At 66.2% G+C, this 55530-nt stretch carries 55 protein-coding genes, 2 tRNA genes and 1 pseudogene (1 of these 58 only partly in view); 30 read left to right on the forward strand and 28 right to left on the reverse strand.

The genetic code is table 11. The annotated features are described in order from the left end of the window. Window positions 1-258 (reverse strand): annotated as a pseudogene (locus tag OXQ33_RS00005) (hypothetical protein); the annotation flags it as partial. Window positions 259-701: 443 nt separating this feature from the next. Here OXQ33_RS00005 and dksA point away from each other — a divergent pair. Continuing rightward, window positions 702-1163, forward strand: coding sequence for an RNA polymerase-binding protein DksA (gene dksA / locus OXQ33_RS00010; protein ID WP_267432390.1), 462 nt, complete (start codon window positions 702-704; stop codon window positions 1161-1163). A gap of 188 nt (window positions 1164-1351) precedes the next feature. Beyond that, window positions 1352-1759, forward strand: coding sequence for a PilZ domain-containing protein (locus tag OXQ33_RS00015; RefSeq protein WP_267432391.1), 408 nt, complete (start codon window positions 1352-1354; stop codon window positions 1757-1759). 158 nt (window positions 1760-1917) lie between these two features. Here the strand turns inward: OXQ33_RS00015 and OXQ33_RS00020 are convergent, their stop codons facing one another. Continuing rightward, window positions 1918-2073 carry a DUF465 domain-containing protein gene (locus OXQ33_RS00020; protein ID WP_267432393.1) on the reverse strand — a complete coding sequence of 52 codons (156 nt, stop codon included), beginning with the start codon at window positions 2071-2073 and terminating at the stop codon, window positions 1918-1920. A 513-nt stretch (window positions 2074-2586) separates the two neighbouring features. Here OXQ33_RS00020 and OXQ33_RS00025 point away from each other — a divergent pair. Continuing rightward, window positions 2587-2784 carry a DUF465 domain-containing protein gene (locus OXQ33_RS00025; RefSeq protein ID WP_267432394.1) on the forward strand — a complete coding sequence of 66 codons (198 nt, stop codon included), beginning with the start codon at window positions 2587-2589 and terminating at the stop codon, window positions 2782-2784. A 72-nt stretch (window positions 2785-2856) separates the two neighbouring features. Next, window positions 2857-3318, forward strand: coding sequence for a DUF1465 family protein (locus OXQ33_RS00030; protein WP_267432396.1), 462 nt, complete (start codon window positions 2857-2859; stop codon window positions 3316-3318). On the opposite strand, the gene OXQ33_RS00035 is transcribed toward OXQ33_RS00030, so the two are convergent. Beyond that, window positions 3315-4268: a nitronate monooxygenase family protein gene (locus tag OXQ33_RS00035; RefSeq protein WP_267432397.1), complete on the reverse strand. Its 954-nt coding sequence runs from the start codon at window positions 4266-4268 to the stop codon at window positions 3315-3317. The two genes, OXQ33_RS00030 and OXQ33_RS00035, sit on opposite strands and share 4 nt — an antisense overlap. Before the next feature lie 168 nt (window positions 4269-4436). Here OXQ33_RS00035 and OXQ33_RS00040 point away from each other — a divergent pair, with 168 nt between their 5' ends. Next, a complete protein-coding gene (locus OXQ33_RS00040; RefSeq protein ID WP_346015330.1) occupies window positions 4437-6986 on the forward strand; it encodes a M1 family metallopeptidase in 2550 nt (849 codons plus the stop codon). Between the two features lie 184 nt (window positions 6987-7170). Continuing rightward, window positions 7171-8832, forward strand: coding sequence for a peptidase S10 (locus tag OXQ33_RS00045; protein ID WP_267432400.1), 1662 nt, complete (start codon window positions 7171-7173; stop codon window positions 8830-8832). A gap of 101 nt (window positions 8833-8933) precedes the next feature. On the opposite strand, the gene OXQ33_RS00050 is transcribed toward OXQ33_RS00045, so the two are convergent. Then, a tRNA-Lys gene (locus tag OXQ33_RS00050) sits at window positions 8934-9009 on the reverse strand. A gap of 139 nt (window positions 9010-9148) precedes the next feature. After that, window positions 9149-9757, reverse strand: a complete 609-nt coding sequence (locus OXQ33_RS00055; protein WP_267432401.1) for an NAD(P)-dependent oxidoreductase — start codon at window positions 9755-9757, stop codon at window positions 9149-9151. A 41-nt stretch (window positions 9758-9798) separates the two neighbouring features. On the opposite strand from OXQ33_RS00055, the gene OXQ33_RS00060 reads away from it, so the two are divergent. Beyond that, window positions 9799-10203: a helix-turn-helix domain-containing protein gene (locus tag OXQ33_RS00060; RefSeq protein WP_267432403.1), complete on the forward strand. Its 405-nt coding sequence runs from the start codon at window positions 9799-9801 to the stop codon at window positions 10201-10203. Window positions 10204-10349: 146 nt separating this feature from the next. Here OXQ33_RS00060 and OXQ33_RS00065 read toward each other — a convergent pair whose 3' ends face one another. Beyond that, window positions 10350-11789: an NAD-dependent succinate-semialdehyde dehydrogenase gene (locus tag OXQ33_RS00065; protein ID WP_267432404.1), complete on the reverse strand. Its 1440-nt coding sequence runs from the start codon at window positions 11787-11789 to the stop codon at window positions 10350-10352. Window positions 11790-12029: 240 nt separating this feature from the next. Between OXQ33_RS00065 and OXQ33_RS00070 the strand changes: the two genes are divergently transcribed. The 6 genes from OXQ33_RS00070 (at window position 12030) to OXQ33_RS00095 (ending at window position 17444) form a co-directional block, all read left to right on the forward strand. After that, window positions 12030-13028 carry a sulfate ABC transporter substrate-binding protein gene (locus OXQ33_RS00070; protein ID WP_276039560.1) on the forward strand — a complete coding sequence of 333 codons (999 nt, stop codon included), beginning with the start codon at window positions 12030-12032 and terminating at the stop codon, window positions 13026-13028. 4 nt (window positions 13029-13032) lie between these two features. Further along, window positions 13033-13863: a sulfate ABC transporter permease subunit CysT gene (gene cysT / locus OXQ33_RS00075; RefSeq protein ID WP_267432405.1), complete on the forward strand. Its 831-nt coding sequence runs from the start codon at window positions 13033-13035 to the stop codon at window positions 13861-13863. Next, complete coding sequence (gene cysW, locus OXQ33_RS00080) at window positions 13860-14705, forward strand: sulfate ABC transporter permease subunit CysW (RefSeq protein WP_267432406.1); 846 nt, start codon at window positions 13860-13862, stop codon at window positions 14703-14705. The genes cysT and cysW overlap by 4 nt, the downstream gene beginning before the upstream one ends. Continuing rightward, entirely contained in the window at window positions 14702-15736 is a 1035-nt protein-coding gene (locus OXQ33_RS00085) for a sulfate ABC transporter ATP-binding protein (protein WP_267432407.1), read from the forward strand. Before cysW ends, OXQ33_RS00085 begins: the two co-directional genes overlap by 4 nt. A 107-nt stretch (window positions 15737-15843) precedes the next feature. Next, a complete protein-coding gene (locus OXQ33_RS00090) occupies window positions 15844-17268 on the forward strand; it encodes a phospholipase D-like domain-containing protein (RefSeq protein WP_267432408.1) in 1425 nt (474 codons plus the stop codon). Continuing rightward, the gene (locus OXQ33_RS00095) at window positions 17268-17444 is read left to right on the forward strand and encodes a DUF4169 family protein (RefSeq protein ID WP_267432409.1); all 177 of its coding nucleotides are present in this window, start codon (window positions 17268-17270) and stop codon (window positions 17442-17444) included. The genes OXQ33_RS00090 and OXQ33_RS00095 overlap by 1 nt, the downstream gene beginning before the upstream one ends. Window positions 17445-17508: 64 nt before the next feature. Here OXQ33_RS00095 and OXQ33_RS00100 read toward each other — a convergent pair whose 3' ends face one another. From OXQ33_RS00100 to OXQ33_RS00135, 8 genes are all read right to left on the reverse strand, one after another. Continuing rightward, window positions 17509-18180 (reverse strand): spermidine synthase, encoded by a 672-nt coding sequence (locus OXQ33_RS00100; protein ID WP_267432410.1) that lies wholly within the window; start codon window positions 18178-18180, stop codon window positions 17509-17511. Then, window positions 18177-18539, reverse strand: a complete 363-nt coding sequence (locus OXQ33_RS00105; protein ID WP_061779050.1) for a DUF6481 family protein — start codon at window positions 18537-18539, stop codon at window positions 18177-18179. The genes OXQ33_RS00100 and OXQ33_RS00105 overlap by 4 nt, the downstream gene beginning before the upstream one ends. A gap of 78 nt (window positions 18540-18617) precedes the next feature. After that, window positions 18618-18693 (reverse strand) — tRNA-Lys (locus OXQ33_RS00110). A gap of 118 nt (window positions 18694-18811) precedes the next feature. Further along, on the reverse strand, window positions 18812-19924 hold the full coding sequence (gene rodA, locus OXQ33_RS00115) for a rod shape-determining protein RodA (RefSeq protein WP_267432411.1): 1113 nt from the start codon (window positions 19922-19924) through the stop codon (window positions 18812-18814). Beyond that, a complete protein-coding gene (gene mrdA, locus OXQ33_RS00120) occupies window positions 19921-21999 on the reverse strand; it encodes a penicillin-binding protein 2 (RefSeq protein WP_267432412.1) in 2079 nt (692 codons plus the stop codon). Before mrdA ends, rodA begins: the two co-directional genes overlap by 4 nt. A 1-nt stretch (window position 22000) precedes the next feature. Then, complete coding sequence (gene mreD, locus OXQ33_RS00125) at window positions 22001-22525, reverse strand: rod shape-determining protein MreD (RefSeq protein WP_267432413.1); 525 nt, start codon at window positions 22523-22525, stop codon at window positions 22001-22003. Then, window positions 22522-23391: a rod shape-determining protein MreC gene (gene mreC, locus OXQ33_RS00130; RefSeq protein ID WP_267432414.1), complete on the reverse strand. Its 870-nt coding sequence runs from the start codon at window positions 23389-23391 to the stop codon at window positions 22522-22524. The genes mreD and mreC overlap by 4 nt, the downstream gene beginning before the upstream one ends. Window positions 23392-23415: 24 nt before the next feature. Next, the gene (locus tag OXQ33_RS00135) at window positions 23416-24456 is read right to left on the reverse strand and encodes a rod shape-determining protein (protein WP_007403442.1); all 1041 of its coding nucleotides are present in this window, start codon (window positions 24454-24456) and stop codon (window positions 23416-23418) included. A gap of 135 nt (window positions 24457-24591) precedes the next feature. Between OXQ33_RS00135 and mutL the strand changes: the two genes are divergently transcribed. Together mutL and OXQ33_RS00145 are read left to right on the forward strand one after the other, a co-directional pair. Next, window positions 24592-26382, forward strand: coding sequence for a DNA mismatch repair endonuclease MutL (mutL, locus tag OXQ33_RS00140; protein WP_267432416.1), 1791 nt, complete (start codon window positions 24592-24594; stop codon window positions 26380-26382). A 196-nt stretch (window positions 26383-26578) separates the two neighbouring features. After that, entirely contained in the window at window positions 26579-27499 is a 921-nt protein-coding gene (locus OXQ33_RS00145; RefSeq protein ID WP_267432417.1) for a hypothetical protein, read from the forward strand. A 411-nt stretch (window positions 27500-27910) separates the two neighbouring features. On the opposite strand, the gene rplI is transcribed toward OXQ33_RS00145, so the two are convergent. Genes rplI through rpsF form a run of 3 tightly spaced genes read right to left on the reverse strand, consistent with a single transcriptional unit; the run spans window position 27911 to window position 29154 of the window. Beyond that, window positions 27911-28507, reverse strand: coding sequence for a 50S ribosomal protein L9 (gene rplI / locus OXQ33_RS00150; RefSeq protein WP_267432418.1), 597 nt, complete (start codon window positions 28505-28507; stop codon window positions 27911-27913). A gap of 12 nt (window positions 28508-28519) precedes the next feature. After that, window positions 28520-28744 carry a 30S ribosomal protein S18 gene (rpsR, locus tag OXQ33_RS00155; RefSeq protein WP_007403456.1) on the reverse strand — a complete coding sequence of 75 codons (225 nt, stop codon included), beginning with the start codon at window positions 28742-28744 and terminating at the stop codon, window positions 28520-28522. Next, on the reverse strand, window positions 28744-29154 hold the full coding sequence (gene rpsF / locus OXQ33_RS00160) for a 30S ribosomal protein S6 (protein WP_267432706.1): 411 nt from the start codon (window positions 29152-29154) through the stop codon (window positions 28744-28746). The genes rpsR and rpsF overlap by 1 nt, the downstream gene beginning before the upstream one ends. Before the next feature lie 257 nt (window positions 29155-29411). On the opposite strand from rpsF, the gene fabD reads away from it, so the two are divergent. From fabD to mltG, 6 genes are all read left to right on the forward strand, one after another. After that, window positions 29412-30371 carry an ACP S-malonyltransferase gene (fabD, locus tag OXQ33_RS00165; RefSeq protein WP_267432419.1) on the forward strand — a complete coding sequence of 320 codons (960 nt, stop codon included), beginning with the start codon at window positions 29412-29414 and terminating at the stop codon, window positions 30369-30371. 28 nt (window positions 30372-30399) lie between these two features. Next, window positions 30400-30828 carry a GxxExxY protein gene (locus OXQ33_RS00170; protein WP_267432420.1) on the forward strand — a complete coding sequence of 143 codons (429 nt, stop codon included), beginning with the start codon at window positions 30400-30402 and terminating at the stop codon, window positions 30826-30828. 2 nt (window positions 30829-30830) lie between these two features. Further along, a complete protein-coding gene (fabG, locus tag OXQ33_RS00175) occupies window positions 30831-31571 on the forward strand; it encodes a 3-oxoacyl-[acyl-carrier-protein] reductase (protein ID WP_267432421.1) in 741 nt (246 codons plus the stop codon). Between the two features lie 131 nt (window positions 31572-31702). Beyond that, window positions 31703-31939 (forward strand): acyl carrier protein, encoded by a 237-nt coding sequence (locus tag OXQ33_RS00180; protein WP_007403554.1) that lies wholly within the window; start codon window positions 31703-31705, stop codon window positions 31937-31939. A gap of 122 nt (window positions 31940-32061) precedes the next feature. Further along, the gene (fabF, locus tag OXQ33_RS00185) at window positions 32062-33318 is read left to right on the forward strand and encodes a beta-ketoacyl-ACP synthase II (RefSeq protein WP_219020125.1); all 1257 of its coding nucleotides are present in this window, start codon (window positions 32062-32064) and stop codon (window positions 33316-33318) included. A gap of 350 nt (window positions 33319-33668) precedes the next feature. After that, entirely contained in the window at window positions 33669-34637 is a 969-nt protein-coding gene (gene mltG / locus OXQ33_RS00190) for an endolytic transglycosylase MltG (RefSeq protein WP_267432424.1), read from the forward strand. A gap of 165 nt (window positions 34638-34802) precedes the next feature. Here the strand turns inward: mltG and bla are convergent, their stop codons facing one another. Continuing rightward, window positions 34803-35666, reverse strand: coding sequence for a subclass B3 metallo-beta-lactamase (bla, locus tag OXQ33_RS00195; protein ID WP_267432426.1), 864 nt, complete (start codon window positions 35664-35666; stop codon window positions 34803-34805). A gap of 97 nt (window positions 35667-35763) precedes the next feature. Between bla and OXQ33_RS00200 the strand changes: the two genes are divergently transcribed. After that, on the forward strand, window positions 35764-36678 hold the full coding sequence (locus OXQ33_RS00200) for a LysR family transcriptional regulator (protein WP_267432707.1): 915 nt from the start codon (window positions 35764-35766) through the stop codon (window positions 36676-36678). Between the two features lie 18 nt (window positions 36679-36696). Here the strand turns inward: OXQ33_RS00200 and eda are convergent, their stop codons facing one another. From eda to OXQ33_RS00240, 8 genes are all read right to left on the reverse strand, one after another. Beyond that, window positions 36697-37302, reverse strand: coding sequence for a bifunctional 4-hydroxy-2-oxoglutarate aldolase/2-dehydro-3-deoxy-phosphogluconate aldolase (gene eda, locus OXQ33_RS00205; protein ID WP_058752815.1), 606 nt, complete (start codon window positions 37300-37302; stop codon window positions 36697-36699). After that, on the reverse strand, window positions 37299-38264 hold the full coding sequence (gene glk, locus OXQ33_RS00210) for a glucokinase (RefSeq protein ID WP_267432433.1): 966 nt from the start codon (window positions 38262-38264) through the stop codon (window positions 37299-37301). Before glk ends, eda begins: the two co-directional genes overlap by 4 nt. A 20-nt stretch (window positions 38265-38284) precedes the next feature. Further along, window positions 38285-40102 carry a phosphogluconate dehydratase gene (edd, locus tag OXQ33_RS00215; protein ID WP_267432434.1) on the reverse strand — a complete coding sequence of 606 codons (1818 nt, stop codon included), beginning with the start codon at window positions 40100-40102 and terminating at the stop codon, window positions 38285-38287. After that, window positions 40099-40809, reverse strand: coding sequence for a 6-phosphogluconolactonase (gene pgl, locus OXQ33_RS00220; RefSeq protein ID WP_267432436.1), 711 nt, complete (start codon window positions 40807-40809; stop codon window positions 40099-40101). The genes edd and pgl overlap by 4 nt, the downstream gene beginning before the upstream one ends. Window positions 40810-40904: 95 nt before the next feature. After that, entirely contained in the window at window positions 40905-42368 is a 1464-nt protein-coding gene (gene zwf / locus OXQ33_RS00225) for a glucose-6-phosphate dehydrogenase (protein ID WP_267432438.1), read from the reverse strand. Between the two features lie 9 nt (window positions 42369-42377). Then, entirely contained in the window at window positions 42378-43304 is a 927-nt protein-coding gene (argC, locus tag OXQ33_RS00230) for an N-acetyl-gamma-glutamyl-phosphate reductase (protein ID WP_267432439.1), read from the reverse strand. Continuing rightward, window positions 43301-43675 carry an SH3 domain-containing protein gene (locus tag OXQ33_RS00235; protein ID WP_346015328.1) on the reverse strand — a complete coding sequence of 125 codons (375 nt, stop codon included), beginning with the start codon at window positions 43673-43675 and terminating at the stop codon, window positions 43301-43303. Before OXQ33_RS00235 ends, argC begins: the two co-directional genes overlap by 4 nt. Next, the gene (locus tag OXQ33_RS00240) at window positions 43611-43931 is read right to left on the reverse strand and encodes a MarR family transcriptional regulator (protein ID WP_175311482.1); all 321 of its coding nucleotides are present in this window, start codon (window positions 43929-43931) and stop codon (window positions 43611-43613) included. The genes OXQ33_RS00235 and OXQ33_RS00240 overlap by 65 nt, the downstream gene beginning before the upstream one ends. Before the next feature lie 380 nt (window positions 43932-44311). Here OXQ33_RS00240 and secG point away from each other — a divergent pair, with 380 nt between their 5' ends. Together secG and OXQ33_RS00250 are read left to right on the forward strand one after the other, a co-directional pair. Further along, window positions 44312-44686, forward strand: coding sequence for a preprotein translocase subunit SecG (gene secG, locus OXQ33_RS00245; RefSeq protein WP_267432444.1), 375 nt, complete (start codon window positions 44312-44314; stop codon window positions 44684-44686). Window positions 44687-44792: 106 nt separating this feature from the next. Then, window positions 44793-46442: a CTP synthase gene (locus OXQ33_RS00250; RefSeq protein WP_267432445.1), complete on the forward strand. Its 1650-nt coding sequence runs from the start codon at window positions 44793-44795 to the stop codon at window positions 46440-46442. A gap of 303 nt (window positions 46443-46745) precedes the next feature. Here the strand turns inward: OXQ33_RS00250 and OXQ33_RS00255 are convergent, their stop codons facing one another. Then, a complete protein-coding gene (locus OXQ33_RS00255) occupies window positions 46746-47222 on the reverse strand; it encodes an Hsp20 family protein (RefSeq protein ID WP_267432447.1) in 477 nt (158 codons plus the stop codon). Between the two features lie 245 nt (window positions 47223-47467). Between OXQ33_RS00255 and OXQ33_RS00260 the strand changes: the two genes are divergently transcribed. From OXQ33_RS00260 to OXQ33_RS00280, 5 genes are all read left to right on the forward strand, one after another. Beyond that, window positions 47468-49930: a TonB-dependent receptor gene (locus OXQ33_RS00260; protein ID WP_267432449.1), complete on the forward strand. Its 2463-nt coding sequence runs from the start codon at window positions 47468-47470 to the stop codon at window positions 49928-49930. Window positions 49931-50598: 668 nt separating this feature from the next. Further along, the gene (locus tag OXQ33_RS00265) at window positions 50599-51849 is read left to right on the forward strand and encodes a lipoprotein-releasing ABC transporter permease subunit (RefSeq protein ID WP_267432451.1); all 1251 of its coding nucleotides are present in this window, start codon (window positions 50599-50601) and stop codon (window positions 51847-51849) included. Between the two features lie 13 nt (window positions 51850-51862). Further along, complete coding sequence (locus OXQ33_RS00270; RefSeq protein WP_267432709.1) at window positions 51863-52561, forward strand: ABC transporter ATP-binding protein; 699 nt, start codon at window positions 51863-51865, stop codon at window positions 52559-52561. Beyond that, entirely contained in the window at window positions 52558-53151 is a 594-nt protein-coding gene (locus OXQ33_RS00275) for a GNAT family protein (RefSeq protein WP_267432453.1), read from the forward strand. Before OXQ33_RS00270 ends, OXQ33_RS00275 begins: the two co-directional genes overlap by 4 nt. After that, on the forward strand, window positions 53148-53627 hold the full coding sequence (locus OXQ33_RS00280; RefSeq protein ID WP_267432455.1) for a glutathione peroxidase: 480 nt from the start codon (window positions 53148-53150) through the stop codon (window positions 53625-53627). The genes OXQ33_RS00275 and OXQ33_RS00280 overlap by 4 nt, the downstream gene beginning before the upstream one ends. A gap of 104 nt (window positions 53628-53731) precedes the next feature. Here OXQ33_RS00280 and OXQ33_RS00285 read toward each other — a convergent pair whose 3' ends face one another. After that, window positions 53732-54235 carry a DUF308 domain-containing protein gene (locus tag OXQ33_RS00285; protein WP_267432457.1) on the reverse strand — a complete coding sequence of 168 codons (504 nt, stop codon included), beginning with the start codon at window positions 54233-54235 and terminating at the stop codon, window positions 53732-53734. Between the two features lie 167 nt (window positions 54236-54402). Between OXQ33_RS00285 and dnaE the strand changes: the two genes are divergently transcribed. Beyond that, window positions 54403-55530, forward strand: partial view of a DNA polymerase III subunit alpha gene (gene dnaE, locus OXQ33_RS00290; RefSeq protein ID WP_267432459.1) — the start only. Its footprint extends 2361 nt past the window's final position; the window shows 1128 of its 3489 coding nt (coding positions 1-1128); it begins with the start codon at window positions 54403-54405; its stop codon lies off the right edge, out of view.

Raw genomic sequence — 55530 nt, forward strand, 5'->3', positions numbered from 1 at the left:
CTCGGCATCGGGTGTTTCGGTCGTGACGGTGATGACGGTGGGGGGCGGGGTAGTGGTGGTCGTGGTCCGGCGCGTGACGATCCGGCGAGCGGCGCGGGGCGGCGGCGGGCGGTGGACGATCCGCTTCTTCTTAACCTTGGTCTGCTTGACGAGCGGCGGGCGCTGGGGATGGTCCACCATGTGGACGGCCCCGCCGCCGATCACGGCGCCACCTGCGGCACATGCCGTCAGCTTCGCCAAGGCCATTCGCACTGACATCGTCACATCCTCAAACCAGGCGGAGGCTCAAACCCGTCGGGGACGGCGTCGCCGCCCAAGCCGCCCGCACGGCCGCCCCACATGGCCGCCATGTGTTCGCCTCTGTCATTATAGTGACCAAGAAATCCCTAAGGTCCAACCCCGTTCTTCGAAACCGCGTTCAGCTTTGGGATTCGTGCCGGCGGGATCGATTCCGGTTCGAACCGCTCATGCCGTTCGTCACGTGACGATTCGAGGATCGGGTGTGGAAATAGGCCATCTCACTCGGCTTTCGTCCATTTCCCGTTCACCTCGCAATATTATTATAGAAAGAGTGATTACGATGAAATGCCGGTCGCTTGCGGCGGACGGTGGCACCGACTATAGGCGCTCTCGACCATTAGGGGGCGGCCCCGAGGACACGGTGCGGAGCGTCGCACCGACGGGCCCTTTGGGAGAGTGGTATGGCGACGGTGTTTAATCGCGTGACGGACTCCACCGGGCCGGATGTGGCCAACGATATCGATGAGAATTATCGTCCCAGCGCGGACGAGCCTTTCATGAGCCTGAAGCAGCAGGCCTATTTCCGGCGCAAATTGCTGGATTGGAAGGAATCGATCCAGCGGGAGGCGCAGGGCACCCTGTCGCAGCTTCAGATCGACTCGCTGCGCGAACCCGATCTGACCGATCGCGCGTCGAGCGAGACGGACTGGTCGATCGAACTTCGCACCCGCGATCGCCAGCGCAAGCTGATCTCGAAGATCGACGCCGCGCTGCGTCGGCTGGACGAGGGCGAGTATGGCTATTGCGAGGTGACCGGCGAGCCGATCAGCCTGGGTCGGCTGGAAGCCCGGCCCATCGCGACCATGACGGTCGAGGCGCAGGAACGTCACGAGCGGAACGAAAAGGTCTCCCGCGACGACTGACGCGCCGTCCCCCGCCGTTTTTTGCCCGGACATCCGGGCGTTGGCCGGTGGGGCGCGTCGGCGTGGCGCAAACGACTTGCCCCATTCGGCGACAATCTGTTGGGCTCATCCTACATTAAGGAATTGGCAAGACCGTCGCGGGTAACGCATGGTCGGGCTAGCAAAAACGGGCACCGACGGATTTCGATATGGACGCGATGAACCGCGAACCCGGCAACGGGACTCAGATGGTGGAAGACGACGATTCGGACCGGGCCGATCGCACCGGTCGGCGCGACAGTCTTTTGCTGATGGCGCAGATGACCCTGGCGGGCGACGCCGCGCCGCGCGAAGTGCGGGTCCGCAACATCTCCGAGGGCGGATTGATGGCCGAACTGCCCCTTGCGGTGGAGATCGGCGCGCCGATCACCTTCGATCTGCGGGGCATTGGCCCGGTCGCGGGTCGGGTCGCATGGAGCACCCAGGGACGGGTCGGTGTTGCCTTCGACCGGCCGATCGATCCCAAGCTGGTCCGCAAGCCGGTCGGCGGCGGCACCACCACGCCGGATTACGCCAAGCCCGCAACGGGGTTGCGCACCCGCCCATTCAGCTACTGAGGGCTATCCGAAATTTTTTTGGGGGATGACCATCGCTTTGGTGGTCGTCTCTCATCGATGGAGGGGCGGGGCAGGGGCCCTTTCGACCCGATCATCTTGGCCCTGAAAGCGGGGCCAAAGGCCGCGGCGGGTCCGACGACCCGCGCGGCCAGCCAAGGCTATAGGCCTTGCATCTCTTCCTTCAGCTTCAGCTTCTGCTTCTTGAGATCCGCCAGAATCCGAGTGTCCGGCACGGGACGCTGCGACTCGGCGCTGATTCGCCGATCGAGCGTGGCGTGCTTGGTCTCCAGGGCCGTTTGATGCGCCGTATACATAGGGCTTCAACTCCTGTCCTTGCTGTGGGGAAGGAAGTAAATCACCAAATCGGCCATCTGTCCCCCCTCTTTTTAACAGAATCGACCGACCGAGCGATTTGGACGGATGACATGTTGCCACCCTATGCCCCTCTCTTCCGTCTCCCCTCATGGAGGGGAGAGGGTTGCGCAGACTTAGGCTTTGCGCAGCAAAGGCTTAGTCGGAGCTGGGTGAGGGGTGTGCGCTCGAAGAGCGCGCGAGCCTGCGGCTCGCTCGACCCCTCACCCAAGCTGCGCTAGCCAGCAGGCTGGCAAGCTCCGCTAACCCTCTCCCCTGTCCAGGGGAGAGGGAAGAAGGAATGGCAAGAATGTCGATGGGCCCTGGCCATGGGGCGGCAGGCGGGCCGGGGTTCGGCTCCACAATGGGCCGCCCATAACGGCCATTGCCGTTTACCGGACCGGACCCTAGAGGGGCGGACGGACGCCGGAGTTTCCGGGCGTCGGCTCATCGGGAACCCGTCGGAGGGGAGCAGGATGGACGTCACGCTGGCGCGCGCGCGGATCGACATGTTGCGTGTGGAGCATCGCGATCTCGACGATGCCATTTCGGCGCTGTTGATGGCGCCGACCCCCGATCAGTTGCAGATCGCCCGGCTGAAGAAGCGCAAGCTGCGGTTGCGCGATGAACTGGCGGAACTGGAGGATCGGCTGATCCCCGACATCATCGCCTGACCGCGCCGTATTGGAGCATCTTATAGGACACCGCCACTTGTCAGGGGCTGGGCTCCGTGCGAGCGTCCGCTGATGCTGCGTTTTACTTTCGACAGCCATTTCCAGAGGCGGCTGATCGACAGCCTTTACGCCGAGGCGATGATCCTGGCCGAGGCGTCGCGCGGCTATTTCGACGGGATAGGGCGGGAGGAGCGTGACGCGCTGGGGCCGGTCCAACGCGTGAGTTTCTCGTGTGAGTCGGTGAAGGTAACGACACGGCTGATGCATGTCCTCACCTGGCTGTTGACCCAGCGCGCGGTCGATGCGGGCGAACTCCACTGGACCGAGGCGAGGCTGCCGGCGCGGCGACTGGCGCGTTCGCCCGAGTCGGATATGCGGCAGGTCGGCCAGCTTCCTTCGCGGGCGCTCAGGCTGACCCAGGCCAGTATCGACCTGCACGGCCGGGTCGAACGGCTCGACGTGATGGCCGACAGCGCGCTGCGGACGATGAGCCCGGTTCGCCTGCTTCAGGCCCGGTTGAGCCGGGCCTTCTAACCCAGCAGCCGCGCGCGCGCCGCCGTATATTGGCGGGCAAGCGTTGCCACGCGCTCGGCGGCGGGTTCGATCCCGTCGATCGCGCCGATCCCCTGGCCAGCACCCCAGATATCGCGCCAGGCCTTCGCCGCCTGCCCGCCGCCGAAGTTCATCGCCGCCGCATCCCCTTCGGGCAGATGGTCGGGATCGAGACCCGCCGCCAGGATCGAGGCGCGCAGGTAATTGCCATGCACGCCGGTGAACAGGCTGGAATAGACGATGTCGCTGGCCCGGCCATCGACCACCGCCTGCTTGTAGGCCGCCGCCGCATTCGCCTCGACGGTCGCGATGAAGGGCGAGCCGATATAGGCCAGGTCGGCGCCCATCGCCTGCGCGGCCAGGATCGCATCCCCCGTCGCGATGGATCCCGCCAGCGCCAGCGGACCGTCGAACCATTGACGGATTTCCTGCACCAGCGCGAAGGGAGAAAGCCGTCCGGCATGACCGCCCGCACCCGTCGCCACCGCGATCAGGCCGTCCGCGCCCTTCTCCACCGCCTTGCGCGCGAAGCGGTCGTCGATCACGTCGTGCAGGGTGATGCCGCCCCAGGCGTGAACCCCCGCATTCACATCCTCGCGCGCGCCCAGCGAGGTGATGACGATCGGCACCTTCCACTTGGCACAGACCGCCAGATCGGCCTCCAGCCGGTCGTTGGAACGGTGGACGATCTGGTTGACCGCGAAGGGCGCGGCGGGGCGGTCGGGATGCGCCCGGTCGTGCCCGGCCAGTTCCTCGGTGATCCGGTGCAGCCACTCGTCCAGCAGGCTGACGGGCCGGGCGTTCAGCGCCGGAAAAGAGCCGACGATCCCCGCCTTGCACTGGGCGATGACGAGATCGGGATTGGAAATGATGAACAGCGGCGACCCGATGACAGGGAGGGCCAGGCGACTCAGGGCAGGGGGCAGGCTCATGCCTTGACGATAACGTAAACGTTAACCCTGTCCAGCGTTCGCCGATGTGACAAAGTGACATCAGCGTCATTTGCTTTGGCGTGGCGAGCGCGTAGAGATCGGGCCATCCTGAAATGAGAGGCCCAGATCGCCATGAAGTCCGCTTTTTCGGTCCTGCTTGCGTTGACCGTGTCCACCCCGGCGCTCGCGGCGGGCCAGTTGCCCCAGACGGTGGCGCCGGTGCTGTACGACATCACGGTGCGCCCCGATGCGAAGGCGATGACCTTCGCCGGTGAGGAAACGGTCGATGTCGATGTGCGCCAGGCGACCGCGACCATCGTCCTGAACGCCGCCGACCTGACGATCACCCGCGCGACCTTCGACGGCAAGCCGGTGCCCTTCGCGCTCGACAAGGATGCGCAGACGCTGACCCTGACGCTGCCTCAGGCGGCGAGTGTGGGGCGGCACAAGGTCGGTTTCGCCTGGACCGGCACGATCAACCGCTCGGCCAATGGTCTCTTCGCGATCGACTATAGCAATGCCGATGGCAGCCCGTCGCGGATGCTGGCGACCCAGTTCGAGGCGCCCGATGCCCGCCGCTTCGCGCCGATGTGGGACGAACCCGCCTTCAAGGCCAAGTTCCGCCTGACCGCCACCGCGCCCAAGGGGCAGCGCGCAATCAGCAACATGCCCGCATCCTCGATCACGCCACAGGCCGATGGGACGCAACTGTACCGCTTCAACGAGACGCCCGTCATGTCGAGCTATCTGCTCTATTTCGGATCGGGCGATCTGGACCGAAAGACGGTGAATGCGAACGGCGTCGAGATCGGCGTGGTCAGCCGCAAGGGCGTGGTCGACCAGGGTGATTATTCGCTGGCCTCGGCGTCCAGGCTGCTGGCCTATTACAACGACTATTTCGGCACGCCCTATCCGCTGCCCAAGATGGACATGATCGCGGGGCCGGGTTCCAGCCAGTTCTTCGGCGCGATGGAGAATTGGGGCGCGATCTTCTATTTCGAGAATGAACTGCTCTTCAATCCGCAGGTGATGACCGAGAGCAACCGCCAGCGCATCCATACCGTCGTCGCGCATGAGATGGCGCACCAGTGGTTCGGCGACCTCGTCACCATGCGGTGGTGGGACGATCTGTGGCTGAACGAGGGCTTCGCGTCGTGGATGGAGGGCAAGGCCAGCAACGACCTGAACCCGAGCTGGAAGGCCGCCGCCGCCAATATCGCGGGCGAGCGCGAGTCCGCCATGGGCATCGATGCGACCGCCGCGACCCATCCGATCATCCGCAAGATCGAAACCGTCGACCAGATCGGCGAGGCGTTCGACAGCATCACCTATCTGAAGGGGCAGGCGGTGATCGGGATGATCGAATCGACGCTGGGTGCGGACACGTTCCGCAAGGGCATCCGCGCCTATATGGCGAAATACAAATATCAGAACACCGTGACCGACCAGCTTTGGGAGGAATTGTCCAAGGCGTCGGGGACGAACATCGCGACCATCGCGCATGACTTCACCTTGCAGGGCGGCGTGCCGCTGATCACCCTGTCGGGTTCGCGTTGCGAGGGGGGCAAGACGGTCGCGATGCTGTCGCAGGGCCGCTTCGGCCTGGACGAGGCATCCAAGGCTCCGCAGACCTGGCATGTGCCGATCCGCGTCGCGACGATCGGCGGCGGCGAGACCAGCGCCGTCGTCACCGGTGCGGCCCCCGCACCGGTCAGCGTCGGCGGCTGCGGCACTCTGGTCCTGAACCGGGGCAAGGGCTCCTATACCCGCGTCATGTACGACGATGCGGGCCATGCCGCGATCGTGCGCGACTATGCCAAGCTGTCGCTGGAGGACCGGCTGGGCACGCTGGGCGACGATTATGCGCTGGCGGCGGGCGGCTATCAGGATCTGGGCCGCTGGTTCGACCTGATGGCGCGGGTGCAGCCCGAGGCCGATCCGCTGGAATGGGATGCGGTCACGGGCGAATTGTCGCGTCTGGACGGCCTTTACGAAGGCACGCCGCTCGAAAAGCCGTTGCGCGCGAAGATCGCCGCGATCCTGTCGCCGGTGCTGGCGCGTGTCGGGTTCGAGGCGAAGCCGGATGAGGGCGCACTCGTCTCCAACCTGCGCGAGACGCTGATCGGTCGGCTGGGCACCAGCGGTGACGAGATGGTGGCGGCGCGGGCGCGGGGCTATGTCACCGCGCTGGCCAAGAACCCCAACGCCATTCCCGCCGCGATCCGCCAGCCGATCCTGGCGACCTATGCGACCCGCGCGACGCTCGCCGAATGGGACCGGCTGTACGAACTGGCCAAGGAAGAGCGCAATCCGGTGGTGAAGAACCGCTATGTCTCGCTGCTGGGCTATGCCGAGGACGAGGCTGCGGCGCGTCGGGCGCTGAGCGTGTTGAAGAACGACACCTTCACCCCGCCGCAGCGCGCGGCCCTGCTCCGCTCGATCGCGGGGGCGCATCCCGATATGGCGTTCGACTGGGCGGTCGCGAACAAGGCGCTGGTCGACAGCTTCCTGGAAGAGAGCAACCGTGCGACCTTCATCGTCGGGCTGGGCGCGGGCTCGAACGATCCGGCCATGCCCGGCAAGATCGAAAGCTGGGCCGCCGCCAACCTGCCCGAAGGCTCGCGCGGCGGCGCCAAGCGCTCCATCGCGCAGATCGCGGTGCGCAAGGCGGTTGCCGAACGGCTGAAGCCTGCCGTGGAGGCCTGGCTGGCGCGCTGATCGTCCCTCCACCACCCGGCGTTGCCGGGTGGTCCCCCTCCCCAGGCAAAGCTTGGGGAGGATTTGGACAACCTCATTCCTCTCCAAGCTTTGCTTGGGAAGGGGGACCATTGCGCCAGCAATGGTGGAGGTGCCAGGCCCCTCATGCTCGAACCCCTTGCCTTGCCTTCAAAAACGCGGAACGATGACGGCTCCGTCATTCAATCGTGAGCGCTTCGTGATCCGCAACAGCCTTGTCCTGCTCCTCGCCGCCACCGCCCTGACCGCGCCGCTCGCCGCGCAGGAGGAAGGGGAGAAAAAGGCCCCGCACCACGAAGCTGCCAAGGCTGAGGCGGAAGCCGCCTGGGCCCGCGCGCCGCTCGACGAGACGGAGGTACGGCGCAAGGACAGCGTGACGATCAACGGGCGCAGCTATCCCTATGTTGCCTCGGCGGGCACGCTGACCGTCCGCGATATCGAGGGCAAGCCGACCGCCTCGATGTTCTACACCGCCTATACGCTGGACGGCGTGAAGCCCGGCACCAAGCGGCCGGTGACGTTCCTGTACAATGGCGGGCCGGGCTCGCCCTCTTTCTGGCTGCGCATGGGCTCGTTCGCGCCGATCCGCATCCGCACGACCAGCCCGGAATTCGTGCGGCCCGCGCCCTATGATGTGGGGCCCAACCCGGACTCGCTGCTCGACAAGACCGACCTGGTGTTCCTCGACGCGATCGGTACCGGCTATTCGCGACCGCTAGGCGATATGAAGCCCGCGCAATTCTATGGCGTGGACGAGGATGTCGACGTGTTCGCGGGCGCGATCCAGCGTTACGTGACCAAATATGGTCGCTGGATGAGCCCCAAATTCCTGCTCGGCGAAAGCTATGGCACGCTGCGCTCCGGCGCCTTGGCGTACCAGTTGCAGGAAAAGGGCATGGCGCTGAACGGCGTCATCCTGCTCAGCTCGATCATGAATTACGGCTATCGCCAGCCAGGGCTGGATCAGGTCTATCTCAATTACCTGCCCAGCTATGCGGCGACCGCCTGGTATCACAACCGCCTGGCCGACCGCCCCGCCGATGTCGCGACGGTGGTGGCGCAGGCCCGCGCTTTCGCGGTCGGGCCATACATGTCGGCGCTGGCCAAGGGGCAGAGCATCTCGCCCGAGGAGCGCGACCAGATCGCCGAGCAGATGAGCCGGCTGATCGGCATCTCGCCCGAGTTCATCAAGCGCGCGAACCTGCGCATCGACCTGCCGCGCTTTCAGAAGGAATTGTTGCGCGGGTCGGCCCGGACGGTGGGGCGGTTCGATTCGCGCTATCTGGGGATCGACACCGACGCGGCGGGCGAGCGGCCGGAGACGGACGCCTCTTCGGACGCGATTTCAGGAGCTTATATCGCGTCCTTCCAAGACTATCTGCAATCGACGCTCGGCTACAAGACCGAGCTGCCGTACCGCCTGTCGGCGCGCGATGCGGCGGGCTGGACCTGGAACTGGAAGCACAAGTCGCCGGATGGGGGGCAGAACAATCCCAACACCGCGATCGACCTGGCCGCCGCGATGCGGGCGAACCCGTATCTGAAAGTGCTGTCGATGAACGGCTATTACGACATGGCGACGCCGTTCTTCGGCACCGAGAACGATCTGGGGCATATGATGCTGGAGCCCGCGCAACAGGCGAATTTGCGGTTCACCTACTATCCGGCGGGGCACATGACCTACCTGAACCCGGATGCGCTGCGGAGCATGAAGGCCGACCTGGCCGGTTGGTATGACGAGGCGGTGAGCGATGCGAAGTCGTCCACCCCGCCGGTGCCGCCTTCGGGGCAGGGGGCCACGCCCTCAGGCCGAAGCGCGGCAAACTGAACGGCAGAGGGGGCGGTAACGGTCGTACCGTTGCCGCCCAGCGGACGGGGTACGAGCAGCATCGCTCATCAAGATATAAGTATTTGAAAGATGCTGGAAAATGGTGGACGCACTTGGGCTCGAACCAAGGACCCGCTGATTAAGAGTCAGCTGCTCTACCAACTGAGCTATGCGTCCATCGCCGATTTTCGGCTAGGCGGGGAGGGTGTCCCCGGCTGGTCGGGCGCTGTTAGCGGAGCGAGTCCGACCTGCCAAGGGGTTTTTTGACATTTTTACGGCTGCCGGGACCGGCCCTCAGATCGCGGCGGATTCAGGCTCAATAGCCGACGGTGAAGCGCTGGCGGATGTGGCGGGGCTGCTCGATCTCGTCGGCGAGCGCGATGGCGTAATCCTCGAACGAGATGCTGCTGCCATTCTCGTTCGACAGAAGCTGGTCGGTGCCGAGCCGGAACTGGCCGGTCCGCTCGCCGGGGACGAACATCGCCGAGGGCGAGAGGAAGGTCCATTCCAGATCGTCCGCCCCGCGCAGCAGGTCGAGGAAGGTTGCGCCCGCGCTCGCTTCGGCCTTGTATGCTTCAGGGAAGTTGGGCTGGTCGATCAGGCGCTGGCCGGGCGCGACCTCCAGGCTGCCTGCGCCGCCGACGACCAGATAGCGCTTCACGCCGGAGGCGCGGACGGTGTCGATCAGGCTTTGCGCGTCGGTGACGAGGAAATGGACAGAACTGATCACCGCGTCATGCCCGCGCAGCGTCTCGGCCAGCGCGGCGGTGTCGCTCAGATCGCCCGCGACCGCGGTCACGCCGGGCAGGGTCGCGATCCGCTCGGGCGCGCGGGCGATGGCGGTCACCTGATGGCCGCGATCCGACAACTCCTTCAGGATGCGCGAGCCCGCATTGCCCGAGGCTCCGATCAGCGCGATCTTCATGGTCTTTCCTTTCGTTGGTCCACTTTGTAGACCATGGAGTTATGCAGAGCAGCACCGCGCCACAAGACGTCCTTTTCGAGGGACCAGGTCACACCTGCCTGACCGGGGAGGGCGGTTGCCCGATCCGCGACGTGCTCGACCGGATCGGGGACCAATGGACCCTGTTGATCCTCGCCGCGCTGGAGCCGGAGACGCTGCGGTTCAACGTGTTGCTGCGCCGGATCGGGGACGTGTCGAAGCAGATGTTGTCGCGAACGCTCCGACGGCTGGAGGAGGACGGGTTCGTGGAGCGGACCGTCTATCCGGACGTGCCGCCGCGAGTGGAATACCGGCTGACGGAACTGGGGCGCTCGTTCCTGGAGCCGATGCGCGGGCTGATTCGCTGGGCGGATGAGCATCAGCCGCAGGTCGAGGCGGCACGGGCGGCGTATCGGGCGCGGGGGTGAGGGGGGCTGCCCCTCCACCACGCCCTTCGGTCGCGGTCCCCCTCCCCATCGGCGATGGGGAGGAATGGATCTTCTAAATCCTCCCCAAGCTATGCTTGGGGAGGGGGACCGCCGGGCGTGAGCCCGGTGGTGGAGGGGCGGAACCGTCAGGCGATATGCACCGCCTTGGTGATCATATGGTTGGCGATGCCTTCCGGTCCGTCCTCCGAGCCATAGCCGCTTTCCTTGACTCCGCCGAACGGCGCATCGCCCCAGCTCAGCCGCACGGTGTTGATGGCGATCATGCCCGCCTCGATCTCGTCGCCGAGCTGGTTCTGGCGGCGGCCATTCTCGGTGAAGCAATAAGCGCCCAGGCCGAAGGGCAGGCGGTTCGCCTCGGCAATGGCGTCCTCGGTCGTGGCGAAGGGGCGGATGAGAGCGATGGGGCCGAACGGCTCTTCATTCATCGCCTTGGCGTCGAGCGACACGTCGGCCAGCACGGTGGGGGCGAAGAAGAAGCCCTCACCGTCTTTGGCCTCGCCGCCGGTGAGCTTGCGCGCGCCGTTGCGCACCGCATCCTCGATCATCGCGCCGATTGCCTCGGGGCGGCGGGGATTGGCCATCGGGCCCATCTGCGTGTCCGAGGACAGGCCGTCACCGATCTTCAGCGCGGCGGCGCGTTCGGCAAATCCCTTGGCAAAGCGCTCATAGATGCCTTCCTGCACATGGAAGCGGGTGGGCGCGACGCAGACCTGGCCCGCATTGCGGAATTTGTGCGTGACGAGCGTGTCGAGCGTCTTGTCGAGGTCGCAATCGTCGAAGACCAGCACGGGGCCATGCCCACCCAGCTCCATGGTCGACTTCATCACCGTATCGGCGGCGAGCTTGAGCAGATGCTTGCCGACCGGCACCGAGCCGGTGAAGCTCAGTTTGCGCGTGACCGGCGAGGCAAGCAGGTGGCGCGATACCGCGTCGGGCACACCGAAGACGAGTTGCGCGACGTCCCCCGGCAACCCCGCATCCTGGAAGCAGCGCAGGATCGCGATGGCGCTGGCGGGGGTTTCCTCGCTGGGCTTCAGGATGACGGAACAACCGGCGGCGATGGCGGGCGACAGCTTGCGCACCGGGTTCATCACGGGGAAGTTCCAGGCGCAGAAGGCCGCGACCGGGCCGACCGGCTGTTGCAGCACCAGCGAGCGGGTGCCCGTGGGGCGCGGCAGGACGCGGCCATAGATGCGGACCGCTTCCCCGGCGTGGAAGTCGAGCAAAGCGGCGGTGGCCGCGACCTCGCCGCGTGCCTCGACGATCGGCTTGCCTTCCTCCAGCGTGGCGAGGCGGGCGAGATCCTCGGCGCGCTCGCGGACCAGGGCGGCGGTGCGATGGAGCACGGCGGCGCGTTCCTGCGGCGCGGTCTTGCGCCACAGCTCGAATCCGCGCGCGGCGGCCTCAAGCGCGCGGTCCATGTCGGCGGTCGTCGCCAGCGGCAGGTCGCCCAGCGGCTGGCCGGTCGCAGGGTTCAGCACGGCTTGCGTCTCACGCCCTTCCAGCCCCAGCCATTCGCCGCCGATATAGAGGCCGGTCTTCACGTCAAAATCGGGGGCGGTCATGCGCGTCCTTTCCAAGACTGTAAGCGTTTGATGCGGGCGGGAGATTGGCCCTGGCGAGCACCGATGCAAGGGTTGGTCGTGCCGAACCGGGCTTCTGTCCGGATCGGGGGAGCAAAAGCAGGGCTTTGTGCGTCCCAAGCTTTCCGGCATTTCCTATCGGGGGGATCGAGATAGGTTGTGCGCCGAAACGAAAAGGGACGGGTCCAGATGCGAGCACCATTTCCGGCCATAATGGCCGCCATGATGATCGGAGTGATCGGCCTGTCCGGCTGTTCGGGCGGGGGCAATGGCGGCAAGGGCTCGGTCGAGCTGCTGAACGTCAGCTATGATCCGACGCGTGAGCTGTACAAGGACGTCAACGCCGCCTTCGCCAAACAGTGGCAGGCCAAGACCGGCCAGACCGTGTCGTTCCGCATGAGCCATGGCGGCTCGGGCAAACAGTCGCGCTCGGTGATCGACGGGCTGTCGGCCGATGTGGTGACGCTGGCGCTCGCCTATGACATCGACGCCATTGCCGAGCGGGCCAAGCTGCTCCCCGCCAATTGGCAGAGCCGTTTGCCGGACAATAGCGCGCCTTACACCTCGACCATCGTGTTCCTGGTGCGCAAGGGCAATCCCAAGGGCATTCGCGACTGGGCCGATCTGGTGAAGCCGGGCGTACAGGTCATCACGCCCAGCCCCAAGACCAGCGGCGGCGCGCGGTGGAATTTCCTGGCGGCCTGGGCCTATGGCAAGAAGGCGGGCGGATCGGACGCGGCGGCACAGAAATATGTCGCCGACCTCTATTCGCATGTGCCGGTGCTCGACTCCGGCGCGCGCGGCGCGACCACGACCTTTGTCGAGCGCGGCCTGGGCGATGTGCTGATCGCCTGGGAGAATGAGGCACTGCTGTCCGAGAAGGAATTGGGCGCAGGCAAGTTCGACATCGTCGCCCCCTCCATCTCGATCCTCGCCGAGCCGCCCGTCGCCGTGGTCGACGCCAATGCCAAGGCGCATGGCACCGAGCAGGTCGCCACCGAATATCTGAAATTCCTCTACACGCCCGAGGGGCAGGAGATTGCCGCGCGCAACTTCTATCGTCCGCGCGATCAGTCGGTACTGGCCAAACATGCCGCGACCTTCCCCAAGCTGGAGATGGTGACGATCCAGGATTTCGGCGGCTGGGCGGCGGCGCAGAAGCGGTTCTTCGCGGACGGCGGCGTGTTCGACGCCATCTATGCCGGCGGCAAGCGGCGCTGATCGCATGAGAGCTGCAAAGCGCCGCTCGGCGCTGCCGGGCTTCGGCCTGACCATGGGCATGACCCTGTTCTGGCTGGGTCTGGTCGTCCTGGTGCCGCTGTCGGCGCTGGTCATCCGGGCGGCGGGCATGGGCTGGGAAGGCTTTGCCGAGGTCGGGCTGTCGCCGCGTGCGCTGGCCGCTTACCGGCTGAGCTTCGGCGCGGCGCTGGCGGCGGCGGCGGTCAATGCGGTGTTCGGGCTGCTGATCGCCTGGATTCTGGTCCGCTATGAATTTCCGGGCAAGAAGCTGATCGACGCGGCGGTCGACTTGCCCTTCGCGCTGCCGACGGCGGTGGCGGGCATCGCGCTGGTCTCGCTCTATTCGGACAATGGCTGGGTCGGGTCGCTGCTGGCGCCGCTGGGGATCAAGGTCGCCTATACGCCGCTGGGCGTGACGATTGCCTTGGTTTTCATCGGTTTGCCGTTCATCGTTCGCTCGGTGCAGCCGGTGCTGGCCGATCTGGGCCGCGACGTGGAAGAGGCGGCGGCCACACTGGGGGCGACGCGCGCGCAGACCTTTCGCCGGGTGATCCTGCCCGCCATCGCGCCCGCTTTGCTGACCGGCTTCGCGCTCGCCTTTGCGCGGGGCGTGGGCGAATATGGTTCGATCATCTTCATCGCGGGCAACATGCCCTTCAAGTCGGAGATCGCGCCGCTGCTGATCATCACCCAACTCGAACAGTTCGACTATGACGGTGCGACCGCCATCGCCTGTGTGATGCTGGTCCTGTCCTTCGCGATGCTGCTCTTCGTCAATCTGCTCCAGGCGTGGCGCGCCAAGCGGGGGACGCGATGAGCGGTTCCAACCCGACCACGATCGAAAGCCCCTGGGCGCGCCGGGCGCTGATCGGCACCGGCTTCCTGTTCCTGGCGTTGTTCCTGTTCCTGCCGCTGGTGATGGTCTTCGCGGGCGCGCTGGCCAAGGGGTGGGAGACCTTCGCGACCGAGCTGTCCGACCCCGATGCGCTGGCGGCGATCCGGTTGACCCTGCTGGTCGCAGCCATTTCGGTGCCGGTGAACGCGGTGTTCGGCGTCGCGGCCTCCTGGGCCATCGCCAAGTTCGACTTTCGCGGTAAAAGCTTGCTCATCTCGCTGATCGACCTGCCCTTTTCGGTGTCGCCGGTGGTGTCGGGCCTGATCTTCGTGCTGCTGTTCGGGGCGCAGGGCTGGCTGGGGCCGTGGCTGACCGAGCATGGCGTGCGGATCATCTTCGCGGTGCCGGGCATCGTGCTGGCGACCGTGTTCGTGACCTTCCCCTTCGTTGCGCGCGAGCTGATCCCGCTGATGGCCGAGCAGGGCCGCGACGACGAGGAAGCGGCCCGGTCGCTGGGGGCGAGCGGATGGCAGACCTTCTGGCATGTGACGCTACCCAATATCCGCTGGGGGCTGCTCTACGGTGTGCTGCTATGCAATGCCCGCGCGATGGGGGAGTTTGGCGCGGTGTCGGTCGTGTCGGGGCATATCCGGGGGCTGACCAACACCATGCCGTTGCATGTCGAGATATTGTACAATGAATATGACTTTGTCGGCGCGTTCGCGGTGGCGTCTCTGCTCGCCTCGCTCGCGCTGGTGACCTTGGGAGTGAAGACCGTGCTGGAATGGCGTTTTGGCATCCACCGGGCGGGAGCCGCGCATTGAGCATCGTTGTCGAGAATATCTCCCGCCGTTTCGGGGGTTTCACCGCGCTGGACCGTGTGTCGCTGGAGACGAAGCCGGGCGAGTTCCTGGCGCTGCTGGGGCCATCCGGCTCGGGCAAGACCACGCTGTTGCGGACCATCGCGGGGCTGGACTTTGCGGACGAGGGGCATGTGCTGTTCGACGGGCAGGACATGACCGGCACCCCCGCGGCCGAGCGGCGGATCGGCTTCGTCTTTCAGAATTACGCGCTGTTCCGCCATATGACGGTGGCGCAGAACATCGCCTTCGGCCTGACGGTCCGCAAGCGCCGCGACCGGCCGTCCAAGGCTGCCATCGCGGCCAAGGTCGCCGAACTGCTGGAGCTGATCCAGCTGCCGCAACTGGGCGACCGCTACCCGGCGCAACTGTCGGGTGGTCAGCGCCAGCGGGTCGCGCTGGCCCGTGCGCTCGCCATCGAGCCGCGTCTGCTCCTCCTCGACGAGCCGTTCGGCGCGCTCGACGCGCAGGTGCGCAAGGATTTGCGCGGCTGGCTGCGGCGGATTCATGACGAGACGGGGCTGACCTCGATCTTCGTGACGCACGACCAGGAAGAGGCGCTGGAGATCGCCGACCGCATCGTGGTGATGCGCGGCGGCGTGATCGAGCAGGTGGGCACCCCGCACGAGGTGCAGAGCGCGCCCGCGACCGCCTTCGTCTCCTCCTTCATCGGCGAGACGAACCGTCTGCCCGTCATGCGTCGCGACGGCGCGGCGGTGGTGGGCGAGGGGCTGGCGGTCCTGCCCGATGAGGCGCGCGGGCATGGGGTGGGCGAGCTTCATATCCGCCCGCACGATGTCGAACTGGCCGAAAGGGGGGACAAGGACGCCCTGGCGGTCACCGTCATCACCGCTCGTCCCATCGGCCGTTCGTGCCGAATCACCGCGCAGGTCGCCGGGGTGGCCGAGACGCTGACCTTCGATCTGCCGGTCGCGGTCGAGGCGGCGGCCGGAGACCGTCTGGCCGTCCGTCCCCTCCGCTATCGGATATTTTGAGCTGCTTTTGTGTTTGCCGATTTCTGACAATTCGCACGGACGCCCGCTTCGCTATTTGCCAGCGGCGGATCGTCCGGGCATGACGCGGCGGTAATCGGGAGATCGGCGTGAAGGTCGGACAGGAATGCTGGCGGATCGAACAGGCCGACCGGATGGCGGTCATCATCGACGCGGAGAAATATTTCCGCATGGCCCGCCGCGCGATGTTGAACGCCCGGCGGCAGATTTTGCTGATCGGCTGGGACTTCGACGCGCGGATCATGTTGGATCACGACGAAGCGCCCGGCGAGACGGTGGGCGACTTCATCTATTCGCTGGTCCAGCGCCAGCCGGAGCTTGAGATATATCTGCTCCGCTGGGACACGGGGGCGATCAAGTCGCTGTTCCGGGGGCGGACCTTCTTCACGGTGATGAAGTGGATGGCGCACAAGCGTATCCATACCAAGATGGACGGCCATCATCCCATCGCCGCCTCGCATCATCAAAAGATCGTCATCATCGACGACCAGCTGGCCTTTTGCGGCGGGATCGACATGACCAGCGACCGCTGGGACACGCGCGAACATCGCGACAACGACCCCGGCCGCAAGCGTCCCGGCGGTCAGCCCTACAAGCCCTGGCACGACGCGATCAGCGCGGTCGAGGGGCCCGTGACCCATGCGCTGGGCGAATTGTTCCGCGAGCGCTGGCATCTGGCGGGCGGCAAGCGCATGGCCCCGGCGGTGCCGGGTGCGAGTTGCTGGCCAGAGGGACTGGAGCCCGACTTCATCGACCAGCCGGTCGCGATCGCGCGCACCATGCCCGAGATGGACGACCAAGCCCCGGTGCATGAGAATGAGGCGCTGTTCCTGGCGCAGATCGCGCGGGCCGAACGCTATGTCTATATCGAGAGCCAGTATTTCGCCTCCCGCCGCGTGGCGGAGGCGATCGCCAGGCGGCTGGACGAGGTGGACGGCCCCGAATTCGTCATCATCAACCCGCTGACCGCGCAAGGCTGGCTGGAGCCGATCGCGATGGACACGGCGCGCGCCCGTTTGATCGAGGCGCTGCGGCGGCGGGACCGGCATGGACGGTTGCGGCTTTATCACCCGTTCACGGCGGGGGGTGAGGCGATCTATTGCCACGCCAAGATCCTGATCGCCGACGACCGGGTGTTCCGGCTGGGGTCGTCCAACCTCAACAACCGCTCGATGCGGCTGGACACCGAATGCGACCTGGCGCTGGCGGTCGAACCCGACAGCGCGGCGGGGCGGCGGATCAGCGTGATCCGAGACGACCTGCTCGCTGAGCATCTGGGTGTGGCCCCCGGTGACGTGGCGGAGGCCGTGGCGCGTAACGGCTCACTGGTGAAGGCGGTCGAGCAACTGCGTGGGACCAAGGGGCGGACGCTTCGCCCCTATGAGGCACCCGATCTGTCCAGCGTCGAGGAATGGCTGGCCGATAATGAAGTGCTGGACCCCGAAGGCCCCACCGAGATGTTCGAGTCGCTGACCGCGCGAAAGGGCCTGTTCCGGCGGTTGCGGCGGCGCTGATGGGCGAGGTCGTTAATTTCCGTCAGGCGCGCAAAGCTCTGGTCCGCAAGGCGGCCGAACAACAGGCGACCGAAAACCGGGCGCGTTTCGGTCGGACCAAGGCGGAGAAGCAGCGCGATGCCGTGGAGCAGGAGCGGCTGCGAAAGGAACTGGACGGGGCCAAGCGCGAGGATTGAGCCGGTGCCGGATATGCCGGGCAAAGGCACTTCCTTCTCCCCTCCCAGAGGGGGGAAGGAAAGCTCAGCGCGGCGTCGCGAACCAGATGGTATGGGTCGCGCCCTTGCCGTTTTCGCGGGCCCGGACCTTCACCTCATCCACGGCGAAGCCATTGCGCGACAGGCGGCGGGTGAAGACGGGGTCGGGCGCGGCGGACCAGATCGCCAGCACGCCGCCCGGGCGAAGCGCGATGCGCGCCTCGTCCAGCCCACGGGCCGAATAAAGCCCGTCATTGGCCGGGCGGGTCAGCCCGTCGGGGCCGTTGTCCACATCGAGCAGGATCGCGTCATAGGTGCCGCGCCCCGCATAGATGGCATTGCCGACATCGCCCATGGCCAGCGTCACGCGCGGATCGTCCAGGCACCCGGCGGTCAACTCCGCCATCGGTCCTCGCGCCCATTCGATGATGCCGGGGACCAGTTCGGCGACGGTGACCCGCGCATCCTTGCCCAGCCGCGCCAGCACCGCGCGTAGGGTGAAGCCCATGCCATAGCCGCCGATCAGCAGATGCGGCGCATTCCGCCCGTTTAGCCGGTCGCAGGTCATCGTGCCGAGCGCCACTTCCGAGCCGCTCATCCGCGTGCTCATCAGCTCGTTGCGGTCGAGGACGATCATGAAGTCCTTGCCGCGCCGGAACAGGCGTAGCGGCTCGCCGCCGGGCACCTCGGCGACGCCCAGCAGCTCGCGCGGGGTCACTTGCCCTGGCGTGCCTTGCGAGCGGCGTAGCGGGCGTCGCGCGCGGCCTTCAGCTCGGCGGCGGTCGGAACCACCGGCGGGCGTGCGGCGGCGGCAGCGGCCTCTGCGGCGGCGTCCGCCTCGGCCTGGGCCTTGGCACGGGCTTCCTCGCGAGCGGCCTTTTCCTGCTCGATCGCGGCCTTGTGCGCGGCGCGGCGCTCGGCCTCGGCGGCCTCCTTGGCCTCACGCGCGGCGGCGCGGGCGGCGACCACCGCCGGGTCGGGCGCGGCCTTGTTGCGCAACTTTTCGAGCGCCGCCGCCTTGGCATCGCGCGAAGCCGATGCACGATCGGCGAAACCGGGAACCTTATATCCTGCCATCAATCATCTATCCCGTTTGGGGGGCGAAGGGCCCCATAGCACAACGGCCCCGCATCGCTGCGGAGCCGTCGGAAAAACTGGTGGACGCACTTGGGCTCGAACCAAGGACCCGCTGATTAAGAGTCAGCTGCTCTACCAACTGAGCTATGCGTCCGATCGTCACGCTCGTCAGGCCGTCCGGCGGCCCGCCTCGTGATCGGGAGGCGCGCCTTTAGCACCGCCTTCCCGCTTTGCAAATGCTTTTCGGCGAATGGCGCGACTTTTTTCGCGGGTCACCAGCGCGCGGCGCGCCGGTTTTCCCGGTCGATCGCCATCAATATGCCCAGGCACAGCAGCACCGTCATCTGCGAGGATCCGCCATAGCTGACCAGGGGCAGGGGGATGCCGACCACGGGCGCGAGACCCATGACCATCATCAGATTGACCATGACATAGATGAAGATCGTGGTGGACAGCCCCGCCGCCGTCAGCCGGGCGAAGCGCGTCGGGGCGGCCTGCGCCACGTTCAGGCCCCAACGGATGACCATCAGGAACGCGAAGATCAACAGGCACCCGCCGATCAGTCCCCATTCCTCCGCCATGGTCGCGAAGACGAAATCGGTATGACCTTCGGGTAGATAGTCGAGATGGCTCTGCGTGCCGTTGAGGAAGCCCTTGCCCCATATGCCGCCCGATCCGATCGCGATCTTGGACTGGCTGATATGATAGCCGGTGCCCAGCGGATCGCTTTCGGGGTCGAGGAAGATCAGCACCCGGTTGCGCTGATAATCGTGCAGCACGAAATTGACCGCCAGGGGGGCCGCCACCGCCAACGCCATCGCCCCGCCGATGAAAAGGCGCAGAGGCACCCCCGCCAGGAACATGACCGTCGCCCCGCCCGCGCAGATCATCAGCGCGGTGCCCAGGTCCGGCTGCTTCATCACCAGCGCGGCGGGCACGCCGATCATCGCGGCGACCGGCCATATCCCCGACAAGCGCCGCGTCTCGGCCGGCGGCATGAGCTCGTAGAAGCGTGCCGCGCCCAGCACAATGAACAGCTTCATCAACTCGGACGGCTGGAGGCGGATGAAGCCGACATCCAGCCATCGCTGGCTGCCCCCGCGCACCGCACCGAGCAGTTCGACGAGCACGAGCAGGACGACGAGGATCAGATAGCCCGGCATGGCGATCCGTCGCCACAGATCGAGCGGCAGGCGCGACAGGACCAGCGATCCCGCCAGCAGCACGAAGAAGCGCACCCCCTGCGGCTTGGCCCAGGGGGTCAGCGATCCGCCCGCCGCCGAATAGAGCACGACCAGCCCGAAACAGCCGATCGCCATGACCAGCAGGATCACCCGCCAGGGCAGTTGCGCGATGGGTTCGGGAATGATGCGGGGACCGCTCATGGATTGGGGTCCGCTATATCGTCGCCGGGGTCGGTCTCGCGCGTCGCCATCGCTTCGGCCTGCGCGTCGGACACGTTGGTCGCCGCCTCGACCGCGGGGGCGTCGGTGGCGGCGCCCGCATCGGTCTTGGTCGCGGCGGAGGCGGGCTTGGGCGAATGGGCGGCGCGATAGGCGGCTTCGTCGGCGCGCATCCGGGTGGCGATGTCGCCGCCCCAGGTGGGCTCGTCTTGTGCCAGCGAAGCGAGCGCCCGGTCCCGGTCGAACAGATAGGTCATGATGTCGCGCCCGATCAGCGGCGCGTCGAGATTGCGCACGGTATGGCCGTTATGTTCGAGGACGACGGAGATGGCATAGCGCGGATTGTCGGCGGGCGCGAAGCCGACGAACAGCGCGTGATCGCGCAGCTTGAACGGCAACTGCCCGTTCTTGAGCACGCCGGTACTGCGCCGCTCCGCCATGCTGATCCGGCGAACCTGCGCCGTGCCGGTCTTCGCCGCGAGCGCGACGCCGGGCACCAGCATCCGCGCCGCGCCGCCCGTGCCGCCTTGGTTGACCACGCCGAACATCGCATCGCGCACGACCGCCAGATGCTCGGACGCCAGGGGCAGGGCGGGGGCGTCGAGATGGACCTGGTGCGACAACAGGCTGGGCTTCAGGTCGCGACCCGAAGCGATCCGCGCCGCCATCACCGCCAGTTGCAACGGATTGGCCAGCACATAGCCCTGGCCGATCGACGCGTTCAGGCCATCGGCGATGGTCCATTTCGTCTTGTATTTCTTCAGCTTCCACGCCGAATCCGGCACGGTGCCATAACGCTGCGTATTAAGCGGCAGGTCGAATTTCTGCCCCAGTCCCAGCATCCGTGCGACCGGCGCGATCTTGTCGTACCCCATGCGCCGGATCATCTCGTAGAAATAGATGTCGCAGCTCTGCTCGATCGCGCCCTTCAGGTTGAGCGCGCCGTGCCCGCCCTTTTTATGGCAGTGGAACACCCCGGTGCCGACCCGCATCGCGCCCGTGCACAGGATGCGGTCGTCCGCGCCGACCCCGGCCGCCAGCAAGGCCAGTCCGTTCATCGGCTTGACGGTCGAGCCCGGCGGATACAGCCCCTGCGTCACCTTGTTCATCAGGGGCACATGGTCGTTCTCCGACAGCATCGACCATTCCAGATGGCTGATCCCGTCCGAAAAGCTGTTGGGGTCGTAGGCGGGCATCGAGACCATCGCCAGCGTCTCGCCGGTGCGACAGTCGATGACCACCGCTGAACCCGAATTGGTGCCCAGACGCCGTGCGGCATATTCCTGCAACCCGGCATCGATGGTCAGGCGGATGTTACGACCCGGCACGTCGGGGCGGGTGGCGAGCTCGGCGACGACCTTGCCGCGCGCGGTCACCTCGACCCGCTTCGCGCCGGGCTTGCCCCGCAAATAGGGCTCCAGCATCTTTTCCAGCCCGTCCTTGCCCAGCTTGAAACCGGGGGTGACGAGCAACTGGTCGTGCGTGGCCTTGAACTGCTCGGCGGTGGGCGTGCCGACATAGCCGGTCAGGTGGGCGACCGCCGGTCCGGCGGGATAGAAGCGCGCGAACCCCCGCGTCGGCTGGACGCCGGGCAGTTCGGGCAGGCGGACGCTGACCGCCGCGAAGCGTTCCCAGTCCAGCCGCTCGGCGACCTGCACCGGCTGGAACCCGGCGGCGTGTTCCAGGTCCAGGCGGATGCGGTTCATCGCCTCATCGTCCAGCTTCAGGATTTGGCGGAGCAGGTTCAGCACCCGCTCCTTGTCCTCGTCGGCCAGCCGGTCGGGGATGATGTCGACGCGGAAATCGGTGCGGTTGTTGGCGATGGGCAGCCCGTGCCGGTCGATCAGCCAGCCCCGGCGCGGCGGGATCATCGTCGTGTTGACGCGGTTGCTCTCGGAGAGAAGATTATACTTCTCGTTCTGCGCGATCGATAGCCACGCCATCCGCCCGGCGAGCAGCAGCCCGACCGCTCCCTGCGCCGCGCCGAGCACGAAGGCACGGCGCGAAAAGCTATAGGCCTGCGCCGCCTCGGTCATGATCCGCCCCTGGCGTTCCATGTCAGACCCCTACCTCATTCCGGCCGCGTTTGCGATCGATCCAGGCGACCAAACGGGTGGCCATGGGGAAGAGAAGGATGGTGATCGCGATCTGGATGACCAGCGGCGCATCGACCTGCGCCGCCATCGGCACCGCCAGGAACCGCCCGGCGATCAGGCAGAAGGCAATGGCGCCGCTGGCGATCAGCCAGTCCTGCCAGAAATCGCGGAACACCAGCCGATGCTCGAACAGATCGATGGCGAGCGAGGTCAGCGACCAGAGCAGCATCGCCGAGCCGAGCGGCTGCCCCGACAACAGATCGTCGAACAGCCCCAGCGGCGCCGCTGCCCAGAGCCGCAGCGCGAACCGCGCCACCAGCCGCCACGCCAGCAGCATCAGCAGGCCCATGGGCGGTTGCAACGGCACGATCGCCACCACCGGGACGATGGCGGTCAACGATCCGGCCATCACGGTCAGCCATGGCAGCGCGCGGGCGCGGGCGGGGGGCAGTCCGGGGTCGAAAGGGTTATAGGTGTCGAGGGTCACGGCCGGGGCGCCGGCGCAGATGGCGGCATCGACATGAAGGCGCGCTGAACGATCGCGAAGTCCAGCATGTCGGGATGAACGAACGGGCGTGCGATCGCCACGTCTCCGCCTGCGCTGCGGATGCGCGCCACCGGGATGTTGGGCGCGTAAAGGCCGCCTGTGCCCGAAGTGACGAACAGGTCGTCCTTGGCCAGCCGGACGTTGGTGGTGACCGACCGCACGTCCAGCATCCCATCCCCGCGCCCGACCGCGATGGCGGGCAGGCCGTCGCGCGTCCGGCGGACGGGCACGATGCTTTCCGGATCGGTCAGCAAGAGGACGCGCGCGGCGGCGGGACCCGCTTCGGTCACGCGCCCGATCAAGCCTTCGGGACCGCGCACCGCCATGCCGGGCGTCACGCCCTGCCAGCGCCCGGCATTGAGCAGGGCGAAGCGGCGACCGCTCGCCCCGGTCGAGCTGACCAGCCGGGCGGTGGCGACGCTGTCGGGCGTCCGGTCGCGGACCGCCAGCAAACGCCGCAACCGGCGATTGTCATAAGCGATGGTCCGCGCGGTCAGCAGGATCTTGCGCGACTGGGCCAATTCGGCGCGCAGTCGCTCATTCTCGGAATGGACGAAGAAATAATCGCCGATCGTATCGGGCACGCCGCTGATCGCATCGCCGATCGCGACGAAGCCGCCCGAGATGGGCGCCGTCACGCTGCCCAGCGTCATGCGCAGGGCGCCGAAGGCGGGCGGGTGGAAGGTCGATGCGACAAGCAGCACCGCGCCCACCACCGCACCCGCCACCGCGAGCACATAGGCCAGGAAAGCTCCATATTGCCGCCGTCGCGAAAAGCCGGTGCGACGGTCGCGGGCAGGCGCCATGCGCCGGTCCCCTTATCCTGGAGGTTAGCCGTTCAGCAGGACGCCGCGATACATCGGGTCTTCCAGCGCACGGCCGGTACCGAGGGCCACGCAGGTCAGCGGGTCCTCCGCCACCGTCACCGGCAGACCGGTCTCGTCGCGCAGCACCTCGTCCAGCCCTTCGAGCAGCGCGCCGCCGCCGGTCAGGACGATGCCCTGGTCGACGATGTCGGCGGCCAGTTCGGGCGCGGTGTTCTCCAGCGCGACGCGAACGCCCTCGACGATGGTCGCGACCGGCTCGGACAGCGCCTCGGCGATCTGGCCCTGGTTGATGGAGATTTCCTTGGGCACCCCGTTGACCAGGTCGCGGCCCTTGATCTGGATCGTCACGCCGATGCCGTCGGCGGGCGGACGCGCGATGCCGACTTCCTGCTTGATCCGCTCGGCGGTGGCTTCGCCGATCAGCAGGTTATGGTTGCGGCGGACATAGGATACGATCGACTCGTCCATCTTGTCGCCGCCGACACGGACCGACGTGGTATAGGCCAGGCCGCGCAGCGACAGCACCGCGACCTCGGTCGTGCCGCCGCCGATATCGACGACCATCGATCCGATCGGTTCGGTGACGGGCATGTCGGCGCCGATCGCGGCGGCCATGGGCTCCTCGATCAGGAAGACCTGGCTCGCGCCCGCGTTCGAGGCGGCGTCGCGGATCGCGCGACGTTCCACCTTGGTCGAACCCGAGGGAACGCAGATCACGATCTCGGGCCAGCGCGCGAACTTGCGCGGGCCGTGCACCTTCAGGATGAAGTGCTTGATCATCTGTTCCGCCACGTCGATGTCCGCGATCACGCCGTCGCGAAGCGGGCGGATCGCCTCGATATTGCCCGGCGTCTTGCCCATCATCAGCTTGGCGTCGTCGCCGACCGCCTTCACCTTCTTGATGCCGTTGATCGTCTCGACCGCGACGACGGACGGCTCGTTCAGCACGATGCCGCGTCCGCGGACATAGACCACGGTGTTCGCGGTGCCGAGGTCGATCGCCATGTCTTGCGACATGAATTTCAGGAAGCGGGGAAGGGGCATCGAGGCTTTCGTTCCGTCTGGTGGACCGGGTGGGCGTGGACTCATATCCCAGACCGCCGCCAAGAGCCGTTACAGGCACCTGCACCGTCATTTGCGGGGTCGCGGGATGCCGTCGCTTGGGCTAGGGTTTGCCGCATGTCAATACGGCGTCTGCCTCCGCATCTCGTCAATCGTATCGCAGCCGGTGAAGTGGTTGAAAGGCCCGCCAGTGCGTTGAAGGAACTGGTCGAAAACTCGATCGATGCGGGTGCCACGCGCATCGCCGTTACGCTGGGCCAGGGCGGGCTCAGCCGGATCGAGGTGGCCGATGACGGATGCGGCATGTCGGCGGAGGATATGGCTCTCGCACTCGAACGGCACTGCACGTCCAAGCTGCCGGACGAGGCGATCGAATCGGTCGTAACCCTCGGATTTCGGGGCGAAGCGCTGCCCTCCATCGCCAGCGTGTCGCGGGTCACGATCGAAAGCCGCCCGGCGGGGCGCGATGGCTGGGCCCGCGTCGTCGACAATGGCGAGGTGCTGCGCGACGGCCCCGCCGCGGTACCGCCGGGCACCCGGATCGTGGTGGAGGACCTGTTCGCGCGCGTCCCCGCCCGCCGCAAATTCCTGCGCTCGCCGCGATCCGAATATGCCGCCTGCCTCGACATGGTGCGCCGGTTGGCGATGGCGCGGCCCGACATCGCCTTCACGCTGGAGCATGACGGCAGGCGGGCGCTGACCGTGCCGGGCGGCGAGGAGCGACCGGGGCGAGTCGCGGGGCTGACCGACCGCGCGCTGGCCGAGAATTCGGTCGCGATCGACTGGGTCCGCGACTCAGTGACGCTGGGCGGTGTCGCCAGCCTGCCGACCTTCAACCGGGGCATTGCCGATCACCAATATCTGTTCGTCAACGGACGACCGGTGCGCGACCGGCTGCTGATGGGCGCCATTCGCGGTGCCTATGCCGAGATGCTGCCGCGTGATCGCCACGCGGTCGTGGCGCTGTTCCTCGACCTGCCGCCGACCGAGGTCGATGTGAACGTCCACCCGGCCAAGACCGAGGTCCGGTTCCGCGACCCCGCCCTGATCCGGGGCATGATCGTCTCGGGGCTTCGCCGCGCGCTGGACGAGGCGGGCCATCGCAGCGTGCAGCGGCCGGCCGAGTCCGCGCTCGCCATGTGGCAGACGGAGGGCGTCGGTACCGCCCCGCAGCCGGCCATTCCGCCCGCCGATGACTGGTCCGCCGCCGCCCCGGAAGCGCGGGTGATGGACCGCCAGTCGCTCTTCGCGCCGCGCCCCGGCTTCTCGGCTCCCCCGCCGTTGGCCCGTGCCGAAGCCGCCAGCGCGCCGCCGCCCGAGGTTCGGCAATTCCCGATGGGCGTCGCGCGGGGCCAGGTCGCCAAGACCTATATCGTCGCCGAGGCCGAGGACGGGCTGGTCCTGGTCGACCAGCATGCCGCGCATGAGCGGCTGGTGCTGGAGCGGATGCGCGCCGCGCTGACCGGCGGCCGGGTGGCGTCGCAGGCGATGCTGATCCCCGAAGTGGTCGAACTGGACGAACCCGCCTGCGACCGGCTGGAGGCGCGGACGAAGGAACTGGCCGAGTTCGGGCTGGACCTCGAACGCTTCGGTCCGACCGCGATGCTGGTGCGCTCCACCCCCGCATTGCTCGGGCAGAGCGATCCCAAGGGGCTGGTGTCCGACTTGGCCGACGAACTGGCGGCGTTCGACCAGGCGCTCTCTTTGCGCGAACGACTGGACCATGTCGCCGCGACCATGGCCTGCCACGGCTCGGTTCGCGCGGGCCGCATCCTGTCGGTCGCCGAGATGAACGCGCTGCTCCGCGAAATGGAGGTCACCCCGCATTCCGGCCAGTGCAACCATGGCCGCCCGACCTGGGTGAAGTTGCAACATGGCGATATCGAGAAGCTGTTCGGGCGGAAGTAATCTCGCTCCTTTCATTGCTCGCCGAAATCCTAACGAAGCGACCGGAATGGACCAGCTCTGTCAATTCGGATGCGATTGGATAGCGGTGGCCCTCTGACCCCATAGTAGCGTCGCCTGCAACTCTTGGGCGAGTGATGGGGGCATTATGAAGCGCGGCAGGGCGTCATCGGTGCGATCGATGATCGGCATTTTGGCTATGGGTGCGTCTTTGGCGGGATGTGCCGGTCAGCGCAGCGCGCTCGAGGCGCAAAGTCGCGTCAATCCGGTGTCGTCCGCCGCTTATCCCCTGAAATTCTGTCCTTTGGTCATGGCCAGCGGATCGGACACGCGCATGGGGGCGATCAACCTCGACTGCTTCGCCTTTCCGGAAGTCGATGCCCGATATGATCGCGAGGCAGGCCGGTCGCCGCGCTATGGGATCAGGGATCGCCGAAATCTGGCCTATGCGATGGCGACCGAGAAAGCGATATATCGCAACCGGTTGACCTCTATCCTTATCAAGCAGTCGGACGATATCTGTGTTCAGGAACTGGGGCGCCTGACCGCCAATGAGGCGACGGTCAATACCGCGCTCAGCATCTTCGGGACGGGGTTCTCGACGGCGGCGTCCATCGTCTCGGGCGATCTCGCCAAATCTATTCTGGCGGGCGGCGCAACGCTGGCGGGTGCCAGTCGCGACCATATCAACGTCCATGTCTATCGCAACACGATCGCGCAGGCGATCAGCCAGGTGATCTGGTCGGAGCGTCAGTTGCGCCAGGCCGAAATCCAGAAACATTATGAGCAGGCCTTGGGCGCATGGTCGATCGATGACGCCATTCGCGACGTGAACGCCTATCACGCGCAATGTTCGTTCTACAAAGGCCTCGAGCTCCTTCTCAAGGCGGCGAACAACAATGGTGATGTGGGCGCGTATCGCCGCGAACTGACCAGGCGGGCCGAGGTTTCCCGTGCGCGTGAAGCGATCCTGGGCGTCCAGCAGTCCTTGAAGCAATTTCCCGCCGACAGTCCCGAAGCGGCATTGCTGCGACAGGAGGTCGTTCGCCTGACGTTGAAGTCGACTGTGGATACCGGCGCTGAGGACGATGATGGCGGCGACACCGATGTGAAGGAATGACCGCGGGATAGTGGCCGGATCGTGCACGGCGCGCATTCAACTGCGGATCGCATCGGCGGTTCGATCCAACCCGGATCATCCCTTTTTCGGCGATGAAGCGAGTCTATATAGCGATCAACCGAAATTATTTTCGGCGGCGCGTTCATCTTGACGCAACTTTTGCACGCTGCCGTGTATTATTGGCTTCAATAAGGGTTTGGGCGTTTTTTGATATGAAGCACATCATGCCTCTGATTTTCGCGCTCATCCCATTGGCCGCCGTGGTCAGCGCCTGCGTCGCCTGCCCCTGACCCGGGAAGCGCGGTTTTAAGGCCCGCGCGCGATCCTCCGTCGCCCCAAGACGCGAGAAAGGGCCGCCCGGACATGCCGGACGGCCCTTTCTGTTTAGGCGGAAGGCCGAAGCGCTGGGGATCAGCCCTGCGCTTCTTCTTCCTGCTCCGGCTGAACCTCGGCGGTGGCGCCGGGCTCTGCGTTGGGATCGTAATCCTCGGTGAAGCCGGCTTCGTCACGCTCGAACATCGAGGCCATGACGTCGACGCCCTGCGCCTGCATCTCGGCTTCTTCCGGCGAGCGGGCGACGTTGACCTTGACGGTCACGGCCACTTCCGGGTGAAGCGCGACACGCACGTCGTACAGGCCGATCGCCTTGATCGGACGGTCGAGCACGATCTGGCTCTTGTTGACCTTGTGGCCATCGGCGACCAGCGCGTCGACCAGGTCGCGCACCGCGACCGAGCCGTAGAGCTGACCGACGTTCGACGCCTGACGGATCAGGGTGACGGTCACGTTGTCGAAGGTCTTCGCCTCGACCTCGGCCTCGGCGCGACGGTTCGCGTTCTCGGCTTCGATGCGGGCGCGGTTGGCCTCGAACACCTTCTTGTTGGCTTCGTTGGCGCGCAGCGCCTTCTTGCGCGGCAGCAGGAAGTTACGGGCAAAGCCGTCCTTCACGGTGACCACGTCGCCGATGGCGCCGAGCTTTTCGACGCGCTCAAGCAGAATAACGTCCATCTCTAGGACTCCTTACTTCACGACGTAGGGCAGGAGGCCCAGGTGACGGGCGCGCTTGATGGCCTGGGCCAGTTCGCGCTGCTTCTTGGCCGACACGCTGGTAATGCGCGAAGGCACGATCTTGCCGCGCTCGGACACGAAGCCCTGGAGCAGACGGACGTCCTTATAGTCGATCCGGGGCGCGTCCTTCGCGGAGAAGGGGCAGCTCTTGCGGCGACGGAAAAACGGGCGGGCCATTATGCGGCTTCCTCTTCACGATCACGACGGGGACGGTCAGCGCGGTCGGGGCGCTCGCCACGATCGGCACGACGCTCGCGGTCACGCTCCTGCTTGCGCATCATCACCGACGGACCTTCTTCGAGGCCGTCGACCTTGACGGTCATGTAGCGGATCACGTCTTCGTTGATCTGGGTCTGGCGCTCCAGCTCGGCAACGACACCCGCGGGGGCGTCGATCTCGAGCATGACGTAATGCGCCTTGCGGTTCTTGGCGATCTTGTACGCCAGGGAACGCAGGCCCCAGGTCTCGGTCTTCACGACCTTGCCCTGATTGTCCTCGACGATCTTCGTGGCGGCTTCCGCCAGCGCGTCCACCTGCGCCTGTGCCAGATCCTGGCGCGCAAGGAACACGTGCTCGTAAAGAGCCATGCAGCTTACCTTATGTTGGCCGATCGCTGACGCCCACCCCACGTGGTGCGCCCCTCCGGCTGTCTTCCATACTTCAATACCGTCATGCCAAAATGGCATGAGGGCGGGTGAAGCAGGTGCTTCCCGCCCAATGGTGCGCTGGCTCATAGCGAATTGCGGGCAAAAGGCAAGCGGGGAAGGGGCCGCGCACTTGCCAGCGGCGGGCGACCTTTCTACCGCGCGGGCCATCCTATTACCATTTCATGGCAGAACGACATATGCGTGCATTCATCTTTCCGGGCCAGGGCAGCCAGGCCGTCGGCATGGGCAAGGCGCTGGCCGAGGCGAGCCCGGTCGCCCGCGAAGTCTTCCAGGAAGTCGACGAGGCGCTGGGCCAGCACCTCTATCGCCTGATGACCGAGGGCCCCGCCGACGAACTGACCCTGACCGAGAATGCGCAACCCGCGATCATGGCGAACGCCATCGCGACCTTGCGCGTGCTGGAGAAGGAAGGTGGCGTACGCCTGGCCGAGAAGGCCGATTTCGTCGCGGGCCATTCGCTGGGCGAATATACGGCGCTGTGCGCGGCCGACGCGCTGGATGTCGCGACGACCGCGCGGCTGCTGAAGCTGCGCGGGCGGGCGATGCAGGCGGCGGTGCCGGTGGGTGAGGGCGCGATGGCGGCTTTGCTGGGCGCCGACCTGGAAAAGGCGAAGACCATCGCGGGCGCGGCGGTCGACTCGATCCTGGCTGATAGTGGCGAGCGAGTGGTCTGCACCGTCGCCAACGACAATGACCCGTCGCAGGTCGTGATCTCGGGCCACCGCGTGGCCATCGAAAAGGCGGTGGCGCTCGCCAAGGACCTGGGCGCCAAGCGTGCCGTCCTGCTGCCCGTGTCCGCCCCCTTCCACTGCCCGCTGATGCAGCCTGCCGCCGACGCGATGGAAGCGGCGCTGGCAGAGGCGACGATCCGCGCGCCGCTGGTCCCGGTCTATGCCAATGTCGAGGCCGCCCCCGTCGCCGATCCGGACGTGATCCGTACGCTGTTGGTGGCGCAGGTGACGGGCATGGTCCGCTGGCGCGAATCGGTCCTGGCGATGCAGGATGCGGGCGTAACGAACTTTGTCGAATTCGGCGGCAAGGTGCTCGCCCCCATGGTCAAGCGCATCGCGCCGGACTGCGAGGCGGTGAGCGTCGTGACGATGGACGATATCGAGGGGCTTCTCGCGAAGCTTTGATTTCGCGCGGAGACGCGGAGGCGCGGAGATGCGGGATATAGACGAGATCAGTGGAGCCGTTCTCGACGTGGCGTTGCATATGCACCGCGACTTGGGGCCGGGTTTGCTAGAAAGCGTCTACGAAACCGTTCTGGCGGGCAAGCTGGACCGAATGGGTTTGACGGTCGCGCGTCAGCGTCCGGTAGACATTCATTTCGACGGTATGACCTTCGATGCCGCTTTCCGTATCGACCTCCTCGTTGATGAGCGCTTGCTCGTCGAAATCAAATCGGTTGAGCGGCTGACCGCCGCTCATGCCAAGCAACTGCTGACCTATTTGAGGCTGACCGGCCAGCCGGTCGGTTTGCTGATCAACTTTGGCGGCGCAACGCTGAGAGAAGGGGTGCGACGGATCGTCAATTCCCACACTCCCTCCGCGTCTCCGCGTCTCCGCGTGAACCAAAGAATCGGAGAATAAGCATGTTCGACCTGACAGGAATGACCGCCCTCGTGACCGGCGCATCGGGTGGGCTCGGCTCAGCGGTGGCGAGGGCGCTGGCGGCGCAGGGGGCGAAATTGGCGCTGTCCGGCTCTAATATCGACAAGCTGGAGGCGTTTCGTGCCGAACTGGGTGGCGAGCATGTCGCGGTGCCGTGCAACCTCTCCGACCCCGCCGCCGTCGATGCGCTGATCCCGCAGGCGGTGGAGGCGCTGGGCGGTAAGATCGACATCCTGGTCAACAATGCGGGCGTCACCCGCGACAATCTGACCATGCGGATGAAGGACGAGGAGTGGGACCAGGTGATCCGCGTCAATCTGGAGGCCGCGTTCCGCCTGATCCGCGCCGCCGCCAAGCCGATGATGAAGGCGCGGTTCGGCCGCATCATCTCGATCACCTCGGTCGTCGGGGCGACGGGCAATCCGGGCCAGGCGAACTATGCCGCGTCCAAGGCGGGCCTGGTCGGCATGTCGAAGGCGGTCGCGCAGGAACTGGCCAGCCGCAACATCACCGTCAACTGCGTCGCGCCCGGCTTCATGCGCTCGGCGATGACCGACGTGCTGCCCGAGGCGCAGAAGGCCGCGCTCCTCACTCGCATTCCGGCGGGCGATCTGGGCAAGGGCGAGGATATCGGCGCCGCCGTCGTGTACCTGGCGTCGAAGGAGGCGGGGTACGTCACCGGCCAGACGCTGCACGTCAATGGCGGCATGGCGATGCTCTAAGCCCCCAAAAGGGCTCGAATGATCCGATCCTGGCCCAAGTCCGTCGCTGGACGGGCTTGCCAGACTTGGGCGCGCGTTCTACGTGCGTTCAGCAAGTATCAACCCCCGATGAATTACGAGAAGGGATTACCATGAGCGAGACCGCCGACCGCGTGAAGAAGATCGTCGTCGAGCATCTCGGCGTCGAAGCCGACAAGGTGACCGAGGACGCGAGCTTCATCGACGACCTCGGTGCCGACAGCCTCGACATCGTCGAGCTCGTCATGGCGTTCGAGGAAGAGTTCGGTGTCGAAATCCCGGACGATGCCGCCGAGAAGATCACGACCGTCAAGGACGCGATCACCTATATCGACGAGAACAAGGCCTAATTCCGGGGCCTCGGCCTGCAGATGATGCGGGCCGAACGGGCCGCCAAGGCCAGGTTTCAAGCGGCTCCCCGACCCCGACATAGCGGGCGGGGAGCCGTTTTCGTTGTGGAATGGAGTGGAATATGCGGCGCGTCGTCGTCACCGGACTGGGTCTTGTCACGCCTCTGGGCGCGGATGTGGAAACCGCCTGGGCCAATCTGATCGCTGGCAAGTCCGGCGCGGGAACGATCACCCGCTTCGATACCACGGGGCAGAAATGCACCATCGCGTGCGAGGTGAAGCCCAAGGACCATGAATATGGCTTCGACCCCGACAAGCGCGTCGACCACAAGGTCCAGCGCCAGGTCGATCCCTTCATCGTCTATGGCATCGACGCCGCCGGACAGGCGCTGGAAGACGCCGGCCTGACCGAGATGGACGAGGCGACGAAGCTGCGCGCGGGCGTCTCCATCGGTTCGGGCATCGGCGGCCTGCCGGGCATCGAGATCGAATCGGTCAACCTGCATGAGCGTGGCCCCGGCCGGGTCAGCCCGCACTTCGTCCATGGCCGCCTGATCAACCTGATTTCGGGCCAGGTCAGCATCAAATATGGCCTGATGGGCCCCAACCATGCGGTCGTCACCGCCTGCTCGACCGGCGCGCACTCGATCGGCGATGCGGCGCGGATGATCCGTGACGACGATGCCGACATCATGCTGGCGGGCGGTGCGGAAAGCACGATCAATCCGCTGGGCGTGGCGGGCTTCGCCCAGGCGCGCGCGCTCAACATGAGCATGAACGACCGCCCGACCGAGGCGAGCCGTCCCTATGACAAGGGTCGCGACGGCTTCGTGATGGGCGAGGGCGCTGGCGTCGTCGTGCTCGAGGAATATGAGCACGCCAAGGCGCGCGGCGCGAAAATCTATGCCGAGGTCGTCGGCTATGGCCTGTCGGGTGACGCCTATCACGTCACCGCGCCGCACCCCGAGGGCAAGGGTGCCGAGAATGCGATGCGCATGGCGCTGCGCAAGGCCGGCATGGAGCCGTCGGACATCGACTATATCAACGCGCATGGCACCTCGACCATGGCCGATACGATCGAACTGGCCGCGGCCAAGCGGGTGTTCGGCGACGATCTGTCGGGGGCGTCGATGTCGAGCACCAAGTCGGCCATCGGCCATCTGCTGGGCGGCGCCGGTGCGGTGGAGAGCATCTTCTGCATCCTCGCGCTGCGCGACCAGATCGTGCCGCCGACGCTGAACCTCGATAACCCGGACGAAGGGACCGAGGGCGTCGACCTGGTCCCGCACAAGGCGAAGAAGCGCGAGGTCAAGGCGGTGCTGAACAACTCGTTCGGCTTCGGCGGCACCAACGCCTCGCTGGTGATGAAGGCGATCTGATCGCTCCAACCGCCGTTCGTGAGGGGCGGGGTCGTTGTGCGTTCAGGGTTTCCCTTGGCCTTCGACGGCGCTCAGGCCGAACGGCGGTAATCCTTGGCCCGATAATCCCCAACCTCCGTTCAGCCTGAGCGAAGTCGAAGGCCAAGGGATACGGGCTGGACCTTGGACGTGCACTTCGACTTCGCTCAGTGCGAACGGAGCGTAGTGATGATATTCCAACCCCGGTGTCGATCGGGCCCGCTTGCAAAACGGCTAGGCCCGCGCCATCGGCCTGACACGCAAGCGGACCCGGATCGTCGCCGGGGTCGTTCCATGTCCGGGCCCCAGCGCCCGTCAAAACCGGGTGAGATATGCGCAAGGTCGGCTGTATCGGGTTGCTGCTGGGGCTGATCGGCATCGCCGTCTTTGCCTGGGTCGCGCATGACTGGGCGGGCAGCGGTCCGGCGGACAAACCGCTCGCGGTCGTGGTGCCCGAGGGGGCGAGCCTGGCTCGCGCCGCGAACGAACTGGAAAAGGTCGGTGCGATTCGCTCGGCGAGCCGCTTCCGTATCTATGCCCGGCTGTTCGGCGGTGGGAGTGCGATCAAGGCGGGCGAATATGCCATTCCCGAACAGGCCAGCGCCTCCGACATCCTGACCCTGCTCAAGGACGGCAGGGTCCGCCAGCGGCTGGTCCCGGTGCCGGAGGGCTATCCCTCGGTGCTGGTTCATGATGCGCTGCTGCGCGCCGATGGCCTGAGCGGCGATGTGGCCGTTCCCGCCGAGGGTTCGATTCTGCCCGACAGCTATGCCTATCAGAAGGGCGACACCCGCGCCTCGGTCGTCGCGCGGATGCAGAAGGCGATGAAGGAGTATCTCGCCAAGGCCTGGGCCGACCGGAAGCCCGGCATCGCGGTCAAGACGCCGCGGGAGGCGATCATCCTCGCCTCGATCGTCGAGAAGGAGACGGGCAAGCCGTCCGAACGGCGGACGGTCGCGGCGGTCTATGGCAACCGCCTGCGCATCGGCATGCCGCTTCAGGCCGATCCGACCGTGATCTATCCGATCACCAAGGGGCGTCCGCTTGGTCGCCGCATCCTGCGGTCCGAACTGCATGCGAAAAATGGCTATAACACCTATGCCAGTCCCGGCCTGCCGGTCGGGCCGATCGCCAATCCGGGCCGCGCGTCGATCGACGCGGTGCTGAATCCGGCGGACAGCAAGGCGCTGTATTTCGTGGCGGACGGATCGGGGGGGCATGTCTTCGCCGATACCTTGGCCGAGCATAATGCCAATGTGCGCAAATGGTACGCGATCCGCCGCCAGCGCGGAGAGATGTAAGGTCGCCCCCTGTTCATTCCTCCCCTGCAAGGGGAGGGGGACCGCGCGAAGCATGGTGGAGGGGTGTGACCAGCCGTGAGTTTGGTCGATCTCTCCAGCGGAGACACCCCTCCGTCAGGCCTTCGGCCTGCCACCTCCCCTTCCAGGGGAGGAATAGGGCAGGACCTAGCGAGCCTCGCTCTTGAGCCGTTTCGCCAGGGCGCGCTGCGACGACAGGGCATAGGCCCGGCACGCGCCGGGATCGGTGCGGAAGCGGTCGGTTGCGCCGTCCTGATCGGCATGGGCGGTGATCAGGATATCGCAAGGCAGGGCACGCATCGCGGCCTGTCCTCGCGCAAAGGCGGCGACGACCGGGCGTCTGCTGGCGGCGGAGAAGCGATAATCGTCGGTCGAGACCGGGTTCAGGCTGGCGGCGAAGACGATCGCCTTGCAGCGGGTGCCCTGGCAGGCGCGCCAGGTCCAGCTCATGCTGCCCGTCGTATGGCCCGGCGTCGCGCGTGCGGTGACGCTGGTATCGCCCAGGGTCAGCCGTTCGCCGTCACGGATTACCCGTACCGAGCGGACGGCGGGAAAGCGGCTGTCATAGCCACGCTGGGGATCGTCCGCGGCGAGGCGCCCGGTCCGCAAGCCCTCCGCCCCGCGCGCGCTGGCGATGACGGTCGCTCCGGTGTCGCGGGCCAGCGCGGCGATGCCGCCCGCATGATCGAAATGCGGTTCGGTGCTGAGAATATATTTGATGTCGCGCGGGCGGAAACCCAGCTTGGCGACATTGGCCAGGATGGCGGGCGCGGCCTGGGGCAGCGCGCCGTCGATCAGGATAAGGCCCTTGCCCGTATCGATCAGCGCGACGTTCAGGCCGCCGAAGCCGACCAGATAGGTCTTGCCGAACACCCGCACCGGCGGGCGGGGCGTCAGCCATTCGGCGGTGCGATCGGTGACGATGGGCCGGGTCAGCGGATCGCCCTGCGGCGGCGCGGCGGCGGTGCTGGCAAGGGCGAAGATCATCGCGGCGGCTAGTCTGGCAAACATGGTCCGTTCTCCCTGGCCATGATGATGCGGGCTTTGCCGGTGAAGGACAAAGCATCTTCCCTCGACAGAGCCATGAGCAGAATTCATGATGACGGCCATGGAGAGAGCCCAGCTTCCACTCAACGCCCTGCGCGCATTCGAGGCGGCGGCGCGGCATCTGAACTTCACTCGCGCCGCGATCGAGCTCTGTGTCAGCCAGGGGGCGGTCAGCCATCAGGTGGCCGCGCTGGAGAAAAGGCTGGGCGCGCGGCTGTTCCACCGTTTGCCACGCGGACTGGCGTTGACCGATGATGGGCAGGCTTTGGTGCCCGTGCTCGCCGAGACGTTCGATCGCATCGGCGCGACGCTGGATCGGTTCGGCGAGGGTGGCTTTCAATATGTGCTGAATATCGGGGTGGTCGGGACCTTCGCCACCGGCTGGCTGCTGGAGCGGCTGGACGGTTTCGCCGCGAGCCATCCGCACATCGATCTGCGGGTGGCGATCAACAACAACCGGGTCGATCTGGCGGGGGAGGGATTGGACTATGCCATTCGTTTCGGCAACGGCGCGTGGCATGGAACGCACGCAGAGCCGCTGATGGCGGCGCCGCTGACCCCGCTCTGTGCGCCGCCGGTCGCCGAACGGTTGCAGGGGCCGGGCGATTTGCAGCGTGAGCGGCTGCTGCGATCCTATCGGGTTAGCGAATGGGAAAGCTGGTTCGCGGTGGCGGGCGTCCAGCCGCCGACCCTGCGCGGTCCGATGTTCGACAGCTCGGCGCTGATGGTCGGAGCAGCGATGGCGGGACTCGGCGTGGCGCTCGCCCCGAAGGCGATGTTCGGACGCGAACTGACCACCGAGCGGCTGGTCCAGCCTTTCGCGATCGAGATCGACGCGGGGCGGTACTGGCTGACCCGTTTGCTGTCGCGGAAAGAGGGGCTGGCGATGAAGGCGTTTCGCCAGTGGTTGGTGGAGGCGGTCGGCGACTCGGCCCCTCCACCACCGCTTCGCAGCGGTCGTCCTCCCCAAGCATAGCCTGGGGAGGAACGGGGGTTAGCCGCGCAGCGCCGCCGCCGCGCGCGCCTTGGCTTCGACGTCCGCCATCGAACCGCCGGTCACCCAGCTTCCGCCGACGCACAGCACGCGGTCGAAGGCCAGCCAGTCGGGGGCGCTCGCCTCCGTGATGCCGCCGGTCGGGCAGAAGCGCGCCTGGTAGAAGGGCGCGGCCAGTGCCTTCAGCGCCTTCAGCCCGCCGCTGGTCTCGGCCGGGAAGAACTTGAAATGCGTCAGCCCCAGGTCGAGCCCGCGCATGATGTCGCCCGCATTGGCGATGCCGGGAAGATAGGGGATGCCGCTCTCGATCACCGCCGCGCCCAGCCGGTCGGTCAGACCCGGCGAGACGATGAACTCGGCGCCCGCATCCGCCACGTCGCGCAACTGCGCCTCGTTGACCACGGTGCCTGCGCCGACGATCGCGCCGGGCACCTTCTTCATCTCGGCCATGGCCTCTAGCGCGGCGGGGGTGCGCAGCGTCACTTCCAGCACCTTCAGGCCGCCCGCGACCAGCGCCTCGGCAAGAGGCTTGGCGGTGGCGGCGTCGTCGATGACCAGCACGGGGATGACCGCGCTGGTGCGCATGATGGTGGCGATGTCGGTCATGTATGCTCCTGTGCGAAGGCCGCGGCCGCGCCGAACAGGCCGGGCTGGGGATGGGTGATGAGCTTGACGGGGATGCGCGCCATCAGCGACTGGAAGCGGCCCTTGGCGACGAAGCGCTGGTCGAAGCCCGAGCGCAGCAGCTTGTCCTTGATGCGGAAGCCCAGGCCGCCCGCGATGACGACGGTCTTGGCCCCTTGCGCCAGTGCGAAGTCGCCAGCGACCGCGCCTAGCGCCAGGCAGAAACGGTCGAGCGCGGCGAGCGCGATCGAATCGGTCCCTTCCAGCGCCTCGGTCCAGATCTCGCGGTCATCGCGGCTGGGCACCGCGCGGCCCTCCAGCGAGGCGAGCGTTTCGTAGATGGCGATGATGCCGGGGCCCGAGCAGATCCGCTCGCACGACACGCGGGTATAGGTGCGGCGCAGGCGCTTCAGGATCGCATCCTCGATCCCGTCGAGCGGGGCATAGTCCATATGCCCGCCCTCGGTTTCGATGACATGGTAACGCTGCGGCGTCAGCAATACCTGCGCGACGCCCAGGCCGGTGCCGGGGCCGCAGACGGTGACGACGCCATGTTCGGGCATCGGCTCCTCGGGACCGCAGATATGGAGGAAATCCTCTTGCGGCACCTGCGCGACGGCATGGCCGACCGCGCCGAAATCGTTGATGACGGTATAGACGTCCGCGCCCAGCCGCTCGGGGATCAGCGAGGGGCGGATGACCCACGGATTGTTGGTCATGCGGATCACGTCGCCGGTGATCGGCGAGGCAATGGCGAGCGAGGCGGCCTTGGGCAGCGGGCGACCGATATGCGCCTCGAACGCCTGCCATGCGGTTTGCAGCGAGGCGTGTTCGGCGGTTTTCTGCGTGCAGGGCTCGCCCAGCTTGACGACGCGCCCGTCCTCGACCTCGGCGATCGCGAAGCGCGCATGCGTGCCCCCGATGTCGACGGCTACGATTTCCATGATGTCCTCCCCGTTGTTCTTTACAGGCCCGCGCCGGCCAGGACCGGCGACGCGCCCTTTTCGGCTTCGTCGGCGGCCTGGCGGAACAGCGCGAACAACTCGCGGCCCATGCCCTGAACCGGCGCAGGCGTTTCGGCCAGTTGGCGCGCAGCCCATTCGGCCGGATCGACCAGCGCGTTCAATGTCCCCTCGACCGCATCGAGCCGGACGATGTCGCCGTCGCGGATCAGGCCGATCGCGCCGCCGCCGATCGCCTCCGGGCTGAGATGGATCGCGCAGGGCACCTTGCCGCTGGCGCCCGACATACGACCATCGGTGACCAGGGCCACCTTGAAGCCCCGGTTCTGGAGCACGCCCAGCGGCGGGGTCAGCTTGTGCAGTTCGGGCATGCCGTTCGCCTTGGGGCCCTGGAAGCGGACCACGACGACGACGTCGCGCTCCAGTTCGCCCGCCTTGAACGCCGCCTGGACTTCGGACTGGTCGGAGAAGACGCGTGCGGGCGCCTCGATGATCCAGCGCTCGCGTTCGACCGCCGATACCTTGATGCAGGCGCGGCCCAGATTGCCCGAGAGGATGCGCATGCCGCCATCGGGCGAAAAGGGCACGGCGGCGGGGCGCAGGATCGTCTCGTCGCCGCTGTTGCCGACCGGCTTCCATGCGAGTTTGTCATCTTCGATCACGGCGGTCTGGCCGTAGTCGGACAGATCCTTGCCCGCGACGGTCATGATATCGCGGTGGAGCAGCCCCTCCGACAGCAGTTCGCGAATGACATAGGGCATGCCGCCCGCCGCCTCGAACCCGTTCACGTCCGCCGAGCCATTGGGATAGACCCGCGCGATCAGCGGCACGGCGGCCGAGAGGCGGTCCATATCCTCCCAGTCGATGACGATCCCCGCCGCGCGTGCGATGGCGGGCAGGTGGATCAGGTGATTGGTCGAGCCGCCGGTCGCGAGCAGACCGACCGCCGCGTTGACGATCGCCTTCTCATCGACGCAGCGCCCCAAGGGCCGGTAATCCTCGCCGCGCTGGCCGATGGCGGCGAGGCGATGGACGGCGGCGCGGCTGAGTTCCTGGCGCAGCTTGGTGCCCGGATTGACGAAGGCGGCGCCCGGCATGTGCAGGCCCATCACCTCCATCATCATCTGGTTGGTGTTGGCGGTGCCGTAGAAGGTGCAGGTGCCCTTGGAATGATAGGCGGCGATCTCGGCATCGAGCAGCTCCTCGCGCCCCGCCTTACCCTCGGCAAAGGCTTCGCGAACGGCGGCCTTCTGCTTGTTGGGCAGGCCGGTCGGCATCGGGCCGCCGGGCACCAAGATCATCGGCAGATGGCCGAAGCGCAGCGCCCCCATCAGCAGGCCCGGCACGATCTTGTCGCAGATGCCGAGCAGCGCCGCGCCCTCGAAGGTGCCGTGGCTCAGCGCCACCGCCGTCGACAGCGCGATGGTGTCGCGGCTGAACAGCGACAGTTCCATGCCCGCATAGCCCTGTGTCACGCCGTCGCACATGGCGGGCACGCCGCCTGCGACCTGTGCGGTGGCACCCACCTCGCGCGCCCAGACCTTCATCAGTTCGGGGTAGCGGTAATAGACCGCATGGGCCGACAGCATGTCGTTATAGGCCGACACGATGCCGATGTTCATGCCGCGATCCGCCTTCATGGCGTCGCGGTCTTCCTCGGTCCCGGCGTAGGCATGGGCGAGGTTGGCGCAGCCCAGATTCGGGCGGCGCACCGCCGTCTCCGCCTCACGCTCGATCAGGTCGAGATAGGCTTGCCGTCCGGGCTTCGAGCGTTCGATGACCCGGTCGGTGACGGCCGAGACGGCGGCATTCAGGCTCATTGCTCGCTCCAGTGGATGTCGATCGGCAGTTCGACCTCGGCCAGGACGCGGCCGATCGGATAGGGCGAGGATGCGCCTTCCTTGATCGCGTCCTCAAGAACCTTTTTCTTGGCCGGTCCCGAAATGGCGATCATGATGGACCGGGCAGAGACGATCCCCGCACGGCTCAGCGTCACGCGCGCCACCGGTGCTTCGGGCGGCAGCGGATCGGGCATGACGCCCAGCGCGCGGCGCTCCTTCGGCCCGTTGAGCGCCTCATCATAATCGGGGCCGGGGAAGATCGAGGCGGTATGCCCGTCGCCGCCGACACCCAGCAGCACCAGGTCGAGCGGCCAGTGCAGTTCCTGCATCAGCGCATCGGCCGAGCGACCGGCGGCCTTATAGTCCGACGTCGCCTGCGGCACGATCGGCATCACCCGCGCACCCTTGGGCAGGAAGATCTTGCCGATCATCGTGATGTTGGACAGCGGGTCGCCCAGCGGCACGATACGCTCATCGGCGGGGATGATCGTCACGCGCTTCCAGTCGAGCTTGGCCTTGGCCAGCTTCTCATAGACCGGGATCGGCGTCTTGCCGCCCGACAGCGCGATCACCGCCGCGCCTCGCGCCTCGATCGCGCTTTCGATGATGAACTGGATGTCGCCCGCCAGGGCGTCCGCCATTTCGGTGGTGTCTTCATAATCCCACCATTCGATTTCGTCGGTCATGTCATCCTGTCCTGAAATATTTCGGGGCAGGGCCGGTCCGCCACAGACAGCGGACCGGCCCTGCCGATCACAGCACGCCGTTCAGGCGCGCATGGTCAGTCGTCCTGCCAGGTCACGCCGTCACGCTCGGTCAGGGCGATGGCGGCGGAGGGGCCCCAGCTCCCGCTGGGATAGGATTTGGGCTTCACGTCGGCGGCATCCCAGCCGGCGCGGATCGCGTCGATCCAGGTCCATTGCGCCTCCACCTCGTCACGGCGGACGAAGAGCGTCTGGTCGCCCTCGATCAGGTCGAGCAGCAGCCGCTCATAGGCGATGCGGCGGCGGGTGCCGGCGAACTCGGCGTCGAGCGACAGGTTCAGCGGCACCTCGCGCAGGCGCAGGCCCTCGCGGTCGAGGCCCGGCTCCTTCGCCATCACCAGCAGCTGGATATACTCCTCCGGCTGAAGGCGGATGATCAGCGTGTTGGGCTGAAGGATGCCACCGCGCCCGGCGAACATCGAATGCGGTACCGGCTTGAACTGGATCGCGATTTCGGAGCGGCGCGCGGCCATCCGCTTGCCGGTGCGCAGGTAGAAGGGCACCCCCTGCCAGCGCCAGTTGTCGACATGCGCCTTGATCGCGACGAAGGTCTCGGTCTTGGACGGCTTGCCCAGTTCGTCGGCATAGGAACCGACGATCTTGCCGCCGACCGCGCCGTCCGAATATTGGCCGGTGACAGTGTTGTGCGGCACCTCCTCCGGCGTCATCAGGCGCAGCGAGCGGAAGACCTTGGCCTTCTCGTCGCGGATCGCAGTGCCGTCGTAACGCGCCGGCGGCTCCATCGCGATGAGGGCGAGCAGTTGCAGGATATGGTTCTGCACCATGTCGCGCAGCGCGCCCGCGCCTTCGTAATAGCCCGCGCGATCCTCCAGCCCCACCGTCTCGGCAATGGTGATCTGCACATTGTCGATGCCGTGCGCGTTCCAGATCGGTTCGAAGAAGAAATTGCCGAAGCGCAGCGCCAGGATGTTCTGGACGGTTTCCTTGCCCAGATAATGGTCGATGCGGAAGGTCCGCTCCTCGGGGAAGCCGAACGCGACCGCGTCGTTGATCTCCTTCGACGAAGCAAGGTCGTAGCCGAGCGGCTTTTCCAGGCCGATCCGCACCGTCTCACCCGCCAGGCCGACCGATTCGAGGCCCTTGATGGTCGATTCGAACAGGCTGGGCGCGGTCGACAGATAGATGGCGAGACCGTTGGAGACGTCGCCGACCTTCTCCGCCAGCGTGGGGAAACCTTCCGTCGAGGAAGCATCCAGCGACTGATACTGCAATCGATTTAAGAAGCCGGCGATTTTTTCGGCGTCCTTGCGGTCGTCCGGCAGGAAGGTGTCGAGCGCCTTCGCCGCGAAGTCCCGGAAGCTGGCGTCGTCATGGTCCGACCGGGCTGTGCCTGTGATCGTCAGTTCTTCGGGCAGCAGACCGTCGGAATGAAGATTGAACAGCGATGGCAGCAACATGCGCTGCGACAGGTCGCCGGTCGCGCCGAACAGCAGCAGCTTGCCAACGGGATTGCGCGTCATGACGTCTCCTTAGAGCACGAGGCCGGCGGTCGGATCGAGCCCGGCCATGATGTTCAAATTCTGGACCGCCGCCCCCCCGGCACCCTTGCCCAGATTGTCGAGCGTGGCGATCAGTCTCGCCTGACCCGTGGCCGCATTGCCGCAGACGCGCAAGGTCATCCGGTCGGTTCCGGCATTTTCCTCGATATTCACCGCCGCGGCCGTCTCGGCCGAAAAGGTCACGATGCGGCTATCGGCATAAGCCTGGGCCAGCGTGTCGGCGACCCGGTCGAGCGAGGGCGCGCCGGGCAGGGCGTAAAGGGGCAGGGGCACCTCCACGACCATACCGCGATAGGTGTCGACCACGGACGGTGCGAAGATCGGGGCATGGGCAAGGCCCGAATGCCGCTGCATCTCCGGCGCATGCTTGTGCGCCAGCGACAGGCCATAGGGGCGGAAGGCGCGGTGGGTCGCCGTCTCATATTCCGCGATCATCGCCTTGCCGCCGCCCGAATAGCCCGAGGCGGCGTTGACCGTCACCGGGAAATCGGCGGGGATGATGCCTGCGCGGACGAGCGGACGGACCAGCGCCAGGAAGCCCGTAGGGTAGCAGCCGGGGTTGGAGACGAAGCGCGCGGAGGCGACCTTCGCCTGCTGATCGGGTTCCAGTTCGGCAAAGCCATAGACCCAGTTCTCGGCGGTGCGGTGCGCGGTCGAGGCGTCGACCACCCGCGTCCGGTCGTTGGCGATCAGCGACACTGCCTCGCGCGCGGCATCGTCGGGCAGGCAGAGGATGACGAAATCGGCGTCGTTGATCGCCTCGGCGCGTGCGGCGGCGTCCTTGCGGCGATCATCGGGCAGCGTCAGGATCGACAGGTCGGGCCGCCCGGACAGCCGGTCGGCGATCTCCAGCCCGGTCGTGCCTGCGCCGCCGTCGATGAAAACCGTCTTCGTCACTGCACCTGCTCCAACTTGCCGGCATCGCAATAGCCGACCAGCCCCATGACGGGGGCAATGCCCCAAGCCTGGCCGCCCGCGACCTCCAGCACCTCGAAGGTTTCGCCCGCAGCCAGCTCGGCCAGCACCATGCTGTCCATGGCGCGTCCTTCGCGCAAGGTCACGGGCGCATTGGTACGATAGGGCAGGGGGGCGGCATAATGCGGCGCGAATACGTATTCAGCGAGCCGGACATCGGCCAGATCGGGACGGACCGCATGGGTCCGCGGGTCGAGACTCGCCCTCCGACCCTGGAGCGCGAAGCTCTTACGCGCTGGCCCGCTGGAGGCCGGGGGCGTCGCCAGCGCCGATGAAATGTCCGAATTCTTCAAGAAAGTCCGCCCCTTCAGGTGTCCTGGCGACAAAGATGTTACGCTTGTCGCTATCATCGCGTTGGCGGCGCAGATAGCCCAGCGTTCCTAGTCTATTCAAGGCACGGGTGACGACGGGTTTCGAGACGTTCAAAGCGCGCGCCAAACCGCGCACGGTATGGGGCCCCGGGCGAAGGTAGACGACCAGAAGCAGGGCCATCTGCCGATTGGTCAGGTCGGGCTCGCCCGAACGGACATAATCGACCAGGGCGCTCATCCAGGCCAACAGCGACTGAGCTTCGTGTGGGTGGGACACGGGTGGCGATTCCAATAGCTGAGCCGGGCTTTGCCGGGCGTTGTTTCGAAGTCATAACGCCCTTTATCGGTGGTGGTTTCACTCCTGTTCCACCGGGATGAACAACTTGGGTCAACGGATTTCCATTCTTCCCGGAACTTGCGCGGGGAGGGGCCATGATGTCGGCGATGATGGCGAGGGCGGGACGGGCGGACAGGACCCTTCGCTACGCACTGCGAGCGCTGTCCTCCTGCCCGAGCAAGCTGGGGGGACGGGGTTTGGCCCCGCATGGTTGATCCCGCCCCCCGGCTCGCCTATGTGCGCGGTTTCGCACACCCCTCAATCGGGATCACACGCGCCTCATGTTCGCATTTCTGCTCGTCATCCACGCTCTTATCGCCGCGACCCTGGTCACGGTGATCCTCATGCAGAAGTCGGAAGGCGGCGGTCTGGGCATGGGGGGCAGCCCGTCGGGGCTGATGTCGGCGCGCGGTGCGGCGGACTTCCTCAGCCGCGCGACGGCGGTGCTGGCGACGGCGTTCGTCGGCTTCTCGATCCTGCTGGCCGTGCTGGCGGCGACGCGCGGCGCGCCTGCCATCGATACCTCGCTGGCGCGCACGCCCGCGACTCAGGCGCCGATCACCGCGCCGGCACCCGCACCCGTTCCGTCGGACAATGCGGCGGCCCCGGCACCGGCGCAGCCCGTCGATAATTCGGCGGTTCCGCTCGCACGCTAAACCTCGTTTTTATAACAGCTTAGGCCAACGCGCCGCCGCAAATCGACGGCGGCGCGCATCTTTGCTGTTGTCGTATCCACCCCATCCAAGCTAGGCGATTCTTCCCATGGCGCGGTATATCTTCATCACCGGCGGCGTGGTTTCGTCGCTCGGCAAAGGCCTCATGGCGGCCTCTCTTGCGGCTCTTTTGCAGGCACGCGGTTACCGCGTCCGCATCCGCAAGTTCGATCCCTATCTCAACGTCGATCCGGGCACGATGAGCCCGTATCAGCATGGCGAGGTCTATGTGACCGACGACGGGGCCGAGACCGATCTCGACCTGGGTCACTATGAGCGTTTCACCGGCGTGGCCTCACGCCAGTCGGACAATGTCACTTCGGGGCGCATATACAAGACGATCATCGAGCGCGAGCGGCGCGGCGACTATCTGGGCGCGACCGTCCAGGTGATCCCGCACGTCACCGACGCGATCAAGGCGTTCGCGCGGGCCGATACGGTCGACGAGAATGGCGAGGATCTGGATTTCGTCCTGTGCGAGATCGGCGGCACGGTCGGCGACATCGAGTCGCTGCCCTTCATTGAGGCGATCCGCCAGCTCAAGAACGAGCTGGGTCGCGGTCAGTCGATCAGCATCCACGTCACGCTGGTGCCGTACATCGCGGCGGCGGGTGAGCTGAAGACCAAGCCGACCCAGCATTCGGTGCGCGAGATCGCCGCACTCGGCGTGTCGCCCGACGTGCTGGTCTGCCGCTGCGAGCATCCGCTGCCCGCTTCGGACCGGGCCAAGATCGCCCTGTTCTGCAACGTGCCGCCCTCCGCCGTCATTCCCGCGCTGGATGCGCCGAGCATCTACGCCGTGCCGCTCCAATACCATGCCGAGGGTCTCGATTCGGAAGTGCTCCGCGCGTTCGGGATCGAGCCGGAAGGTGCTCCGAACCTGTCGCGCTGGACCGAGATCGTCGATCGCCTCTTCAATCCCGAAGGCGAAGTCACGATCGGCGTGGTCGGCAAATATGTCGGGCTTCAGGACGCTTATAAGTCGCTCAACGAGGCGCTGGTGCATGGCGGCATCGCCAACAAGGTGAAGGTCCATATCCGCTGGATCGACGCCGAGCTGTTCGAGGGCGACGAGAGCGAGATCGCGCAGCAGCTCGAACCCTGCCACGCGATTCTGGTCCCCGGCGCGTTCGGTGAGCGCGGCGCACAGGGCAAGATCGAGGCGGTTCGCTTCGCACGCGAGCGTCGGGTACCTTATTTCGGTATCTGCTTCGGGATGCAGATGGCGTGCGTCGAGGGCGCGCGGCATCTGGCGGGGATCGCGGACGCCTCTTCGACCGAGTTCGGTCCGACCTCCGAGCCGGTGGTCGGTCTCATCACCGAGTGGATGGGCCGCGATGGCTTGGAGAAGCGCGAGGCCAGCGGCGACATGGGCGGCACGATGCGGCTGGGCGCCTATCAGGCGAAGCTGGCGGGCAACAGCGTGGTTGGCTCCATCTATGGCAGCGAGGACATCTCGGAGCGGCATCGCCACCGGTACGAGGTCAACACCGCCTATAAGGACGCGCTGGAAAAGGGCGGCCTGGTGTTCAGCGGCATGTCGCCCGACGGCACCCTGCCGGAAATCGTCGAGCGGCCCGACCATCCCTGGTTCGTCGGCGTGCAGTTCCACCCCGAACTGAAGTCCAAACCCTTCGACCCGCACCCGCTCTTCGCCAGCTTCGTCGAAGCGGCGGTGAAGCAGAGCCGGTTGGTGTGATTTCCAAACCCCGCCTTCTGATGGAGGCGGGGTTTTCTTTTTGGCGGGGCGTGAACGGGGGCAAATCTATTCCTCCCTGAGCTTAGCTCGGGGAGGGGGACCGCGCCCGAAGGGCGTGGTGGAGGGGCATGGCCGGTCCGTCATCGCCCCTCCACCATCGCTGGCGCGATGGTCCCCCTCCCCAAGCAAGCTTGGGGAGGAGCAGGGCTTGCTTCGTGCGCTCAGCCCTAAAACAAAAGGCGCCCGGACCCGTCGGTCCGGACGCCCCGCGACGTCTTTAGGGAGGGAAAGACGTCGAGCCTCTTACGCCGCCTTGGCCTCGTCGGCCTTGTCGGCGTGATGTTCCACCGCCGCGAGCGGCTGGCCCGTCTTGATCGCGATCGTCTTGGGCTTCATCGCCTCGGGCACCTCGCGGACGAGGTCGATGACGAGCAGGCCGTCGTTCAGGCGCGCATCCTCGACGAACACGAAGTCCGCCAGTTCAAAGCGCCGCTCGAACGAGCGATTGGCGATCCCGACATGGAGGAAGTTGGGCGAACCCGCCTTCTCATCCTTCTTGCCGGTGACGAGCAGCATGTTCTGCTGCGCGGTGATCTCGATCTCGTCACGGCTGAAGCCCGCCACCGCCAGGGTGATGCGGTAGCGATCGTCGGCCAGACGTTCGAGGTTGAAGGGAGGGTAATTCTCCGCCGAATTGGCCCGGGAATTGGCCTCCAGCAGATCGAACAGCCGATCGAAGCCGATGGTCGAACGGCGATACGGAGTCAGATCGATACGCATGTCAAAACCTCCATCAGAAGCGAATTGAAACGGGATCGGCCGGATCGCCCCGGCACGGGGCGGCTCGACCCATCCGTGCGGCCCGGTATCGGCGTCGCACGCGAACCCATATGGTTCACGAACAAAAGGCTTCAAGAGCCTTTTCGGATCGGAAAGCAAATCTTCGGATCGGCCAAGCCATGGCTCGCTTGAATGCCTACTAAAACCATGTGTGAATAGGATATGAAATCAAAAGGGGAGCTTCCATGTCCTTGACCCTCGCGCTCATCCTGGCCGCCCAGGCCACCACGCCCCAGACCGCTTCCGAACGAGCAACCGATCCGCAAGGAACATCGGTCGTGACTGCACCCGCCACTCAAGAGGGCCGCCCCGAAGGACGCCTCGGTACCGCGCAACAGGGTGGGGGCGATGTCGTCGTCACCGCGCGCAGGCGCGCCGAGACGATCCAGAGCGTTCCCATCGCCATGTCGGTGATCGGCGGCACCGCGCTGGCCGAGACGGGGACGTACAATGTCAACCGGCTGACCCAGATTCAGCCGACGCTGCAATTCTATTCGACCAACCCGCGCAATTCGGCAGCCAATATCCGCGGGCTGGGCGCGCCGTTCGGCCTGACGAATGACGGGATCGAGCAGGGCGTCGGCATCTATGTCGATCAGGTCTATTACAGCCGCATCGCCTCGGCGACGTTCGACTTCACCGATACCGAGCGGATCGAGGTGCTGCGCGGGCCGCAGGGTACGCTCTATGGCAAGAACACCACGGCGGGCGCGATCAACATCATCACCCGCGCACCCAGCTTCACGCCCGAGGCGCGGGTCGAACTGAGCGCAGGCAATTACGATTTCTTTCAGGGCAAGGCGTCGGTCTCGGGCCCGCTGGTCGACGACAAGGTGGCGGTCCGCCTGTCGACCTCGATCACCACGCGGCGCGGCACCATCTGGAACACGCGTCAGCAGGAATGGCAGAACAGTCAGGACAATCTGTCGCTGCGCAGCCAGTTCCTGTGGCATGCGACCCCGACGCTCGACCTGACCCTGTCCGGCGATTATGCGCGGCAGAACCCCAATTGCTGCGTCCAATATTATGCGCGGGTCGGCGCGACGCAGCGACCGCTCAATCGGCAATATGCCGCGCTGGCGGCGGCGCAAGGCTATAGCGTGCCCTCGACCAATGCCTTTGATCGGCTGACCGATGTCGATACCGATCTGCGTGCCAAGCAGGAACTGGGCGGGCTGTCGCTGGTCGCCAATTGGGATGTCGGCGAGGCGACGCTGACCAGCGTGTCGGCGTGGCGCTTCTGGCATTGGGACCCGTCCAACGACCGCGACTTTATCGGCCTGCCGATCACCACCGTGTCCGCCAATCCGTCGCAGCAGAGCCAGGTGACGCAGGAAATCCGTATCGCGTCGAACGGCAAGCGGACGCTCGATTACGTTCTGGGCGCCTTTTATTTCTGGCAGTCGATCGACACGCAAGGCTTGCAGGTCCAGGGCCCGGCGGCGAGCGCCTTCCTGCTCAACCCGACCAGTGCGGGCGGGCGCGATCCGGCGACGCTCAACGGGCTGACCGCGCGCAATACGATCGGCTTCACCAATACCTCGGCGGCGCTGTTCGGCAAGCTGACCTGGCATGTCGATGACCGTCTGTCGGTATCGCCCGGCCTGCGGCTCAACTATGACCGCAAGGACGGCTCCTATGTGTCGACCGTGACCAACGGGGCGGGCTCCACGACGCTGACCAGCGACCAGCGCGGCGTTCTGGCGCCGCAGAATTACACGCCGTCCTTCACCAACTGGAACCTGTCGGGCGACCTGACCATCGCCTATGAGTTCAACCCCAACGTCCATTATTACGCGACCTATGCGCGCAGCTATAAGTCGGGCGGCATCAACCTGTCGGGCCTGCCGCTCGACGCGCAGAACAACCCGATCCTGGCGACGCAGACCGTGCGGCCCGAAAAGGTCAACCATTTCGAGCTGGGGCTGAAGACCCAGTTCGCCGACCGGCGCGCGACGGTGAACATCGCGGGCTTCTGGACCGAGATCGGCGATTACCAGGCGACGGTGAACAACCTGCAGGTCAACGTCCTGCGCGGCTATCTCGCCAATGCGGGGCGGGTGCGGACGCGAGGGGTGGAGATCGACTCGGCCTTCCGCCCGACCAACCGGTTCAACGTCTATGCCAATGCGGCCTTTACCGATGCGCGCTACACCCGCTTCACCAATGCGCCTTGCCCGCCGGAATTGTCGGGCGGCACCGCGCTGCCGGTGGTGAACGGCCAGATCGTCGGCACTCCGGCGGCGGCTGGGACGCCGGGCAATTCGCTGCCTTATTGCGACATCTCGGGCCAGTGGCTGCCGGGCGTCTCGCGCTGGGCTTTTTCCTATGGCGCGGAATATGACCTGCCCGCGACCGTGGCGGGGACCGAGGGGCAATTCTATCTCGGTTACGATGGCAGCTATCGGTCGAAATTCTCGTCCAATCCGTCACGCTCGGCCTATACCGATATCAACGGCTACAGCCTGTCCAACGTGCGAGCGGGGTTCAAGGCGCCGGGCAGTTGGAACGCCTTCGTCTGGGTGCGCAATCTGTTCGATCACAATTACTATGAGTTGCTGGCGACCCAGTCGGGCTCGACCGGTCTGATCGTCGGGCAGCCTGGCGATCCGCGGACCTATGGGTTCACGATTTCCAAGTCGTTCTGATCAATTCCTCCCCAAGCTATGCTTGGGGAGCGGGACCGCCGGGCGTTAGCCCGGTGGTGGAGGGGCGGGGACCTTCGCGGGCGTTGCCTGCCCCTCCACCACTCGCTTTCGCGAGCGGTCCCCCTCCCCATCGGAGATGGGGAGGATTGGGGGACGAATCACAGGATTCGTCCACATTCGGTTCATCTTGATTTGGTATAGCCAAGGTCCCGTGAACGGGCGCCGGGCCGGCATCTGGGGACGGAAGTCTGGAAGCTCCCCGTTTCCCTGGCCGGTTCCGGTGGCTTTTCCCGAGCGTGGAGCGATCGTGTCGGTGCCCGAATGCCAAACGCCCGGACCGTTTCCGATCCGGGCGCCTGCGTGACGATCGCTCGTCAGCCCCCTTTTCCCGCTCCCGCATCAACCTCTTTGGGTGAGCGTTGGAGCAATCCCCGAACCACGGCCGTTGCTGCCTGTGTCTCAGTAAGATTGTGGTACGTTAGGAAGGGCGGGCTTGTCATCCCTCTTGCGGCATCCGCGCTACGATTGGCGCGGCTGTGTGGCACGCGCGCAACAATCGCCGGAGTCGCCGGTTTTGCAAGCCGAACCGGGCGCGGCATTGCCAGCACCCGGCGGCGCTCCTACAGCCTGCGGGCATTTCGTCTTCTTCATGGATCGATCGGACCTCAATGATCCTGTCTCGTTACGAACGGATGATCGCGCGGCGCTATCTGCTGCCGGGCAAGGGGGAGGCGTTCATCTTCCTCGTCGCCTCGATCAGCCTGGTCGCGGTCATGCTGGGCGTCGCCGCGCTCATCATCGTCATGAGCGTGATGAACGGCTTTCGCGCCGAGCTGTTCGACAAGATCGTCGGGCTGAACGGCCATGCCGTGGTGCAGGGGGTGGGCGGTCGCCTGCCCGACTGGCGCGACATCGTGCGCGACGCCCGGGCGACGCCGGGCGTGACCAGTGCGGTGCCGATGATCGAGCAACCTTTGATGTCCAGCTATAATGGCCGGGTCGAGGCGGTGCTGGTCCGCGGCATGCGTGTCGCCGATATTCGCGGCAACTCCGCGATCCGCTCCAAGATCGTCATGGGCAATCTGAACAGCGTCACGCCCGGCAGCGGCCGTATCGCGATCGGCAGCCGCCTGGCCGAGGCGCTGGGCGCCAGCGTCGGCTCCGAGATTTCGCTGATCAGCCCGCAGGGGCAGACGACCCCCTTCGGCACGGTGCCGCGCATCGTTAGCTACACGGTCGGGGCGATCTTCGAGATCGGGGTCTACGACTATGACAAGGCCTATGTGATCATGCCCATCGAGGATGCGCAGACTTTGCTCCTGATGGGCGATACGGTCGGCATGGTCGAGATCCAGACGGTGGATGCCGACCGGGTCGGCCAGATCCTGGCGCCGCTGGCCGACAAGCTGGGCGGACGCGCGGTGATCGCGGACTGGCGGACGATGAACGCGCAGTTGTTCGAGGCGCTGGCGGTCGAGCGGGTGGCGATGTTCACCGTGCTGTCGATCATCATTCTGGTCGCGGTGTTCAACATCCTGTCCTCGCTGATCATGCTGGTCCGCGCCAAGACCCGCGACATCGCGATCCTGCGGACGATGGGCGCGACGCGCGGCGGCCTGATGCGCATCTTCATGACGGTGGGCACGACCATCGGCGCGCTGGGCACGGTCGCGGGGCTGGCGCTGGGCGCGGTGTTCCTGTTCTACCGACAGGGCGTGGTGAATTTCGTCCAGTTCGTGACGGGTCAGAATCTGTGGGATCCCTCGATCCGCTATCTGACCGAGCTGCCCTCCAAGACCGACCCCGTGGAGGTCATCGTGATCGCGTCGATGGCGCTGGTCTTCTCCTTCCTCGCCACGCTCTACCCCGCCTGGAAGGCGGCGAGCACGGACCCGGTTCAGGTGTTGCGCTATGAATGATCCGATCATCCGCATGGGCGTCGCCCCGGAACCCCGCACGGCCCAGCCGGTGCTGGAGACGCGCGAGCTGTCGCGCAGCTTCACCCAAGGCGGCCAGACCATCGAAGTGCTGCGCGGCGTCGACCTGGCCGTCGCGCCGGGCGAGATCGTCGCGCTGCTGGGCCCGTCCGGCTCGGGCAAGTCGACGCTTCTCCAGGCAGTCGGCCTTCTGGAGGGCGGCTTTTCCGGCTCCATCCGCATCGCGGGCGAGGAGGTGTCGAAGCTGGACGCCCATGGCCGCACCGTCGCGCGGCGCGATTATCTGGGCTTCGTCTACCAGTTCCACCACCTGCTGCCGGACTTCAATGCCATCGAGAATGTCGTGTTGCCGCAACTGGTGCAGGGCAAGCTGCCCGCCGCCGCCGATGAGCGCGCCAAGGGTCTGCTCACTGCACTCGGTTTGGGACACCGGCTGACCCACCGGCCGAGCCAGTTGTCCGGCGGCGAGCAGCAGCGTGTGGCGGTGGCCCGTGCGCTCGCCAACCAGCCGCCCTTGGTGCTGGCGGACGAGCCGACCGGCAATCTGGACGAGCATACCTCCGAAGTGGTGCTGGCCGAATTCCTGCGGCTGGTGCGCGGGGAAGGCTCGGCGGCGCTGGTGGCCACGCATAACGAACGACTTGCGATGAAGATGGACCGGGTGGTTCGGCTGCATGAGGGTCGCCTGCAATGAATGCCTGGAGCGAGACGCCGACGCTGACCGGGCGCCATGTCACGCTCCGCCCGTTCGTGGAGGCCGATTTGCCCGCGTTGGTCGAGGCGGCGCGCGAAGGCGATCTCTGGAACATCTTCTACGCCAATGTCTCGATGATGAAGGTGCCCGAACGCTGGCTGGCGGCGGCGCTGAAGGAGCGGGATATCGGTCGCGCCCTGCTCTTCACCGTCGCGACGCCAGATGGCCAGGTGGTCGGCACGACCCGCTACATGCGCATGGCCCCGCAGCATCGGCGGCTGGAAATCGGCGGCACCTTCTACGCCACCCGCGTCCAGCGGACCGGCGTCAACACCGAGGCGAAGCGGATGCTGCTGGCCCATGCCTTCGACGCGATGGAGTGCCAGTCCGTCCAGATCCGCACCGATGCGCTCAACCTGCGCAGCCAGGCGGCAATCGAGCGGTTGGGCGCGAAGAAGGACGGGGTGTTGCGCGGACATCAGGTCATGGCCGATGGCCGCGTTCGTGACAGCGTGGTCTATTCGATCCTTCGCCACGAATGGCCGGGCGTGCGCGCCAATCTCGACTATCTGCTGGGGAAACACCGATGAGCGGGATCGCGGATTTTACCGTCCTGGCGGCGGACGGTTCCGCCGTCGATCTGTCGGCCTATGCGGGGCGGGTGGTCCTGATCGTCAACACCGCGTCCCAATGCGGTTTCACCCCGCAATATGAGGGGCTGGAGGGGCTGCATCGCCGATATGCGGGGCAGGGGCTGACCGTGCTGGGTTTTCCCTGTAACCAGTTCGGCGCGCAGGAGCCGGGCGATGCGGCGGAGATCGCGAATTTCTGTACGCTGACCTATGACGTGACCTTCCCCGTGCTGGCCAAGGTGCAGGTCAATGGCGACGGGGCCGATCCGCTGTTCCAGTGGCTGAAAGCGGAAGCGCCCGGCGTTCTGGGGACCAAGGCGATCAAGTGGAACTTCACCAAATTCCTGGTGGATCGTTCGGGGAAGGTGGTGGCTCGCTATGCGCCCACGACCAAGCCCGAGGACTTGGCGAAGGACATTGAGGCGCTGCTCTGATAGGGCGGAACGTGCGCTTCGACTTCGCTCAGCGCGAACGGGCTTGAGGATGCTTCCCCCAACCCCCGTTCGGCCTGAGCGAAGTCGAAGGCCAAGGGACTAGCTCAGATCGAGAAGGCACTCGCCCCCTTCTTGTGGTCCAGCGCAGAGGCGATCGAGGTGACCCCGCCGAAGAAGAAGCTGAGCCCCAGGATATAACCCGGCAGCGTCATCGCGCTCCACGGCAAGGTCGCCAGCACGAACAGCGCCAGCACGATGTTGAGCACCCCCAGCGCGATCATCCAGCCGCGCCGCCGCCGCATCCGCGCGCCCAGCCCGATCTCCAGCGCGCCACGAAGGCCCAGCCACACCGCGACGAGCAGGGTGATCGAGATCGCACCGGTCGCCGGTTCGAACGCCATGATCAGCCCGATGACGAGCGAGATCAGGCCGAAGCCGATCGCATAGCCTCGCCCTTCATGGCCCTTGCCGAAGATGCCCGCGCCGATCGCGACGATGCCAGACGCCAGGAAGAACGCCCCGATCACCAGCGTCGCGGCCAATGTCGCGGGCACCGGAAAGACGAAAGCCGCCAGGCCCAGCAGCGCCGAGAGCACACCATATGCCAAAATCCAACCCCAGCCCGCGCCGGGACGGGGGGATGTCGCAAAGGAACGATCTGTATCGGTCATCGTCGTTGTCCCGCATTCTGAACCGATGTTCTGTTGTCGTAACGGTTCGCTTTGCGGCGGGTTCCGCGCTGGTCGAATCACGCGCGCTGGGATAGGGGTGGGACATGCATTCCGGTTATGTGCCCCTTCGCATCTTTTCCTCCTTCACGATGCTCGACGGCGCGATCGACCCGAAGGCGATTGCGGCCCAGGCCAAGGCGAACGCCTTTCCCGCCGCGGGCCTGACCGATCGCAACGGGCTCTATGCCGCGATGGCCTTTTCGGACGCCGCGAAGAAGGCGGGGGTGCAGCCGATCATCGGCACCATGCTGGGCGTCGCGCGGCCCGACATGCCCGACAATGTCGCGCCCATGGTCGACTGGATCGCGCTCTATGCGCAGGACATGACCGGTTACGACAATCTGTGCGCGCTTGTCTCGGCCGCGCATCTGGAGCGGCCCATCGAACTGGCCGCGCATGTCGGCTTCGACGTGCTGGAAAAGTTCAGCACCGGCCTGATCGCGTTGACCGCCGGGGGCGAGGGCGGCATCGCGCGGCTGTTTGCGGAAGGGCAACCCGACCGGGCGAAGGCCTATTGCGACCGGCTCCAGGCGATCTTCGGCGACCGGCTCTACGTCGAACTGGCGCGCCGCGACGATCCCGTGGAGATGGCGGCGGAGCAGGATCTGATCGACCTGGCCTATGACCGCGACCTGCCTCTGGTCGCGACCAACCCCTGCTGCTTCGCCGATAGCGGGTTCCGCGACGCGCATGACGCCATGCTCTGCATCGCCAATTCCACATATGTGGAAATGGACGACCGCCCGAAGAGCTCGCCCGAGGCGTGGCTCAAGCCTGCGGAACTGATGAAGCAGTTGTTCGCCGATCTGCCCGAGGCGATCGACAACACCCTGGTCGTGGCGCAGCGCTGTGCCGTCATGGCCCCGTGGCGCAAGCCCATCCTTCCCAGCCTGGCGGGCGACCGCGAGGGCGAGGCGGAGATGCTCCGTCGCGACGCCTTTGCGGGCTTGGAGGCGCGGCTCGACCGCATCGCCAAACTGGAGGGCGAGGGCGAGCCCGGCTGGCGCGAGGCCTATCACGAGCGATTGAAGTTCGAGGTCGACATCATCATCCAGATGGGCTTCCCAGGCTATTTCCTGATCGTCGCCGACTTCATCAAATGGGCGAAAGACCATGACATCCCCGTGGGGCCGGGCCGTGGTTCGGGCGCTGGCTCGGTCGTCGCCTGGGCA

It is taken from the genome of Sphingomonas sp. GM_Shp_1 (assembly GCF_026540895.1).
In the GTDB taxonomy this organism is placed as follows: domain Bacteria; phylum Pseudomonadota; class Alphaproteobacteria; order Sphingomonadales; family Sphingomonadaceae; genus Sphingomonas.

Bases quoted from the DNA above. Each gene is read 5' to 3' on its own strand.
- OXQ33_RS00280 (WP_267432455.1), top strand. From the start codon at position 53,148: ATGAGCGGGATCGCGGATTTTACCGTCCTGGCGGCGGACGGTTCCGCC.
- fabF (WP_219020125.1), top strand. From the start codon at position 32,062: ATGCGGCGCGTCGTCGTCACCGGACTGGGTCTTGTCACGCCTCTGGGC.
- dksA (WP_267432390.1), top strand. From the start codon at position 702: ATGGCGACGGTGTTTAATCGCGTGACGGACTCCACCGGGCCGGATGTG.
- secG (WP_267432444.1), top strand. From the start codon at position 44,312: ATGTTCGCATTTCTGCTCGTCATCCACGCTCTTATCGCCGCGACCCTG.
- OXQ33_RS00260 (WP_267432449.1), top strand. From the start codon at position 47,468: ATGTCCTTGACCCTCGCGCTCATCCTGGCCGCCCAGGCCACCACGCCC.
- mreC (WP_267432414.1), bottom strand. From the start codon at position 23,391: ATGGCGCCTGCCCGCGACCGTCGCACCGGCTTTTCGCGACGGCGGCAA.
- OXQ33_RS00275 (WP_267432453.1), top strand. From the start codon at position 52,558: ATGAATGCCTGGAGCGAGACGCCGACGCTGACCGGGCGCCATGTCACG.
- OXQ33_RS00025 (WP_267432394.1), top strand. From the start codon at position 2,587: ATGGACGTCACGCTGGCGCGCGCGCGGATCGACATGTTGCGTGTGGAG.
- OXQ33_RS00265 (WP_267432451.1), top strand. From the start codon at position 50,599: ATGATCCTGTCTCGTTACGAACGGATGATCGCGCGGCGCTATCTGCTG.
- eda (WP_058752815.1), bottom strand. From the start codon at position 37,302: ATGACCGACATCGCCACCATCATGCGCACCAGCGCGGTCATCCCCGTG.
- OXQ33_RS00065 (WP_267432404.1), bottom strand. From the start codon at position 11,789: ATGACCGCCCCCGATTTTGACGTGAAGACCGGCCTCTATATCGGCGGC.
- rplI (WP_267432418.1), bottom strand. From the start codon at position 28,507: ATGGACGTTATTCTGCTTGAGCGCGTCGAAAAGCTCGGCGCCATCGGC.
- rodA (WP_267432411.1), bottom strand. From the start codon at position 19,924: ATGAGCGGTCCCCGCATCATTCCCGAACCCATCGCGCAACTGCCCTGG.
- cysW (WP_267432406.1), top strand. From the start codon at position 13,860: ATGAGCGGTTCCAACCCGACCACGATCGAAAGCCCCTGGGCGCGCCGG.
- glk (WP_267432433.1), bottom strand. From the start codon at position 38,264: ATGGAAATCGTAGCCGTCGACATCGGGGGCACGCATGCGCGCTTCGCG.
- OXQ33_RS00045 (WP_267432400.1), top strand. From the start codon at position 7,171: ATGACGGCTCCGTCATTCAATCGTGAGCGCTTCGTGATCCGCAACAGC.
- OXQ33_RS00035 (WP_267432397.1), bottom strand. From the start codon at position 4,268: ATGAGCCTGCCCCCTGCCCTGAGTCGCCTGGCCCTCCCTGTCATCGGG.
- OXQ33_RS00145 (WP_267432417.1), top strand. From the start codon at position 26,579: ATGGGTGCGTCTTTGGCGGGATGTGCCGGTCAGCGCAGCGCGCTCGAG.
- bla (WP_267432426.1), bottom strand. From the start codon at position 35,666: ATGTTTGCCAGACTAGCCGCCGCGATGATCTTCGCCCTTGCCAGCACC.
- rpsF (WP_267432706.1), bottom strand. From the start codon at position 29,154: ATGGCTCTTTACGAGCACGTGTTCCTTGCGCGCCAGGATCTGGCACAG.
- OXQ33_RS00135 (WP_007403442.1), bottom strand. From the start codon at position 24,456: ATGCCCCTTCCCCGCTTCCTGAAATTCATGTCGCAAGACATGGCGATC.
- pgl (WP_267432436.1), bottom strand. From the start codon at position 40,809: ATGACCGACGAAATCGAATGGTGGGATTATGAAGACACCACCGAAATG.
- mltG (WP_267432424.1), top strand. From the start codon at position 33,669: ATGCGCAAGGTCGGCTGTATCGGGTTGCTGCTGGGGCTGATCGGCATC.
- OXQ33_RS00030 (WP_267432396.1), top strand. From the start codon at position 2,857: ATGCTGCGTTTTACTTTCGACAGCCATTTCCAGAGGCGGCTGATCGAC.
- OXQ33_RS00250 (WP_267432445.1), top strand. From the start codon at position 44,793: ATGGCGCGGTATATCTTCATCACCGGCGGCGTGGTTTCGTCGCTCGGC.
- mrdA (WP_267432412.1), bottom strand. From the start codon at position 21,999: ATGGAACGCCAGGGGCGGATCATGACCGAGGCGGCGCAGGCCTATAGC.
- OXQ33_RS00015 (WP_267432391.1), top strand. From the start codon at position 1,352: ATGGACGCGATGAACCGCGAACCCGGCAACGGGACTCAGATGGTGGAA.
- OXQ33_RS00060 (WP_267432403.1), top strand. From the start codon at position 9,799: ATGCAGAGCAGCACCGCGCCACAAGACGTCCTTTTCGAGGGACCAGGT.
- OXQ33_RS00200 (WP_267432707.1), top strand. From the start codon at position 35,764: ATGGAGAGAGCCCAGCTTCCACTCAACGCCCTGCGCGCATTCGAGGCG.
- mutL (WP_267432416.1), top strand. From the start codon at position 24,592: ATGTCAATACGGCGTCTGCCTCCGCATCTCGTCAATCGTATCGCAGCC.
- cysT (WP_267432405.1), top strand. From the start codon at position 13,033: ATGAGAGCTGCAAAGCGCCGCTCGGCGCTGCCGGGCTTCGGCCTGACC.
- OXQ33_RS00180 (WP_007403554.1), top strand. From the start codon at position 31,703: ATGAGCGAGACCGCCGACCGCGTGAAGAAGATCGTCGTCGAGCATCTC.
- zwf (WP_267432438.1), bottom strand. From the start codon at position 42,368: ATGACGCGCAATCCCGTTGGCAAGCTGCTGCTGTTCGGCGCGACCGGC.
- OXQ33_RS00270 (WP_267432709.1), top strand. From the start codon at position 51,863: ATGGGCGTCGCCCCGGAACCCCGCACGGCCCAGCCGGTGCTGGAGACG.
- rpsR (WP_007403456.1), bottom strand. From the start codon at position 28,744: ATGGCCCGCCCGTTTTTCCGTCGCCGCAAGAGCTGCCCCTTCTCCGCG.
- fabG (WP_267432421.1), top strand. From the start codon at position 30,831: ATGTTCGACCTGACAGGAATGACCGCCCTCGTGACCGGCGCATCGGGT.
- OXQ33_RS00240 (WP_175311482.1), bottom strand. From the start codon at position 43,931: ATGAGCGCCCTGGTCGATTATGTCCGTTCGGGCGAGCCCGACCTGACC.
- OXQ33_RS00105 (WP_061779050.1), bottom strand. From the start codon at position 18,539: ATGGCAGGATATAAGGTTCCCGGTTTCGCCGATCGTGCATCGGCTTCG.
- OXQ33_RS00020 (WP_267432393.1), bottom strand. From the start codon at position 2,073: ATGTATACGGCGCATCAAACGGCCCTGGAGACCAAGCACGCCACGCTC.
- OXQ33_RS00095 (WP_267432409.1), top strand. From the start codon at position 17,268: ATGGGCGAGGTCGTTAATTTCCGTCAGGCGCGCAAAGCTCTGGTCCGC.
- OXQ33_RS00055 (WP_267432401.1), bottom strand. From the start codon at position 9,757: ATGAAGATCGCGCTGATCGGAGCCTCGGGCAATGCGGGCTCGCGCATC.
- edd (WP_267432434.1), bottom strand. From the start codon at position 40,102: ATGAGCCTGAATGCCGCCGTCTCGGCCGTCACCGACCGGGTCATCGAA.
- OXQ33_RS00070 (WP_276039560.1), top strand. From the start codon at position 12,030: ATGATGATCGGAGTGATCGGCCTGTCCGGCTGTTCGGGCGGGGGCAAT.
- OXQ33_RS00255 (WP_267432447.1), bottom strand. From the start codon at position 47,222: ATGCGTATCGATCTGACTCCGTATCGCCGTTCGACCATCGGCTTCGAT.
- fabD (WP_267432419.1), top strand. From the start codon at position 29,412: ATGCGTGCATTCATCTTTCCGGGCCAGGGCAGCCAGGCCGTCGGCATG.
- OXQ33_RS00170 (WP_267432420.1), top strand. From the start codon at position 30,400: ATGCGGGATATAGACGAGATCAGTGGAGCCGTTCTCGACGTGGCGTTG.